Genomic DNA, 54,223 nt, shown 5'->3' on the forward strand with positions numbered 1-54,223 from the left:
CGGCCTTCAGCACAGCCATGCGCATGCGGTGGAAGTAGAGGGCGCGGTCGGCCGCCTGCCGGTCGATTTCGGCGTAGTTGGCGATCCAGGCGTCGATATCCACCGCCGCCGGCGTCAGGTGGCTGGCGCGCAGCTCGGACAGCTTCACGTATGCCTTGTCGCCGATGCCAAGGCTGCGGCAGACGACGGCGATGCCATAGCCGTTGTCGTGGTTGAGCACGTTGGCGATGTGCGATTCCTCAAGGCCGCTCACCTGGACGAGCAGTTCGGCCACCGCGTCCAGCCGGTCGTCCCTGGCGAAGACGTCGATGGCCTCGTCGAGCGTGCTGAGCCGCTGGCCGATCCGGCGCACGAGGGCGGTGATTTCCTGTTCGAGTTCCTGCTTCTGCCGGCGGGCGATGTCGGCCGCCTCGGTCACCAGCAGCGCCGCGAAGTCGGGCGACAGGGCCACGAGGTTCTCGAGCTTGCCGCGCGCCTCGGCGTCGAAGGCGGCGATGGCCCGGGCCAGCCGCTCGGCCGGCATGTCGGCCCGCTTGCACAGCGCCCGCAAGACCGTGGGGTGATCGAGGCCGCGCGTTGCCAGCCGCTTCAGGCCGAAGTCGGAAAAGCGGGCCGTCTCGTTCCGGGTGACGCCTTCGAGCACTTCGGCGTTGCCACGATCGGCCAGCACCTCGGTCACCGTTTCGCTGAGGTCCCTGCGGCGGGTGATCGCCAGAAGATGGCCCTGCGAGAGAGCGCCGGCGATCTCGCAGAGGTCGGAATCGGTGAGGACGTCCGACTGCTCCAGCATGACGCCGGACACGGAAAGCTCTTCATCCTGGGCAAGGCGCAGCGCCACCGCGTGCGGCGTGCAGGAAAGCGGCGCCATCCGCTCGGAAAACTGGGCGCGCACATCGACAGACACCTGATCGACAAGGCGGCAGAGAATGTCGCCGAACAGCCGGGTTTCGGCGTCGGTGTGGGTTTCCGCGCCGTCGGTGAACAACTCGGAGATCAGGACAAGGAGATCGCGGCGCTTCTCGCGCGACTTCCCCTGGCTGAGAGCAATCAATCTGTCGAACATCATGTCCTGTCGCCCTTTCGGGGAGCACTCGCCGGCCATGCGACCCGATATGGTCGGCGGGCGACTGCTCCGGCATCCGAACGGCGCCGCTGCCTCGGGAGGGCGAGGTTTCAGCTTCGACGAATGCCAACTACGCAAATACCAATAGGGTAAACCTGGGCGTCTGGGATTAACGTGTGGTTGAACACCACCGATCCTGCAAATCAGCGTTACGAAAGTCTTTCGGGGAAAATTCAAAACTTACGCATTTGCCTGACACGCGTCTGGCTTGAGCTGAACGAGGCCGTCGGGGAGTCTGATAGCCGGATCTGCGCCTCTTTCTGCCTGAGATCCTCTGCCTGCGCAGAGGAGGACAGAATGATTGGCCGGATGGGGCGGGCGGTGTCTATGGGGCGCCCTACATCCGCGACCACTTGCCGATCACCAGCCCGATGACGCGCACCAGTTCGGCCGGGCGGCGTTTGGGCGGCACGGCGGCGTTTTCGGAGATGATGTCGACGGTGCGCGGGTTGTCGTCGTGGTTGAGGCGCAGGCGCTTCACCGAGGGGCCGTCGCCCTCGTCGATGACGTAGATCTCGGCGTCCTTGATGTCGCTTACCGTGGTGTCGACGGCGACGACGTCGGACGGGTTGAGGATGGGCTGCATCGACGTGCCGATGACGGGAATGAAGATGACGCGGGCCGGGTTGGTGCCGAGATGGGCGCGCGGCACCACCCATTCGCCGGTGACGAGGTGACCGGACTGGATGCCGCCCGAGCGCAGCGTCAGCACCTGGCCGGAGGAGCCGTCGCCGGCGCCGGCCCGCGCGTCGACCTCGGCCGAGCCGCCGGGCAGGCGGGCCTGCCAGCCCTCGGTCCAGCCGTTGCCGCTGTCCTCGTCGAAGGGAACGTGCTCGGGCGCGTCGGCCTCGCGGAAGCCCCGGTCCTCGCCGCCTTCGGGGGTGACGGTGTAGGGCTCGCTCATGATCTCGTTGAGGCGGACGCCAAGCACCTCGGCCAGCGCGCGCATCTTCTCGACGCCGGGCTCGCGCCCGCGCTTCAGGATATCGCGCACGTAGGTTTCGCCCAGCTCGGCCCTGAGCGACAGCGACTTCATGTTGAAGCCCTTCTGGCGCATCAGAAGATCGAGGCGTGATTTCCATGTCTGTTCCATAGTGGGATTATGCCCATTGTTTACCGTCCCGTCAACGGGTTTATGCCCATTGACACGATGGGATTTTGACCATTACAATTTACGCATGAACCCGATAACCGATCTTCTCCTCCGCATTGAGCGCCATTGCGCGGCGCACGGCATCGCGGAGAGCACCTTTGGCCGTTACGTCGTCAACGACGGCAAGTTCGTGGCGCGCCTCAGGGCCGGCCGGTCGATGACGCTCAAGACCATGGAGCGCGTCGAGGCGGCTCTCGCGCGGGACGCCGACCGGCCCGGCTGAACGGGCCGCATCACATCAGAATTCGACGGCCGACAGGCTCGTCGTGGGGCGGGGGAGGCTGACCTTTCCGGCGATGCCTCCCCCATATTCCGCGCGCCGATCGGCAAGGACAGGACAATGACACCGCGCACACGCCAACCGCCCGCCGACGCCGCGCCGGGCCTCCTCCCCAAGGGGGACTATCAGGCCAAGGTGGTGGAGAGCGCCGTGGTGCCCACCGCGTCGGGCAGCGGCGAGATGCTGAAGCTGGTGTTCGAGGTGATGGCCGGCGACGTCCGAGGTCGCCGGATCGTCGAGCGGCTCAACATCGTCAACGCCCACGCCACCGCGCAGCGCATCGCCCAGGAGATGCTGGCGCGCCTCTGCGCCGCCGCCGGCCTTTCCGGCATCGCCGACAGCGACGAGCTGCACGGCATCCCCGTCGTCATCCGCGTGGACATCCGGCCGGGCAGCGACGGCTATGGCGATCGCAACGTCATCAAGGACTATCGCCCCCTGGTGGTGACAAAGCCGCCGCCGAGGCCCACGGCCACCGGCCGGCGCCCCTGGGATTCCTGACCTTCCCCGGGACTTCCCGACATCCCCATTCCCCCCAACATCGCACGGAGGCGTGACGATGACCGATACCCCGATGCCCGATGACAGGAAGGCCCTTCTGGTTGCCGCCAGGGTGCTGGAAGCTATCCGGCCCTATTGCCTTCTGGAACTCACCACCCGTTTCACCGTGTCGCACGACGGCCATCGCCTCGGCGCCTTCACCATCGACGAGGCGCTGGATCTGGCCGATGCGGCCCTGGCCGAGAGGAAGCAGCCATGACCCATCCGCTGCGCGGCACCTTCGTGGGCAACTCCATCGTCCGCCTCGCCGACGAGGGCGTGCCGATCGGCGCGCTGAGCCGCACCTTCAAGATCCCCTACGACAGCGCCCACGGCATCGTGCGGCAGGCGCTGGAGGATGGGGTGATCGTGGACATGCCGCAGGCCGACTGGCCGGCCGGCTCTCGCTCACGCAAGCCGACGACGAAACCGATCCGCCTCGACGAGCGGCCGGATTTCCTCGCCAGTTGCAAGGCGACCTTCGGCCTCACCCCGGCCGAGAGCCGACTGCTTCAATGCCTGATGCGGGCGCGCGCCTGCACCCGGCCGCACCTCCACGCCGTGGTGGCGCCGGAGGCGGAGCCGAAGATCGTCGACGTGTTCGTCTGCAAGATCCGGGGCAAGCTTCGGAAATACCAGGTGCGGATCGACACCATCTGGGGCCAGGGCTACGCCATGGGCGAGGACAGCAAGCGCCTGGTGCTGGCGCTGATCGGCGAGCGGACGTGATCGGTCTCGCCTCAGGGCCAGCGGATCACCGGGTAGGCGGCGCGCACCTCATCGATGGCGCGCTGGATGGCGAGCCGGCGCGGATAGCTCAGAAGCTCCGGATCGGCCGGCGCGGAGCGGAAGGTCAGGTCCCAGTTGGCCGCGTCGCGGGCGCTGTCGGGCAGCGGGATGAATTCGAAGTTCACGACGCCGATCGGTCCGAAACTGGCCTCCGCCAGGTTCCGGACGAGCTCGATCGCTTGCCGCGGCGTGACGGCCTGAACGTCGTCGGAGACCAGCCGGGTTTGAAAGCTGTCCATCACAAGATTTCCCTTGGTTGGACGAGGAAGCGAACGATGCCGTGGTCGGGGTCTGTTGCCGCGATTCTCACGCCGAGCCTGACGCCCTCGTGGTTGATGTCAATGCGCCCGCGGGCGCCGATCATCAGCGTCAAATCCTCTTCGACGCTGGTCTTGCCTTCGACGATCAGGCTGCCGTCACTGCGGAGCCAGGCGTCGGTCCGGAAAGCGAGTGGTATGGGACAACGCCCGTCGAGTTCGAGGCGGACCCTTCGTTTTGCGGTCGGTCGTACAATCAGAGGTCGTCCTCCTTTCGGCTATGCGTTGGGCGCGATGGTGGGGACAACCATCGAAAAGCCGGCAAAACGCCGGGTTCTCGCTGACCAGTTAATATTGTCTTATTTGTTCCAGAAATGGAAGCACAATTTTTGGTCGAGAATGTGGCGCGACCTCCGGGACGTGCCGACATGAGAGGGCCTGCCTTGCACCACTACGCCACCTGCGGCATCTGCGGCCGGCGGGCCGACGGCGTCGGCTACGCGATCGACGGTCGGATGCCGGCCGTCTGGGTCTGCAACGATTGCGGACCGGAGCGAGCCCGACGGGCGGCGCGCATGCGCGATTTCGACGTCGTCGAACGAAAGGCCTTCGCGCTGGCGGCGCAGCGGGCCGGACAGTTTCTCGACACCATTGGCAAGACCGACTTCGCCTGCCTGACGTGTGAAGAGTACGAGGCTTTTCTCAAAACGTTTCAGACGCATTTCGTCGAGGAGATCCGGCGGCTGGTGGAGCCTGCCTGACCATGGCCCCGCTGACCGCGCCCTTCGCCATTTCCGCCCTGCCGCCGGCCCCGAACCGGGCGCTGGCGCTCGAGCTGGCGCGGGCGGGTTTTTTCGTTTTCCCGGTGCGTGGGGCGGGTCCGGACGCCAAGAAACCCTGCCCGAACGTGCGCTGGGGTGACGACGCCACCACCGACGCCGCGTCGATCGAGGCGTGGTGGCGGCGCTGGCCCGACGCCATGCCGGCCATCCACCTGGGGCGCTCGCATCTCCTGGTGGTCGATCTCGACCGCCACGAGGGCGGCGCCGATGGCCTTGCCGCCTGGGGCGAGGTGAACCGGGGCGTAGCCGCGCCGGCCGTCGACACGCCGAGCGGCGGTCGGCACATCTATTTCCGCCAGCCCGAGGGGCGCGCCCACGGCAACCGCGAGGGGGCGCTCAAGGGGCGCGGCATCAACATTCGCGGTGACGGCGGCTATGTGGTGGCGCCCGGCGCGCTCCGGGCCGACGGGGAGGGCGCCTACCAGCCGGTGGCGGCCGAGGCGATCGTCGCCGCGCCCTTGGCGCCCGATTGGCTCTACGCGCTGATCGATCCCCCCGCCGCCAGGCCGGAGGTCGCCGAGAGGTCGGAGGCCCGCCCGCTCGCCGACGCCCGGCTGGGCCGCTATGCCGAGGCGGCCATCGCGGCGGAGATCGCCGCCCTCAAGGGCGCCGGCAAGGGCGGCCGCAACAACCAGCTCAACCGCAGCGCCTTCGCGCTGGGGCAGATGGTGGGCGCCGGCTGGCTGACCGAAGCGACGGCGACGTCATTGCTCGCAGCGGCGGCGGCCGATTGCGGCCTTGCCGCCGATGATGGCCTGCCGGCCTGCCTTGCCACCATCCGCAGCGGCCTGAAGGATGGTCGCGCCTTGCCGCGCGAAGCGCCGAGGGATACTCGCCCGGAGCCGTCGCGTGCCGGAAAGGGCCCCCGCCGCCTCGTCAAGGAGCGCTCCGGCGCGGTGGTCGACGAGGCGACCGGCGAGGTGGTGCACGAGGCCAAGCGCGCCCGCGCCGCCGTGGAGTTTCCCGACGCACTGACCCACGTGCCCGGCCTCGTCGGCGACATCGTCGACTGGATCTGCGCCACGGCCCGCCGGCCCAACCGGGTGCTGGCGCTGGGGGCGGCGCTGACGCTGGTGGGCACCGCCATGGGCCGCTTCTGGTCCGGGCCGACGCTCAGCTCCACCGTGCTCTACATGCTGGCGCTGGCGCCGTCCGGCGTCGGCAAGGACCACGCGCTGCAGCAGATCAAGCGGCTCTTGTCCGCCGCCAGGATGGCGCGCACCATCGGGCCGGACGAGTTCATCTCCATGCCGGCCGTCATCCATTTCATCGAGCGCGAGCCGCTGTCGCTCTGCCCGATGGACGAGTTCGGCGCCTTCTTGAAGCGCATCAACGCCAAGCGCGCCTCCGGTTTCGAGCGCGGCATCTCCAAGATCATGCGCTCGGTGTGGGGCACCAACTTCGGCCTGATGACCACGCCGGAATGGGCGGCGACGCCGGCTCGGACCATCCGCGCGCCGTCGCTCTCCATCTACGGCGCCTCGACGCCGGAGGATTTCTTCGAGGCGCTGGATGGCGGCGACGTCAGCAACGGCTTCCTCAACCGCTTCACCCTGCTCACCGTGGCAAGCCGCACCGAGGACCGCGAGCCGAAGGAGCCGCCGCTCGTCGTGCCCGAGAAGCTGTCGGAAAGCCTGCGCCGGCTGTTCGGCGGCGGCAATCCGCTGGTGGTCGCCTCGAAGCTGCACGAGACGGACGTGGAGATCGAGCCCTTTGTCATCCCCTGGGGGCCGGGCGCCGAGGCGGTTTACACCGCCTTCCAGCGCGAGATCCTCGCCTGGCAGGACCGCGACGGAGACGCCGAGAACTTCATCGGCCGCGCCGCCGAAATGGCCGTCCGCATGGCCACCATCCGCGCCGGTGGCCGCGACCCGGTGATGCCCCGCATCTCCGAAGACGACATGCAATGGGGCCGCGCCGTCGCCCTCTGGTCCGCCCGCACCCTCTACCGCATGGGCCGCCTCTACATCTCCGAAACGGAGTTCCAGGCGGAGGCGAACAGGGTGCTGCGCATCATCGACAAGGAAGGCGGCGAGATCTCCCAGGAGACCCTGAGGGCGCGCATGAAGAACAGGTTGAAGGCAAGGGACCTGAGGGAAGTGATCGAGACGCTGGAGGATACGGGCGCGATCACAAGGGAGAGCGTGGCGACGGAGGGCGGAGGGCCGAGGAAGACGCTGTATTTCTTGAGGGGGTAGGGAGAGGGGGCTGGTGTTCCGATGTTCGCCATGCTTGACCGAAAATTACAGCCGTCACCAAGCAGGCTGGCCTGAGACCCGCAAGAGCAGTAAATCTAGTATTGCTTTTCTATTAGTGCACGCACCGTTGCGGTTTCGAACCTGTGTGTTGTTGCCGTTTCTCGTTTGATAGACACCAGTCAGCACCAACCGCGCTTCTATAAAAGCGACTTTAGCGTTCTCGCTTAATAGCGACAATGACATGCGGGCCATTAGTGATAGTATCACAGCTTTCTTTGACCGCGTGACTTAAGAAGAGGGGGACACGAATGTCCAACAAGATGCGGGGCACAATCGAGAGCGACAATGCCGAGCTCAAAGCCCTCGCTTCTCGCGTCGGCCTTGCGAGCCTCTTTCCTGTTGAGTCTGAACCGCATCAATTGGCAACGGCCATTCGTGACCTGCCGAGCCTGCCGGACCGGTTTAATGCCGTGCTCTGTGAGCATGGCTGGGTTTACGTCATGTTTGCTTGTGGCCATGAAGCTGCGGAACATGCGCTTACTATGCATCGTGGCGGTGCAGATCAGTCCGATGTTGATGCGTACCTCGCCGAGTCGCTGCTTCGGATAGAGGCAATCAAGTGGCAGGCTCTCAAAGTATTGGGCGGCGGTATGGTGGAACCGGAATTTCCGGTACGTGCTAAAATCGTTGAACGAGTATTCGAAGCATATGAATCGGGTGATTATATAGTATTCGTTCCTCTTGTTCTTATGCTTGTCGATGGGTTCGGTGTGTCGGCTACCGGCACGAAAAGTATGTTCTCGGAGCAGGGCGAGCTTGATGAGCTTTTTCAGTCGTCGGAAAGCGTAGCTGGACATCCGTCGGCGCTGAAAAAACTCTTGGGTTATCTGCGAAGCAGCCAACGGGGCTATTCTGAACAACCACTCACGACGCCGTTTCGAAATGGCATTCTTCACGGCACTCGACTGAACTATGCAAACCGAGTGACTGCCGCAAAAGCTATGAATCTTTTGGCAGCAGTAGTGGAATGGGCGCGCGACATAGCTCCTGAGCCTAAGAATGAAGCCTCTAAAAAGGAATGGAACGCCCGGTTCTTGACCGCCAACCTGTCCAGGCTGAACCCGGAATCGCCCCAGGCGGCGCTCGAACTATTCCAGTCGGCCCTCACCAAACGAAGGGCCTCCGACTTGGTCGCCCTGACGAGCTATCACCCCGTGATTACTTTGCTTTCGGAAAAGATCAAAGAGTGGTGGGAACTGGCTAGCGTCACGATTGTGATCGAACCTCTCAGCCCATGGGAGCTGATTGGAAATAGCTGGGATACTGAGCAGTACGCGCGATGCATGACCCGTCTCTTCGTCACCTCGTTGGACGGCGGGACCAAAGAAAGCGAGCATATGTTGCTGGCTGTGCGTTCGTCAGAACTCGCACATGCTAAACTGCCATCCGTTTGGCGGATTGATCTTGGGCTACTTGGCGCCATCCGTTGCCTTCTTGCCGACAGTTCGTAACGGCGCTGCTCATGAGTGCGAATAGATCCAAAGAAGCCGCGGTTCCACCTAGATACCAATAAAGACGTTATAGGTCGCGATGCCTCGAGCAAGGGTGGGGCTATGTTCTGAGCTTGGGTCAGTTGCTGATCTTGATCTGGCTTGATATCCAATCTGAACTAACCGTTGTTCACCGCTGTGTCCAAACTTCCCTCTTGAGCTGCCTTACGGATAGCGATTAGGCAGCGCGCACCTTTCACGCTAAGGTCGTGCGCAAGCTTTTGGAGGCTTTATGCCCCACGCCAAGCAGACAAAAGACGGGCTGACCAAGTTTCAGCGCTACCGGCAGCAAAAGCAGCGCCGGGGCATGAAGCAGTTGCGGATTTGGGTGCCCGATCCTAACCGGCCGGAGTTCGCTGTCGAGGCTAGGCGGCAGGGACTCATCCTAAGCGGGCGGGCCGAGGAGGCCGAGGCGCTGGGCTTTATCGGCGCTGCGTTTGAGTGGGGGGACGATCAGGCCCAACGCTCTACAGGCCAAGCTCACAGATCCCGATAGGCAATTCGGTCTGCGTCGCTATCCCATTCGTTGAATGTCTCGAATGGAGCTTTGGCACCCGTGTCCGGACCTTTGCGCAGCGTCACCCCGTCGCCCTCGATGCTGTAGGAAATCTCGTCGCCTGCGCGAAGACGCAGGGCTTGTCGGACTGGCAGCGGTATCGTCGTCTGGCCCTTGGCCGTCAGCTTGCTTGTGATCATCGAAACCTCCGACACGGTTTCCACGATTACGCCTGACGGCCCGCCTTTGCGAGCCGTTTGGGTGTTCGGCCTTGCCGACTGACGCCCATTGCGCCGCCTTGCCGGTTTCCCGATCGCCCACAAATGGTCCATAAAGGGGCCTCGCGATCCGTTTGTGGATCATGGCGCAACGCGAGGTCCCCATGCCCTTACCCTTGCAGGCCATCCTCATTTCCGGCACCTCGCATGTCGGCAAGTCGACGCTGGCGGAAAGGCTGGCCGAGCGGCTCGGGTGGGCGGGGTTGTCGACGGATGGGCTGGGGCGGCATCCGGGGCGGCCGTGGCTCAGTGTGCCGGCACCGGTCCTGGAGTTCTACGAGCGGCTGACGCCCGAGACGATCCACTGGTTCCTTGGGGTGCACCACGAGAACATGTGGCGGCAGGTGCGGCCGATGATCGAGGCGGAGCGGGCGGCCGGGCGGCCGTTCGTGCTGGAGGGCGCGGCGCTGAGGCCGGCGTTCATCGCCCCGCTCCTCTCGGACGAGGTGTTCGGCGTGCTGCTGCACGCGCCCGACGCCTTCCTTGTCGAGCGCATGCGGATGGCCGCCGCCTATGACACGCGCGGGCCGGCCGAGCGCGTGCCCATCGATGCCTTCATCGACCGCTCGCTGAGGGAGAACGCCGCCCTTCTCGCCGAGGCGCGGGAGGTGGGGCTGCGGGTGGTCGATGCGTCGGACGAACGGGCGGTGGCGGATCTCTTCGACGAGATCGTGAACCGGGCGACGGTTCTTCCCATCCCCGGCCCGCTGACCCCGCCTCGGTGACGTGGCGGTTTTGACTCAGCATAGGCGCGGTTGGACTCCCATGGACTCCCAAGGGGCTTCTCGTGGGGCTCCCTTGCCGGCCCATCCGTCTCGTCACCTCGGGATGACGGCGGAGCCGAAGGGGATGAGGATTTCCGCCTCCAGGCCGTCGGGCGCGTAGGTCTGCTTCACCTCGCCGTGGTAGATGGCGGTGCGGATCAGCTTGGTGCCGAAGCCGGTGGCGGACGGCGCGACCACCGGCGGCCCGCCGTTTTCCACCCAGGTGATCTGGAGGTAGCCGCTTGCCGTGTCGGCCTGCCAGCCGATCGACACCTTCCCGCCGGGCACCGACAGCGCGCCATACTTGGCGGCGTTGGTCGCCAGCTCGTGCAGCACCAGGCCGAGCGAGGTCAGCGCGCTCGACCCCAGGATGACCGGCCCGTCGGGCGTGACGGTCACCGCCTCGGGGTGCTTGGCGTAGGGCGCCAGCACGCGCTCGATCAGCGCCGCGAGGTCCGTGGCTTCGTCGCCGATGAAGCCCAGCTCCTGCGCCTCCACCAGCGCTTCGAAGCGGCCGAGGAATTCGTCGCGATACTCGGCCGCCGTGCGGCCCTCGGTGGTGGCCTGGCGGGCGATGGACCGCGCCACGCTGAGCAAGTTCTTCATGCGGTGCTTGAGCTCGCCGAACAGCATGTCCTTTTCGGCGTCGTGTTCGGCGCGCTCGGTGATGTCGACGATGGACAGCAGCATGAGGTGGCTGTTGTTGTCGGGGTGGTGCAGCGTTCGCGCCGTCAGCAGCATGGTGCGGGGGCCGAGCTTGGGAAAGTCGTGCTCGACGCGGTAGTCGATCACCGCCGTGCTCCGGGGGATCACCTGCTTGAGCAGATGGCGGAGGTCGGCGATGTCCCACTGGCCGTTGCCGAGCTCGTAGATCGGCTGGCCGATCGTCTCGTAGCGATCGACCTGGAAGACTTCGAAGAAGGCGCGGCTGGCGCTTTGCACGCAAAGTCTTTCGTCCAGAAGCAACATCGGGTCGGCCACGGTGTCGACGATGCCCTGCGCCTGAACATGGCCGGTGCGCAGCAGGCGGTAGAGGTCCTCCATGTTCATGCCGAGCACCTCCTTTGGTGGCCAGGTTGCTGGAGGGATCTCCGAAAAACAGGAAACTGTACTGTTGGTTTTCCCGATATTGGCAAAACGACTGGTGCGAGCGCGACATAATCCCTCGCCATAAAGACGCCTGACCTTGCCGGAGGTTCCATGCGGGTGTCGCATTCTTGCCTCATTTGGCACTTGCGAGAGGCGCGGGCGGGGAGATCAACATCAATCCTGGGTTGCGTCTTGTCGCCGATGGCGGTTCGCCATCTGTGACCGGGCAGGCAACCCTCAAGCGAAGCGCAGCGCAGCGGGCTTTGATTTTCGGCGCTTGGTGCCGCTTCCGGTCTGGATGGCCTGACTGCTTTCCCTGCGGCGACTACACGTGTAGCGTGCTGACGGACGCGATTCGACCTTCCCTCCGACCCGGAGCCGCCCATCATGCAGCTTGGCCGCCACCGCCTTTTCGCCGTCGCCATGATCCTCGCCGCCGTGGGCGTTCCGCTGCCGGCCAGCGCCGGCGATGCCGCCAGTCCCGACGCCACCGGCTGGACCGTCTACGGCGGGGTCGGCGCCAGCAATGCCGGGCTGTTCACGGCGGGCGATGTCGATGGCGCGCTCGCCAATGTCGAGCTGCGGGCGCCGGCGCTTGACGTGCCGTCCTGGCTGGGCTCGCCCCGGCCGACGCTGGGCGTCGACGTCGCCACCGAGCGCGAGGGGATCAGCGACGTCTATGCCGGCCTCACCTTCACCTTCCTCAGGTATGGCGACCTCAGCCTGGAAGGGCAGCTCGGCGGCGCCCTGCACGACGCCAAGCTGAGCGGCGATCCCTCCGGCCGCGAGCTGGGCTGCCGGGCGCTGTTCCACCTCGGCCTCGACGTCGACTGGCGCGTGACGGAAAACTGGTCGGCGCAGCTCTACGCCAGCCACATGTCCAACGCCGACCTTTGCGACGAGAACAACGGCTACGAAAGCGCCGGCTTCCGCCTCGGCTATCATTTCTGATCATCACACCCCGCAGGCACGCGCCGGCAGGCAGCGGGGCGCGGCGGAACAAACGGCCGATTTCCGGGTTGGACCAATTTCATCGGAGGTCCGCCCATGACGCACCGCTTCGCTCGCCTTCTGGCTCTTGTTCCCCTGCTTCTGGCTGCGCCGGCCGGCGCGGGAGGCTTGCCGACGGTGCTGCCGGACAGCGGCGCGATCGCCGACGTCCTCGATGGGCGCGGCGAGGCGAAGGCGCGTCCCCCGGCATCGGCCACCGCCTATCGCACCGCGCCGGAGGCCGGCGCCGAGGCCCGGCGCGCCTATGCCGAGTGGATGTCGCTCATGAGGAGCGCTCCGAACGGCCGTCGCGTCGCCGCCGCCCTCGGCGACCGCGACCCGGTGCGTGGCTGGGCGAAGATCGTTGGCGACGATGGCCTCCACCCCGGAGACATGGCCGACGCGGTGGCCGGCTACTGGCTGCTCAACTGGACCATCGCCAACGGCGCCGACAGCGACCGCGAAGAGGCCGAGGCGGTGCGCCGGCAGGTGCGGCGGATGATCGTCGCCAGCCCCGGCTTCCAGCGGCTCGACGACGCCGCGCGGCAGCGGCTGTCCGAGGCGCTGATGCTGGACTTCCTGGTGCTGCATGCCGCCCACGCCGATGCCCTGGCGCGCGGCGACCGCGCCGCCGCCGATCGGCTCGCCAAGGCGGCGGTGGCCCGCTTCCGCGAGCAACTGGGCGTCGACCTCCGGGCGCTGCGCCTCACCGACGAGGGCTTTGTCCGCAGCTGAAGCCGCGCTCCGGAGCAAGGGAAAACGGCCATGTTCGACGGCTTCACGCTGGAGACGATCAAGCTGCCCGAGGTGAGCCTCAGGGTGCGCCACGGCGGCTCCGGCCCGCCGCTGCTGCTCCTGCACGGCCACCCGAGGACGCACACCACCTGGCACCGGGTGGCGCCGCTGCTCGCCCGCCGCTTCACGGTGGTCTGCCCCGATCTTCGCGGCTTCGGTCAGTCGTCGAAACCGCCCGCCCCGGACGATCACGAGTGGTCGTCGAAACGGGCCAAGGCGCGCGACTGCGTCGACCTGATGCGCCACCTCGGCTATTCCGCCTTCCACCTCGCCGGCCACGATCGCGGCTCATACACCGCCTTTCGCACCGCCATGGACCATCCGGCCCGGGTGATGAAGCTTGCCGCGCTCGATGGCGTGCCGATCCTCAATGCGCTGGAGCGTTGCGACGCGCGCTTCGCCGCCCGCTGGTGGCACTGGTTCTTCTACGCCCAGCACGACAAGCCCGAGCAGGCCATTCTCGCCGACCCCGACGCCTGGTATGGCGGCTCGCCCGAGGCGATGGGCGCCGACAACTACGCCGACTATCGCGCCGCCATCCACGATCCCGCCACCGTCAGGGGCATGCTGGGCGACTATCGCGCCGGCCTCTACGTCGATCCGCTGCACGACCTCGACGACCAGGAGGCCGGCCGCAGGCTGCGCTGTCCGGTTCACGTCGTCTGGTCCAGGAAGGACGACCTCGAAGAGCTCTACGGCGACCTCCTCGCCCTCTGGCAGCCCTGGGTGAAGCTGCCGGTCACAGGCGCCGGCATCGACTGCGGCCACCACATGGCCGAGGAGGCGCCGGAGGCGCTGGCGGTCGAACTGGAGGCCTTCTTCATGCGGGCGCCGGAGTAGGCGGCGGAGCGATCTGGCGCGCGATACAGGCCGATCGCCTTACTCGTCCTGAGGTCCCCGCCTGCGCGGGGATGACAGAATTATATAAACAAATCATATAGATAACCTGTCATCCCCGCGCAGGCGGGGACCTCGGGCAGAACAGAGCTCAAGGGACTTATAAGGCTCCCTATCTCCCATCCTCCCAATCCCTCGTCGCCGCCGCCGCCTCCGGCCTGTCGCAGATCAGGATCAGGCGGTTGTGGTGATCCGAATACTGGGTGAGGATGTTGACGCCCGCCTCCGCCAGCGCCCTCGCGATGACGCCGAGTTGGCCGGGCGTGCCCTGTTTCAGGCGACGGATCAGCGGGCGGTGTATGGCGATCACGGGAATGCCCGCCGCCTCCGCTGCCGCGCGCGCCGCCTCGCCGTCCCGAAACAGGAAATGCGCCACGGCGCGGCCACCTTTGGCGAACACGCCGCCGCCCTCGAAGGACACGCCGGCGCGGCCCATGGCCTCGCCGAGATCGGCCAGGGCGCCGGGGCGGTTGGCGAGATCGAACTCCACGTCAAACATTCTGTTCCCCGCCGATATGAAACACGCGGCTGTCGGCAGGCGCTTCGGCCCGCTCGGTCATGCCGTAGTCGCGCAGCACTTCGGCGACGCGCAGGCGATAGCCCGCGAACACGTGGTCGCGGCCGGCGGCTTGCGCCCGGCGGTGCTCGGGGAGGGCGCGCCATTTGGCGACGGCCGCCTCGTCGCGCCAGAAGGACAGCGACAGCAGCCGGCCCGGCGTCGTCAGGCTCTGGAACCGCTCGATGGAGAGAAAGCCGTCGATCTCCGCGAGTAGCGGTCGCAGCTCGGCCGCCCAATCGAGATATTCGCCCTTGGCGTCCGCCGGCACGTCCACTTCAAAAATCACCGCGATCATCGGCATCTCCTTTCCGCCGTCATAGGTGACTGGCGCTCGACGATGGTTCGGCTATCATCGAACCATGAGAGAAGGTCCCGACATCGCCCGCATCGCCGCCCTGGTGGCCGACCCGGTTCGCAGCTCCATGCTGCTGGCACTGATGGACGGCCGGGCGCTGACCGCCACCGAGCTCGCAAGCCTGTCCGGCGTCACCAAGCAGACGGCGAGCGGCCATCTCGCCAAGCTGGTCGACGGCGAGGTGCTGGCCGTGGAGGCGCAGGGGCGGCACCGCTATTTCCGCCTGGCAGGCGCGCATGTGGCGGCGCTGATCGAGGCGCTGATGGTGTTCTCGTCCGACGCGGCGTCGCCGGTGCGTACCGGGCCGAAGGAGCCGGCGCTCAGGAAGGCGCGCGTCTGCTACGATCATCTGGCCGGCGAAATGGGCGTGGCGCTCTACGACCGGGCGCGCGAGGCCGGCTGGCTGACGGACGATCTCGGCGTGACGGAGGTGGGCTGGTCGCGCTTCTCCGCCATCGGCGTGACGCCGGACAGCCTGCCGCGCAGCAACCGCCCGCCGTGCCGCGCCTGCCTCGACTGGAGCCAGCGGAGGCACCACCTTGCCGGGCTGATCGGCAAGGCGACGCTGGATCGGCTGTTCGCGCTGAGCTGGGCAAGGCGGCTGCCGGCGTCCCGCGTGGTGGCCTTCACGCCGGAGGGCGAGCGGCGGTTCAGGGAGTGGATCGGGTAGGGGAGCCCTATATCGGCGTTGCGCTCCATTCTGCCTGAGGTCCTCCTTGAATTCGCGCGCGAATTCAAGCGGCCTTCGCGCAGGATGACAGAATTATATAAACAAAACATATAGATAACCTGTCATCCCCGCGAAGGCGGGGACCTCAGTCCGGAAAGGGCAATGAGGGCAATATCGCGCTCCGTCCCCCTTACAGCCCGCTCCGCCCGAACCCAACTCGGCGGAATGGTCGCTCACCTCTCCGCCACCATGGCCGGCCGTACCACGCTGTCGGCGAGGAACTTCCGGAAGTCCTCTTCCGAACCGTAGAAGACGTTGCGGTCGGCGTCGCCCTTGACGCCGGCGACACGGCCGGTGGAGGTGTATTGCCAGAAGTGCCAGTGGCGGTCGCCATAAGCCTCCTTCGGCTTGACGGCGGTGGAGCGCACCCACAGCGGATAGCGCTCGAAGGCGCCGACCAGCCGGTCCTGGTAGAAATCGACCGAGGTGTAGATCATCGGCCGCTTGCCGTAGTGGGCCTCCAGCGCGTCGAGGAAGGCCTGCATGTCGGCGTAGATCTCGGTGGCGGGCGGGCGCTTGCGACAAGTGGGCGAGGTGGGCGTCCACTCGATGTCGAGCACGGGCGGCAGGGCATTGGCGTCGCGCGGCACGTTCCGGATGAACCAGGCCGCCTGCTCGATGCCGGGGCGGCAATGGTACCAGAAATGGTAGGCGCCGCGCAGCACGCCGGCCCGCGCCGCGCCGGCAAAGTTCTCGTTGAAGCGCTCGTCCAGCCGGTTGCCGCCCTCGGTGGCCTTGATGTAGGCGAAGCGGATGTCGTCGCGGGCGACGGCGTGCCAGTCCACCGTCTCCTGGAAATAGGAGACGTCGATGCCTTCGATGGTGCTCTTCGAGGGATGGCGGATCTCGAAGGTGTCGCCCCGGAAATGCGGGGTGGCGCGCACCGGGCCATCGTCGAAGTTCAGCGCCGAACAGCCGGCGATCAGCGCCGACAGCGCCAGCACGGCCGAGCGGGGGAAAAACGAGCGGGAGAAGGCCATCGACAAACCCTTGAAAGACGAAACGCGACGGTGGAACCGTCGCGACGCCCAAGCATCCCAGCAGATGGATAAGGATTTGCTAACCACGACGAGGGGGAGGAGCGGGGAAGCCGGAATGGGGCGGCAGACCCTTGTTCGACGCCTTTCCAAGCTCGAACTAAGAGCAACTCCAGCAAAGGTGGGAACCGGTTTTGCGTCCGGAGTTGCGACAAAACAAAGAGATGGAGCACGTTGTCGAACCAAGGTTCGCCAGACGCGCTCTAGTGCCCGAAGAAATGAATATAGCGATCGAAAGCCATGGCTATAATTATCTCAGCTAGAAAGCACTTATAGACAATTCCCATCTGTTTTTCGTATTTTTCTCGATATTTTTGGTTTCTTTCAATCAGCTTGGTCGGCAGGTAGACACCTAGTCCACCCAACACAAATATCTTGGCCTGCTTGTCGTATTGCTCAACGATCGAACTTGCCTTGATGAGAGCGATGATCCCCCAGATCAATGGGCCCACCAAAACGAGCACGAGGAAATATTTGCCCAAGGTTGCCTCCGCCAGCTTTTCGCAGTTTAGGCGAGTTGTGCCGGCTTCGGTAGGAGGTAGTTGGCATCCGAGACAAGTGAACTCCGCGAGGTGCCTCCAGGCGAGATCGTCTACGGCTGAAGCCGGTCACCGCCCATACCTGCGGATTGCCGCGCGGAACAGCGCCCTGTCGGCGCGGGAGTAGTAGAGCCAGGTGTCGTCGCCGCTGACCACCACCGAGGCGGCGAAGGCGATGTCGGTGGCCATGCGGTTCGGCGAGGGCGGCGGGGCGATCAGCGGTTCGATGCAGCGGTCGATCACCTTGCGGTACTCGGCGTCGAAGGCGATCCAGCCGATGCGCCAGCGGGCGTCCTCGGTGGCGCCGTTGTAGAACATCACCGGCTGGTTCTTGTCGGTGGTGAGCAGCGGGCCGGTGGAGAGGTGGAAGTTGTCCCACATGCCGTCGCGCGGCGCGAACGGCTGGCGTTCGTGCTGCCAGGGACCGTCGACGTCGGGGCCCGTCGCCAGACCGATCAGCGAGGCGCCGTTGGCGGCATACTCGTAGAACATCCGCCAGCGGCCGGCCTTGGTGCGGTCGACGGTGGCTTCCTTGACGTTGCCCTCGGACGGGGTCGAGGCCATCGCCACGCCCTTCTTCTTGAGGTGCTCGATGCCGGGACCGGCGGCATAGAGCATCTCGCCATGGCGGCGGTCGGCGGTGACGCCGGTGTAGTAGACGACGTAGCCGCCGTCTGGCAGCTGGACGACCGTCGGGTCCTCGCAGCCGCCGGCATCGTCCGGTCCCGGCCCGGGCGCGATCACCGGCTTGCCGGTGGCGGTGAAGGTCAGACCGTCGTCGCTTTTGGCGTACCAGATGGTGCCGGTGTCGCCCGTCTCGCCCATGCGCGGCACCGCGCGCACCATCATGCGGAAGTCGCGGCCATGCGGCCCTTTCCAGACATAAGGGCTCATCAGGTCGCGCTGGGTGATGGCGTCGGGGCCGTGCACCACGACGGGCTCTATGGTCTCGACGTTGAAATCGACCTCTACCATGTCAGGCTCCCAGCGCCTGTTCGAGCGTCAGTCCGCCGTCGATCGTCAGGATGGCGCCGGTGATGTACTCGGCCTTGTCCGAGCAGAGATAGACGGCCAGCGTCGCCACCTCCTCGGCCTCGCCGGCGCGGCCCCAGGGAATGTGTTCGCGCGCCTCGGCCAGGATCTGCGGATGGACCTCGGCCTCCCGGTTCATCGGCGTCAGGATCATGCCGGGCGCGATGGCGTTGACGCCGATCCGCATCGGGCCGCATTCCACCGCCATGGTGCGGGTGAGGCTGTCGAGCCCGGCCTTGGCCGCGCAATAGTCGGCGCCGCCATAGCGGACCGCGACCGAGTGGATCGAGCTGATGTTGACGATCCGCCCCGGACGTCTCGTCTCGCGCAGGCCGCGCACGAAGGCGCGCGAGGTGAGGAAGGCGCCGGTAAGGTCGGTGCGGATCAGCCTTTCCCACTGGGCGAGGTCCATGTCGGCGACGGTCACGCCGCTCATGTTGAGCCCGGCGCTGTTGATCAGGATGTCGGGCAGGCCCAGCTCGGCGGTCACCGCCGCGAAGGCCTGCTCCACCAGCGCCTCGTCGCCGACGTCGGCGTGGACGGTCATCGCCTTGCCGCTCTTGTCGACGATGCCGTCGCGAACGATGCCCGCAGCGGCGGCATCGGCGTAGAATGTGATCGCGACCGCGGCGCCTTCGGCCGCCAATGCCTTTGCCGTGGCCGCACCGATGCCGGATTCGCCTCCGGTGACGAGCGCGACGCGGCCATCAAGCAATCCCATCGGAACCTCCGGCTTCAAGATAGAAGCGCAGATGACCGGTGTTTGGTTCCGGCCACCGAGGGATTGGATCGAGAATGGCTCCGTCCGGCCCGGAAACCCGGGCTCGGCGGACGCGCGCTAGAGTTTTTCCGGCGAACTCGGGTTCGTCGGGAAAAACTCCAACTCTTTGTCAAGACGCAGTTCCGGGCGCAAGACCGGTTTCCACTCTTGCTGGACCTAAACCGAGTAGCGGCTCGGCAAGACGCCCTTCGCCTCCCGGAAGACCTTGCTGAAATGGCTGAGATTGTCGAAGCCGACGGCGTAGGCGGCTTCGGTCACGCTCGATCCGGCGGCGAGCATCGCCGCCGCCGCGTCCAGCCGGGTTGCGCGCAGATAGGCGTGAACCGAGGTTCCGATGGCCAGGCGGAAGCCCTCCTTGAGGCGGCGTTCGTTGAGGCCGACTTCCCTTGACAGCCTGGCGATCGTCCAGTCGGCGCTGTAGTGGCGCTCGATCAGGTCGATGGCGGCATTGAGCCGCTTCATTTCCTCGCCGGTCAGCGGCTTGAGCGGCGCTCCCCCGGTCTGGCGCGTCACGGCGTCGAGGCCGATGCTGACCGCCTCGATGGCCTTGCTGTAGAGGTAGGCGCGGCGCGCCGGGTCGTCGCCGCGGCGGCAGTGCAGGATGCCGGTCACGATGGCGAGCAGCTCGGGCGGCGCCGTGAAGCCGATCATGAACACGTCCTGTTCGGGCACGCTGTGCTCGGTGATGACCGCGCCCCCGAGGCGGGCGAGGGAAATGCCGCCGAGCTTTTCGAGCAGCGGCTTCTCCAGGCGGATGTCCAGAAAGCTGAGCCGCCGCCCGGCGTCGATCCGGTTGACGCCGCGGGTGACCCTGTCGCAGGCGAAGAAGATCGCCATGCCCGGCTGGATGCGCAAGGGCTTGGCGCCGTCGATGGCCATCGTGCCGGCGCCGTCGAGGAAGATCGACAGCGAGAAGGTGGCCGGCCCCTCCATCTCCGACACAAGATCCTCCGCCGGCAGCGCGTCGATCGCATAGATCGTCACGTCGTCGCCGGGCTGTTCCACCCGCGTCGCCTGTCGCCAGCCGAGCTGGTCGATCTCGGTATCGACCGACGCTTTCCAACTCGTCCGGCCCTCCGCCTCCCGGTGAATGGCCGTGCCGTTTGTCGAGGTCAGCATGGAGTTCATCGGTCCCACCGCTCCGAGGTCTTTAGTCCGGTTTCCGTCAATTCCCGTCCGGAAACCGTTAGCCCCGCCGTTCTTAAACTGGAATATAGAGACCAAGTTTAATCGGCTGGTTCTGGGGGTTCAATATGGTGCGCGGCAGAAAAATGGCTTTGCTGGCCTCGGCTTGTCTTGTGGTGATCGCAGGCTCGCCGTCCCGCGCCGAGCCCGTCGTCGACGAAACGGCCCTGGAGCCGATCACCGTCACGGCCTCCAAGCGCGAACAGGACGTCGCCAAGCTCGACGCCGCCGTGACCGTGGTGAGCGGCGAGGATCTGGCCAGGCGGGGCGTGCGCACGGTCGAGGATCTTCAGAAGGTGTTTCCCGGCGTCAGCATCGGCAACCGGGGCAACCGCGTCTATTCCAACGTGACGGTGCGCGGCATTTCCTCGCCGGACTATTTCAACCCGACCGTCCAGGTCTATGTCGACGGTGTTCCGCAGGTGCCGTCCACCTTCTCGCAAATGCTGGCGGACGTGGAGCGCGTCGAGCTGTTGCGCGGCCCGCAGGGCACGCTCTACGGCGCCAACGCCTATGGCGGCGTGATCAACATCGTCACCAAGAAGAAAACGGCCAACCGCTTCTACGTGGAGACCAACCTGTCGCTCGATGAGCCGTCGGTCGAGATCGGGGGAACGGCGGTTCTCGCGCCGGACGCGCTCTTTCTCGACTATGCCGGCCGCTTCCAGCACTTCTCCGGCGACATCGACGATGCGTCGACCGGAAAGGACGATATCAACACGTCCAACGACGGCTATGGCAGGGCCACACTTCGTTACGCGCCGGTGGGCGGCCCCTTCGACGCAGCGATCAGCTATTCGAAGGAAAAGCTGCTGTCGCACGAAGAGCTTTACTCCTATCAGGCCGATGTCGACGATCGCATCTATCGTAGCGGCGTCTATGGCGAGATCCCCGATCTCAGGCGCGACGTCACGACCCTTTCCGGCCAGATGAACTATCGCTTCGGCGATTTCACGCTGTCCAGCATCACCGGCTACCAGAAGAGCGAGGTGGAGCGCGACTTCTCCGCCGGGGCCGGCAGCCGGTACCACTGGCCGCACGATGACGAGATGATCTCGCAGGAGTTGCGCCTGAGCTATGAAGGCGACCAGTTCAGCGGCGTGACGGGGCTGTGGCTCAGCCATGACGACTTCATGGGCTGGAAGAGCGCGATCGCGCCCTATTACGGAGCGGCGACCAACAACGTCGTGTCCGACAGCGTGGCGGCGTTCGGCGAACTGACCTGGCATGCAACCGAGGCGCTCGACCTGACGGGCGGCCTGCGCGCCACTTACGACCGCTCGACCATCGACGCCTTCCGCGCCGACGCCTACAGCACGGGCATGGGCTTCGACTTCGACCGCAAGGCCGACTTCAACAGCCTGCAGCCGAAGTTCGCCGTCGGATATCAGCTCCTGCCGGAGATGCGCCTGTTCGGCATCGTCTCGCGCGGCTACAAGCCGGGCGGCTTCAATCGCAGCATCTCGTCGTCGATCGACGCCGCCTCTTACGATCCGGAATCGAACTGGAACTTCGAGGCGGGCGTCAAGTCGACGCTGCTCGACGGCACTGTCGATCTCTCGGCCAGCCTTTATCACATCCGCTCGACCGACAAGCAGATCTACGTCGGCGCGATCGGCCAGCAGTTCATCCGAAACGCCGGTGAGGCGACCAGTACCGGCATCGAGCTGGAGGCCAGCTGGCACGCCACCGATCGACTGACGCTGACCGGCAACGCAGCCTTCGGCCGCTCCGAGTTCACCGACTTCACCGACCCCTATACCGGTGTCAGCTACGACGGGAACCGGATTCCCTATGCGCCGGACGCGACCGCCCATCTGAATGTCGCCTATGTGCTGACCGACGATCTGCTTGGCGGCAGCCTGACGGCCAATGGCGCCGCCAACATAGCCTCGAAGACCTGGTTCGACGAGGCGAACACCACGGGACAGTCGGCTTATGCGACATTTGATGCCAGCCTCGACTTCGTGCGCGACGATGGCTTCTCGGCCCGGCTCTACGTCAACAACATAGCCGACAAGTCCTACAAGACCTCGGGTTACGTGAGCGGCGCCTCCGAACTGGGCACGCTGGGCCAGGGGCGCACCATCGGTCTCACGCTGCGCAAGGAATTCTGATCCGTGAGGCGGCAGAAATCCTCGTGGTCGCTGCCGGGGCTGTTCGTGGCGGCGGGTGGCATCTACACGGCACAGAGCCTTGTCGGAGGACTGACCTTTCTCGGCCTTCCCGCCGTGCTGCGCGCCGAGAACGTGGCTCTCGACCGGATCGGCCTCGTCTCCCTGGCCATGCTGGTGTGGGCGTTGAAGTTTCTGTGGGCGGCGCCGGTGGAAGCGTTTCGGGTCGCGGCCGACGGCAGGCGCCGCTCCCGCATGGTCATCCTGGCGGGGGAAACCGTCGTCGTGCTGGCGCTGGCGGCTTTCGGCATGGTGGGCAGCGGCGGCTTTTCGCTGCTTCTCGCCCTGCTGGTCCTCATGGCGGTCGCTTCGGCCACGGCCGACATCGCCTGCGATGCCTTCCTGATCGAGCAGTTCTCCCAAGAAAAGCGGGGACTTGCCAATGTCGCCCAGGTGGGAGGCGGCTATCTTGGTCTGATCTTCGGCGGCGGGCTGTTCGTTGCGGCGAGCGCTGCCATCGGCTGGATGGCAGCGTCCTTGCTGTTGGCAGGGCTTGTCGTCGTCCTCAGCATTCCGATGGCCCTGGTCCGGGAGGGTGGGACGACGCGGCGCGCACCCTCGCAGGCCCCGGCCTTGCTGACGGCGCTGCTGCGGCGCGAGGTCAGGATCGGTATCGTCATGACCATCCTGTTCGAAGCGGGAGGGCGTCTGGCGCAGGCGCTTGCCGGTCCGTTCCTGATCGACGCCGGTCTGTCGCTGACCAGCCTGGGGCTCATCAATGGCGTGGGCGGCGTCGGGGCGGGCCTGCTGGGCACGGCCTTCGGCGGCCTGCTGGCGCATCGGTTCGGGGCGAGGACGGCCATGTTCCGCGTCGCCTGCCTGCACGCCGTTTCGCTTGGCGCGCTGACCGTCGTCCTGTTCGCCTCCGACAGGCTGTGGCTGCTGGCCGGGCTGTTCGTGCTCGAAAGCGGCATGATGGCCGCCGGCTTCGTCGTCAGCTATGCCCGCCTGATGGCCTTTGCCTCTTCGTCGCAGCCCGGTGTCGACTTCACGCTGTTTCAGTGCGCCAGCGCCGTTGCCGCCGCGCTGTGCGGCCTGGGCGGGGCCATGCTCGCGTCGCGCTTCGGCTACGGCCCGGTGTTCGGCATCGCCTTGGCTGGCGCTGCCTGCGTTCCCTTGCTGCTCCTCCGCCTGGAGGCTCGTCTCGATAAAGGAGTTCCCGCATGACCAGGCCGCTTGCCGTCATCGTTGGCGCCGGTGTCGCCGGCCTCGCCGCGGCCTGGTGGCTCGACAGGGCGGGGTGGCGCTCGCTGGTCGTCGAGCGCGCGCCGGAGCTGCGGGAGAACGGCTACATGCTGGGCCTGTCCGGTCTCGGTTTCGAGACGGCCCGACGGATGGGGCTCGTCGAGCGGCTCGAGGCCGCCTCCTTCCGGATCGACGAGAACGTCTACCGCGACAGCAGCGGTCGCGAGTTGCTGCGGCTGCGCTACCGCGATTTCATTCGCGACCTTCCCTACGTCGCCATCCGCAGGACCGACCTGGTTCGCACGCTGGCCGAAAACCTGCCGGACAGCGCCGAGATCCGTTTCGGCGAGACGGTTGCGGGCTTCGAGGACAAGGGCGACCGGGTCGAGGTGGCGCTGGCCGGCGGCGAGCGGGTGGAGGCCGCATTACTGATTGGCGCCGACGGCTTTCGCTCCGCCACCCGGCAGGTGCTGTTCGGCCCCGATCGCGACTGCCTTCAGCCGCTCGGCTACTACTTCTCGGTCTACGACGTCGATGCGCCCAAGGCGTTCACGACCGATTTCGTCTCCTATGCCGAGCCGGGGCACCTTGCCGAGTATTACGCGCTCCACGACGGGCGCCTCGCCGCCATGCATGTCTGGCGCGACCGGCGACCGGGGCTCGAACGCGCGCCGGACAAGCTCGCCCTGCTGAGAGAGGTCAGCGCCCGCAGCCATCGACAGGTGCGCGACCTGCTCGATCACGCAGAGCGGGCCGGCGAAACCCCGGTCGTCGACAGCCTGACCATGATCGACCTGCCGAACTGGTCGAAGGGCAGGGTGCTGCTTCTGGGCGATGCCGCCCACTGTCTGACGCTGGTTTCGGGGCAGGGCGCCGGCATGGCCCTCGCCTCCGCCGAAATGCTGGAGCGGGCCTTGACCGAGACCGGCGATCTTCTTCCGGCCCTTGCCCGCCATGAGGCACGCTTGCGGCCCATCATCGGACGGCTTCAGACGCGGAGCCGCAAGATGGCGCGCGTCTTCATTCCCCAGACGGCTTTCGCTTTCCGCATGCGCAACTTCATCATGCGGCACATGCCAAGATCCTTGCTATCCCGCTACTTCAGCGGTGCCATTCGGTCGGAGATAGAGTTGGCCAAGCAGTGATGCGTCGGGACTGTCCGCATGGGCGGCGCTTGTCGGCTCGATCCGGAGCCTGTTTTCGCGCAACTCCGGACACAAGACCGATGCCCGCTTTTGCCGGATCTGTTCTGGTTCCGCCATTTGCGCCGGAGTTCCCCTCGACAGGCCGATCGAGAGGCTTGAGCTCAAGGCCGTCGCGCGGGCATGGTCTGTCGCAAATTTTCGGGCAAGGCGGGACATCATGCGCACCGATCTTCATCAGGCGAACCGCCTGTCCTGGAACGCGGCGACGGTGGCGCACAACAGCCACAAGGGCGATCAGGCGGCGTTCTTCCGGAACGGCGGCTCGACGCTGTTTTCCGAGGAGCTCGATCTGCTCGGCGATCTCGATGGGCTGAGCCTCGTCCACCTGCAATGCAATTCGGGACAGGACAGCCTCAGCCTTGCCCGGCTGGGCGCCGAGGTGACCGGCGTCGACATTTCCGACGAGGCGATCGATTTTGCTGGCCGACTGTCGAGGGAGAGCGGCGTTGCCGCCACCTTCGAGCGCGCCGACGTGTTCGACTGGCTGGAGGCGGCGGGCCGCGCCGGCCGGTCGTTCGACCGGGCGTTCAGCTCCTATGGCGCCATTCTCTGGCTGTCGGATCTCATGGCCTGGGCGCGCGGCATCGCCGGCGTGCTCAAGCCGGGCGGCCGCTTCGCGCTGGTGGAGTTCCACCCGCTGGTGATGGTGTTCAACGAGCGCTGGCAGCCGCATTACGACTATTTCGGCGGCGCGGTGATCGAGGAGGCGGGTGTCGGCGATTATGTGGCCCAGTCGGGTGGCGGCCTGACGCCGGACGGCACGCTGGTCGGCGTCGCCGACTTCCAGAACCCGCATCGTTCCTACGAGTTCGCCTGGGGGCTGGCGGACGTGGTGTCGGCGCTGCTCGCCGCCGGACTCAGGCTCGATCGGCTGACCGAGTATCCTTACGCCAACGGCTGGCGCGGCTTCGAGCGGATGCGCGACCTCGGCGGCCGGCGTCTGGCGCCGCCGGAGGATATGCCGCTGATACCGCTGATGTATGGGCTGGTCGCAAGCAAACCGGCCTGATCCGGTACGACAAAACGCCCGAACCGGTCAGGTATCGAGCGCTCGACGTCGTATCGAAGTGTCGGCGTGATGCCGTGCTGTCCTCAGAGGCCGTAGCCACGGCGGGCGCGGCTGTGGAGGGGCCGCTCGCGGGCCTGGTTGAGGTAGGCCATGTCGCGCTCGATCTGGGCGGGAAGGGGGAGGGCCTTGGCGGCGCGCTTGAGGGTGGCGAACATCTTGATTTTTCCTTTCCTAGACCGGAGGTTTCCGGCCTCTTTTCTCTTCATCTCTTTGACGCCCTCAATATAGGCCCTCTCGGCCTTGCGGCCTAATCGCAAGTTCTGAAGGTGGCCTTCAGTTTTCCTGTAGGTAAAAACCCCATTGATACGCGTTCCGCTTGATCCGGACTCATCCGGCTCAAGCGGGTTTCGGCCTGACCGGCCGGCGCCCGGTCGGGCGCTTCCGCTTCCGTCAGGTTCCGCCCGAAAGGTCGAAACCCGACGGAAACGGTATGACGCCGTCGCCGCCGGTGTCGGCGCAGCGGCCGAATATGCTTTCGCGTCCTCGACGCTCGCTTTCAGTTTCGCACCATCCTCATGCAATAAATCGCGAGGAAGGAAGCGGCTTGTCGATGGCTATACTTTCGTCTGCCAGGTGGATTAACCGATATTTATCGCCGTGGCGGATAGTCTTTCCTTGGAGTGACCCAGGTCAGACGCAACCAAAATTTGCAAAGGGTGCTGATGCGCATTCGGCTTGTTGTGGTGTTCGTCATTTTTGTCTGCCTTGCGCCATTCCTGGTGAAGCAGATCCTCGTGGCGAACCGGGAGAGGGCGGAGTCTCTGATGGAGATGGAGCGCAGCATGCGCACATCTCTCGAACGCGTTCAGGACATGCTGCTCGAAACCCAGGCCGATGTTGAGAACATCGCGTCCAGCATCTCCATCAGCAACTCGTTTCAGAACACCTCGCCGGAGCAATGCTCAAGGCGGCTTTCCAAGCTGGGGAACCTCTATACCAGCATCGAGCATCTCTCCATCCTGACGCCGAAGGCGATCGTCTACTGTTCGTCCATTGCCGAGGCGCACGGGCTGCAGGTGAAAACCACGGACAAATTCTTCAAGAGCGTGCACAACAACGATACCTATTGGGGTGATCCGCAGGTCAGCCACATATCCCGGACGCTGGTCGTTCCATCCGTGACGGCCATCCGCAACGACCTCGACGTCGACTACCTCGTCGTCGCCTCGCTGAAGGCGGAGACCGTTCTCAACAAGGCGTTGACCTTGTTCGACATTGCCCTGGCGGAAGCGGCGATCATCGGCACCGAGGGCGGCATCCTCATCTCCAAGCTCTTTTCGGCCGGACAGCCGGTCATCGGCGGCGACCTCGTCGAGAGAAACCTGGGCAGCTTTCTCGATGTCCGGCAGGAAAACCTGAACGGCGGCGCGCCCTACTACGTCGGCACGCTGAAGCTGCCGATGAACAATTCCCGGCTGCTTGTCCTCTCCTCGCTGGACGTCGTCAACGATCACGCCTGGAGCAGGTTGAAGTCGGCGGTCCTGACCTCGGTCGGCGAAACGGTGGTGCTCGCCGCCATCATGATGTTCCTGGCCGAGTTCTTCTTCATCCGGAACCTGCGCCGCATCGGCGCTCTCGCCGGCGAGATCAGCGCCGGCAAGCCGGGGCAGCGGATCTCCGTCCGCTCGCCCATCGCCGACTTCAACCGGCTGACGTCGGCGCTCAACCTGATGGTCGACACGCTGGAGGATACCAGTCTGCATGACGCACTGACCGGCATCGCCAACCGCCGGGCGCTCGACGGCCATCTCGGCGTATGCGACCGCCTGCTCGCCGAGGGCAAGGGGGCGATCGCCGTCGCCATGATCGACATCGACAATTTCAAGCTGTTCAACGACCGCTACGGCCACGCGGCGGGCGACCGGACGCTGCGCAGCGTCGGGCAGACCCTCAGGCGGTTCGGCAAGCGCCAGGGCGAGATGGCCGCCCGCTATGGCGGCGAGGAGTTCACGCTGGTGGTCGGCGATGGCGATACGGATCAGCTTCGGGCGCATCTCGAAGCCTTCCGGCGGGCGGTCGAGGACCTGAACATCCCGCATCCGGACTCGCCGCATGGCCGCGTCACGGTGAGCATCGGCTATGCCGTGGCCTTGCCGGGAACCACCACGCAGCAGGCCATAGAGCGCGCCGACGAGGCGCTCTACCGCTCCAAGGACGGCGGGCGAAATCGCGTCAGCGGCGAGCTGCACCTGTGCCCGGCCTGACGGACCGCATACGACAAAGCGCCCGAACCGGTCAGGTATCGAGCGCTCGACGTCGTGTGGTCTGTCAGGTTTGCCTCAGAGGCCGATGGTCCGCTGGAAGGCGCGGCTGTCGAGGTAGCGTTCGCGGGCCTCGAGGTCGTAGCGGTCGGTGGCCTGGTTGAGGTAGTCCATGTCGCGCTCGGCCTGGGTCGGGGCGCGGAGGAGCTGGGCGGTACGCTTGAGAGCGTTGAACATTCTGTCTTCCTTTCCTGACCGGCATATTCCAGTCTCTTTCTCTTTTCTCTCTGACGTCCTCAATATAGGCGCGGAAAGGCTTGCGACCTAATCGCAAGTTCTGAAGGTCGCTTTCAGTTTTTCTATAGGTGAAGGTACGGAGCTGAGCCTCACGTCGCCATCTGCATGGCGAGCCAGCGGCCGGGCGGCATGCCGAAGGCGTTGCGAAAATGGCGGGTGAAGTGGGCCTGATCGGCGAAGCCGGCGTCGAGAGCCGCGTCGGCGAGGCGGGTTCCCTGGGCGATCAGCCGCTTGGCGCGGTCGAGCCGGCGCATGACCAGGAAGCGGTGCGGACTGGTGCCGGTGAGGCGGCGAAACTGGCGCGCCAGCTCGTAGCGGTCGAGGCCGGTGACCGCCTCCAGCGTCTCCGAGCGGACGGTCTCCAGGGCATGGGCTTCGAGATAGTCGCGGGCGCGCCGCACGGCCGCCTCGGCGGTGGCCGATGATCGCTGCCGCATCGTCCCCGCCTGCCGGGCGAGGCCCGTAGCGACGCGCATCAACACGTCGTCCATCTGAAGGTCGCCCGGCTCGCCATCCAGATCGGCGAGGATGTCGGCCAGCGCCCGCCAGAGGCCGGCGTCGCGCACCACGGGATCGGCGACGAAGGGCAGGGCGCCGGGCGAGGCTTGGGTGGCGGCGATCATCTCCGGCGGCAGATAGATCATGCGGTAGATGAGGCCGGCCTCGTCGCCGGCCGCGCCGTCGTGCAGCTCGTCGGGGTGCAGCACGATGACGTTGCCGGGGCGGCTGAACCGCTCGGCGCCGCGATAGCGGAAGGTCTGCACGCCGTGGAGCGTCAGTCCCAAGGCGTAGGTGTCGTGGCGGTGCGGCGAGAAGCCGTTGCCGTGAAAGCGCGCCTCCAGCCGCTCGACGCCGCCATCGTCGATGGAAACCCGCAGCCGATCGCTGAAGCGGCCGCACGAACGTTCAAGACCGGCGGCGGTGCCGGGCATTATCTCGTCGGCTCTTTCGACCCCTCGCACGGAGTTTGCCGGCATGTTCGACACCAAGATCGTCCTCGTCGTCCGCGATGACCTTGCCACCTGGCAGAAGCTCAACGTCACCGCCTTCCTGACGAGCGGCATCGTCGCGCAAACGCCAACGATCATCGGCGAAGCCTACCGGGACGCGGCGGGGAATGTCTACAACCCGATGTCCATCCAGCCGATGGTGGTGCTGGTGGCCGACCAGGAAACGCTGCGCACCATCCACAGGCGGTCGCTTGAGCGCGGGGTGACGACGTCGGCCTATGTCGAGGAAATGTTCGCCACCGGCCACGACGCCGCCAACCGCGAGGTGTTCGCCAAGTTCTCGCCGGAGGATGCCAAGCTGGTGGGGCTGGCGCTGCGGGCGGAGAAGAAGGTGGCCGACAAGATTACCAAGGGGGCGAAGATGCACCCGTGAGGGGAGCGCTTCGTCAATAAGTTGTAGCCGCTACTGGCGCATGTTTCGAGCCGCACCATATGGTGAGCGGTAACAATCAGGCATGCGCCAGAGGCATAGATGTACGAGAAGGACCCGTCCGGCTTCCATGACGCCTTGGGTTTAGCGCGGTCCGCCGCGCTGGAACACATCCGGGCTCCTCATCGCAACTCCGACTGTGCGCCCGAGAGCGACGAGTCCGAGCAAGGTTCTGTCGGCCAACCTTCCAACGCCCCGAATTTTTCCGAGGGGCAGGAAGCTGGCTCCAACCGATCCCTTGGCGAGAAAGTCATTGATGACATGGCGGTCTCGCTGCTTGACGGAGTAATGGACGCCCTGTTTTCCAACTAGTGACTCAGCAGTAGGCCATGGTGGCGCGCTGCCGCGCCGCGTCCATTACAAGGCTGCTACAATCTGTTGGACGACTCCGAGACCTTGATGGACCACAGCAACCCCCGCCCTGAGGGACGCTAGGCCGGACGCGGCGGTGGGGGCTACTCCTCGGCGACTCGCCGCGATGCTGAAAGCTGAACCTGCATTTCGTGTACAAGTTCAGCTTTCCCGAGATCGTCTCCGGCGTTGACTAGAGAGTCTTTAGAAGATCGGCGACTTTTTCTGTGCTCACGTTGGGGATCAACGCAAAGCCATAGTTCTTGTCTTTGTTGATGTAGGCGCGATAGGCTTGGAAGTTGATGAAACACGGCGACTCTTTTCCTGTGCAGCTCGCCAGTTTCTCCCTCGAGAGGTCTATCGTTGCTTTGCCTCCCTTGTCGCCCGGAACCGTCAGCTCCAGTTTCCCCTCGGCGGTGTTTGTGGCAAGCAGTTCCGCCTTGTCGCTGACGATTACGCCGCGAACGATAAGGTAGGCGAGGCCGGAGTTCGGCTTTGCGGCCTGTTCCAGAAGCCAGCCTCCGTCAACATCCTCTCCTTCGTTTCTCTTTCTGACGATTTCTTTCGATATCGCCGTGATAACCGAGCTGTAGGTTCTGTTGACGGCATTGGACGCCTTGATCGAGACGTTGTTTCGGATAGCGGCCGATGCGTTGGCCTTGACGGTCGCCGTGACGCCGGCATCGAAGGAAATGGAAGATATTTTCGAGGCGACCATGGTTGTGGGGCCCGAAGTGGACGGCGTGGCAGGGAAGGGTATCGGGTCAAGCTGTGTCAGCGTGTTCGCTTTCATGTCCCAGAGGAAAAGCTGACCGACCTCAATAAGCCCACTATTGTAAACCCCGAGCGATGTGGCGGGGTAATCGAAATGTGGGACAACGGTGCTGCACCCCGTAACCAGCGTAAGGGCGCAGATAGTCGATAGAATAGTCTTCATTGAGGACCCCCTGCCATTCCTGTTTTGGCTGAACGTTAGTTTTTCTGCTTTTTTGTGTCGTGAAAATTCAGGCGGAAAAGCCGTCTTGGACGTATATTTGTCTTATAGATACTATATATTGTTTATGGGTATGCTCTATCGGCCGGTTACATTCCAGCCATTCTCATGCGAGGCTATGGACTGCTTTTGATCTCAATTCTAGATTTATGGCTGTCCCGGTACACACTCTAGTGCATTATTTTCTGAAAGCAATTCGAAAATTTATATTTGGAGTCGGGATGGGTCTCTGCTGTATTCTTCTTTTGTTTTAATTGTATTATCTCTGTATATTCCTGTTGCTTTCTGTTTAAGTGATTCATTTTCTAGGTGAAATTACGTAAACGTGCCGCCGGTCGGGGGCGATTGCGTGCGTTTTTGGCGTTATCCGGCTATTTCCTGGTACTTTGAATCTTGACGGGGCATGGCAGTCGGGGCTGTACCGAAAGTATAGTCTGGGTATCTTGTGTTTCATATGTCGGTGGTATCGCGTCGCGGTCGTGTTCGCCAAGTTTTGGCCGGAGGAGGCGAGGCAGTTGGGGCATCGCGGTGCGGGCCGAGACGAAGGTGGTCGACAAGATCGTGAAGGGGGCGGAGATGCACCCGTGAGGGGAACGATTACGTCAATAAGTTGTGCTCACGACTGGCGCATGTTTCGAGTCTCACCATATGGTGAGCGGTGACAATCAGGCGGCAGAGGCATCGATGTATGAGAAGGACCCGTCCGGCTTCCATGACGCCTTGGGTTTAGCGCGGTCCGCCGCACTGGAACACATCCGGGCTCCTCATCGCAGCCCTGAGCATACGCCCGCGAGCGATGATTCCGAGCAAGGCTCTGCCGGCCAACTTACCAACAACCCGGAGTTTTCCGATGGGCAGGAAACTGGCTCCGAGCGATCTCTTGGCGAGAAAATCAGCGATGGCATTGAGTTCGGGCTGATTGATGGAATACTGGACGCCTTGTTTTCCAACTAGTGACTCCGCAATAGGCCGTGATGGCGCGCTGTTCGCACAGCGTGCATAACAAGGTTGCTACAATCTGCTGGGCGTTTCCGAGGCGTAGATGGACCATAGCGACCCTTTCGGACTTTACCGCGCCCTCGATTTGACGCCGGCAGCCACGACCGAAGAGCTCAAGCGGGCTGTCAGATATCCCTTTTTCTTGCGTTCGGGGGGCGAGTCCGACAAGCCGTTCGAGGAAGCTCTTCGCCTGGCTCCCCAAGCGTACGACATCCTGAACGACCCGGCTCGCAAGGCCAATTACGACTGGTTCGCCCGCAACCTGCCCGAGGTGGACGGGGAAACCGACTGGGCTGACAAGTTCGATCTCAGGTCCATCGTCGACGGTCCGACCCATTGTTCCAGTTGCGGACGAGTGACGCCTCTGCCGCGCTATGTTCAGATCTCCGAGGTCACGAGATCGTTCAACGCTTACGCCCGCACGACACAGGAAGAAGGCCTGCTTTGCGCCGACTGCGCCAAGACCTTTACGCGGAAAAGCGCGCTCACGACGCTGTTTTCCGGCTTCCTGTCGAAGGGGGGACCTTACAAGGCCACCTGGAGCTGGTTGAAAAACGGCCAGCGCGGGCATCATCTCAAGGCGACTGACGAGCGATTGGCCTTGCACAACGCCCGTGCCTATCTGGAGCGGCGCGACGTCAAGCTGGCCTACGCCCTGGCCAGGATTGCCGCGAAGTCCAGGGATGAGGATACCGCCGGTCAGTCGGCGGCGATCATGCGGGAAATCGAGGCGGCAGGGGGCGATTACTGGAACTACAAGTTGCCGGACCCCTGGGTCGTGCCGGCAGGCGAAAGGGCCGTCTATGCCATCCTGCCGTTCGCCATTGTGACGGCCTTTATCGCTTTCATCTACGGCTACGCTGCGCGGCAGAATGAGCGTGCTTTTCGTCCGGTCGCGGTAAACGGCGTCTCCATCCCGGTGTGCAGGGAACTGCCGCGAAATGGCGACATCCTGACGCGCCAGACGCCCGGCGGCGGGGAGATCACCCTCAGGATCTGGAACAAGACCAACCAGAACGCCATACTGAAGATCAGGGACGGTCAGTCAGGGACAGTGTTGGCCTCCGTTTTTGTTGCGTACCAGAACAGCTATGATTTCGAGGCTTTCACGGGCCGAGGCTATAGACTGCAATATGCCCTTGGCAACAGATTGGACGCTTCTTGCAAGGAGATCATTGATCCGGATTGGGAAGCGGAGTTTCGAAAGGTGGACGCGGAGTCATTTTATATTGAATATGGAAACAGGAATATTGACGCTTATCAGATGGAATATGGCAGCCACCGTGCTGGCCGTAGAATAACAAGCAGGGAGTTCGACAAGCCCTAAGGCGGCTGGGACGGATGCCGGTGGGCAGTCCGCCATCGTCTCGGTCGGTATGGGGTTCTCTTTCCGAAATCACAGCCAACACTTCGGCGCAGTAACGAAATCGCAGCCCAACGGGGCCGTAGATCCTTCCCCAAGGGCGATCCACCTGCAGGCGAGTTTCCGAGACCTGGATGAACACGCACGACCCCTTTGGATACTATCGCCTGTTGGGCCTGCCTCCGTGGGCTCCGATGAAGAGGATCAGGGAGGCCAGTCATAGCCCCCACTACATTCCCTCGGGCGATGAATCCGACAAGGTTTTCGCCGAGGCGTTTCGCCGGACGCCCGAGGCTCACGCGGTTCTCAGCGACCCGGCGCGCCGGGCCAACTACGACTGGTTTGCCCGCAACCTGCCGCCGGAAGCCATCGAGCCCGATGGTTCCGTCCGGTATGACCTCAAGCTCATTCCCGATGGGCCGCTCCACTGTTCACGGTGCGGCAGGGTCGCGCTGCAGCCTCGCTACGTCACGCTCTGGTATGTCGAGGAGGTGGACGGCTATTCGCAGGCGGTCGGCCGAGAGGATTTTCTGTGCGTCGATTGTGCCAGGGACGGCCGGCGTTTCAACTCGTTCGGCGAGTTCGTCAGCGGTGTGCTTGATTTGTTTATCCATCCGAACTCCGTTGATCGCAACCGTTTTCGCCATTCCGTCGTGGGGCTCTTCAAGGTCGGGATGGGTGAGAAGCACGATAGGATCACCGACGCGAAGCTGATCCTGCATAACGTACGCGCCTTCCTGGAGCAGGGCGACATCAGGACGGCCTATGGCCTGGCGAGGCTGATCCGGACATCCGGGGACGAGGGGATCGCCAGCGAGGCAGCCCAGATCGTCCGCATCATCGATGCGTCCGGCGCCGATACCTCCGGCTGAACCATCAAGGACGACTGGGCCCTGTCGGAAGAGGGCAAGCGGCTCTACCGGATGATGGGGTTCATCGTGCCGGCGGTGATCATCGTCGCCCTGTATTTCTACAACGGGCAAGGGAACGCGGTGCCGGCGAGGCCCGCCATGGTGGATGGCATAGCCGACGTGTTTTGTGCTCACCCGCCTGAGGAGGGCTTGCTGGCGCCTCAGATCAAGACAGGCGGTGACCTGACCTTGCGTATTCGGAATACCTCCCTTCAGGACGCCGTCGTCAAGATCCGGGATGGAACGTCGGCGGTTGTCGCGAGCGCCTTTCTCAAGCGAGATGGCAACATCGACATTACGGGCCTGCCGAGTGATGACTACAAAATCCAGTTTCAGCTCGGATATCGTCTCGACCCGACTTGCAAGGGCTTTTCAACAGCGGATGTTTTTGAAAAGAGCGACCCCGGCAAGCCCTTGGTGTTCGATGGAAGGAAGATCATCGAATACAAGCTGGTCGCATTTGGTTCGGCAAATCGGCGATTGTTCAGATCGGAATTTCTCGCGCCTTAGAACTGATTCAACGTCGTCTTGCTGGTATCTTTCACCCCGCCACGCGTCCCAACAACGGCAGCGTGAATCCCAACTTGGCATATGTTCTTGCCATTTGGCGGATTGAGCCTATATTCACGTCAAATGACAGGACGAGCCATGATGCTGCAACCCATCGAAGCCTATCCGATCGAGCGCACTGACAACGCCAGCATCACCGAAGAGGAAGCGGCGGCGCTGGCGCGGGCGACGGTCAATCTGTTCAAGGCGTGGAAGCTTACGGATGCCGAGGCGACGACGCTGCTCGGCGGGTTGTCGACGCGCACCTGGGCGCGCTGGAAGGAAGGCAATATCGGGCGGATCGACCGCGACCTCCGCATGCGGATGGCGCACCTGATGGGCATCCACAAGGGGCTGCGCTACCTCTTCAAGGAGCCGGCGCGCGGCTATGAATGGGTGAAGAAGCCCAACGACACCTTCGACGGCCGGTCGGCGCTGGACCTGATGCTGCGCGGCGAGCTGTCGGACCTCCAGGATATGCGCGCCTATCTCGACGCCGAACGGGGCGCGTGGTGACGGAGGCGGCCAGGATGATTGCTGGTGTGGTTCGGCGGCGGGTGACGTGGCCGAGGACCTACCGCATCATCCGCTCCATCCATCCGCCGATCGACCTGTTCGAGGATATCGCCGACCCGCGCGACTGGGAGGCGCTCGCCGCCGTCGAGGAGAAGACCAATCCGCGTGTGCGCGGTGTGATCGGCGACCTTGCCAAGGTGCCGAAGCATCGGCGCGTCGGCGGCGCCGGCGCCAGCTATCTGATGGCGCCCTTCGTCCACTCATCGCCGCTCCGCCCCGGCCGCTTCACCGACGGCAGCTATGGCCTCTACTACGCCGGCGACAGCGAGGACGTGGCGATCGCCGAGACCATCCACCACCACCAGCGCTTCATGGCGGCGACGCGCGAAGCGCCGGGCTGGACGGCGGATTTCCGCGTGCTGGTGGGGGCGGTGGATGCCGATCTCGACGACGTCGGCACTGTCCCCGGCGCGCTCGACCCCGACGACTACAGCGCTTCGCAAGCCCTGGGGCGGCAGTTGCGCGCCGCCGGCAGCGACGGCGTGGTCTACCCGAGCGTGCGGCGGGCCGGCGGCTGGTGCATCGGCATCTTCTGGCCGAACGTGATCCCCATCCCCGTTCAGGGCGCGCACTACTGCTACCACTGGAACGGCGCGCGGGTGGATTTCGTCAAGCGCTACGAGGCGGACGGGGCGAACGCGGTGTTCGAGGTTGTTTGAAGGCGCCAGCGCTCGAACCATGGATTGCAAGCTGTGGACGGGTTGGCCGTTTAATCTGTCTTTTGCAACTCTCACGATATGATCAGGGGACTGGTTTGTCGCAGCCGAGGGGCGGATTGCGGGACTTCCGGTCAGGCGCGGCTGGCGCTCACATCCAGCTCTCTCGGCGGGTGCGGTATGGCTGTGTCCTTGATGTCTATCTTGAGCCGCAGTGCATGGCTCGCCCTGTTCCTGGCCTTGTTGTCCGGCTCCGCCTCGGCTTCCGAGGAAGAATATTACCGCCACGACATGCCATATGCCTCTGAGGGCAACTGGAGGATTTCGGTCAATTTGGCCCGAAAATCCTGCTTCATGGCTAGCGGCTCCAAGAGCGAAGCCGGCTTCCAGGTTGGCGGCGACCAACGTAGCGGCACGATGAGTTACTTCTTCCTGTTCGATACGCCGCCCGGGACATACAGGAACTACGAAAAAGTCGTCGTCACCATCAAGTACGATCAGCGCAGCCGATGGGTCGGCAATGGCTTTAGTTTGACGTTCGGTGATCACAGTGGCGTCGGCATTCAAGGCGTCGACGTAAAAGTCATCAATGAAATCGCCGATGCGAAATACCTCAACCTGACAGTCAACGATCGCGACCTCGGCAATTTTTCTCTGGCTGGCAGTCGAAAGGCTCTTGCCAAGATGCGTCAATGCATCGCGGCGATGAACATCATCGACATCTCGCTGGCAGCAATTGCCGGGGGGAATGGAGAAAACGTCGCCTGGCCGACCCCGACACCGAAAGAGGGAGACGTCCAACACGGCGATGCATTGCCCGGCGGCGCCGAGGATGGCTCGTCCTTTGGAAACGGCAAGGAATCCATCCCGGAATCCACCGCGCTCGGCGAAGACTATTACGCCAGTGACAGGATATACGCCAAGGAAGGCAACTGGTGGATTTGGGTCACGCGAGCCCGAAAATCCTGTTCCATGGCTGCCACCTTTGCGGGCGATGCCGAAATCACGGTCGGCGGCGACCGTCGTAATGACAAGCTGGCCTACTTCTTCTTGTTCTCCAAGGCGTCATGGGAGTACGAGCAGGGGAAAGACTATGAGGTGACCGTCGACTACGATGGACACAGCACGTGGGCTGGCGATGGGGTTGGCGTGGTGCTCACCGGGCAGAATGGTGTTGCTCTCGAGGGCGTCCATGCGGAGGCCGTCGATGAGTTTGCTGCTGCGAAGACCCTCGGCCTGAAGATCGGCAGTCGCGAACACGGCGTGTTCGACCTCAGCGGCAGCCGGGCGGGCATTGCCAAGTTGCGCGAGTGCATCGCGGCGGTGGATGACGGACGCATTTCGCTGGCGGAGATCAGCGGGGGAGAGAGGGCGGACATTCCGTCTCCTTCGGTGCCGGCTCCCACACCGAAAGAGGACGAAACCCGGCCCGATGATGCGCCGCACGGCAGGGACGACGGCGGGCCGCTACCCGGTAAGGGCAAGGAGCCCGTCGTGGTGAGCGGTTCCGGCTTCTTCGTCGACGAGGCCGGCTACCTGCTGACCAACGCCCATGTGGTCGAGGGCTGCGGCAACGCCAGGCTGCGGTTCGAAGGGCGAACCGAGCCAGCCCTCATCGTCGCGCGGGAGAGAGACCATGACCTCGCCCTTCTGAAAATGCGCGGGCGAAGCCCCGCCGTCGCCACCTTCCGTGGCGGGCCGCCGATCCGCCTGGGTGAATCCGTGGTGGTGTTCGGCTATCCCCTGTCGGGCTATCTGTCGAGGAGCGGAAACCTCTCGACCGGGCTCGTGGCCTCGCTGGCCGGTGTCGAGGACAACGAGGCGGAGATGCAGATCTCGGCCCCCGTTCAGAGCGGCAACAGCGGTGGCCCGGTGGTCGATCAGTCCGGCCATGTCGTCGGCGTCGTCGTCGCCAAGTCGAACACGACGACCATCGACGACGACTATGTCGAGGTGATCCAGAACGCCAACTTCGCCATCAAGGCCGACGTGGCCAAGACCTTCCTCGACCACATGGGCGTCGCTTACGAGACGGAGCCGCCGGGCGAGGAGCTGAAGACGCCCGACGTGGCGGATATCGCGCGCGCCTTCACCGCCCAGGTGATCTGCGAGGCGCAGGAGTAGGAGGGCCGCCACTGGTAATTCTGGTGACCGGGCGGGCCTCCCCTTGTGCCTTCGGGGCAGTTCCTGTTGAACTTGCGAAGGTCCAAATTTCCGGGTGCGCCATGGCCGTGTGTTCGCCGTCCGTCCTCTGCCGTTCCGCCTGTCTTCTCGTTCTGCTCGCCGGGCCGGCCGCGGCCTTCGGCGAGGACCACTACACCAGCGACAAGGTCTACGACGACGACGGCAAGTGGACGGTGTCGGTCAACACGACCCGCAAGTCCTGCGTGATGCACATGATCTACGAGGACGACACCGTCATCGAGGTCGGCGGCGACAACAGCGACGGCGAGCTCACGCATTTCTTCATGTTCGGCAACACGTCCTGGTCCTACAGGAAAGGCCGGGACTACGAGGTCGTCACCGAATACGACCGCAGCATCTGGACGGGCGAAGGCGTCGGCGTCAGGGTCAACGACTACAAGGGCGTCGCCGTCGAGGGGGTGACGGAGGAGGCCGTCGAGGATTTCGCCGGCTCCGGCACGCTTCACCTCAAGATCGGCAAGAAGGATTACGGCAAGTACAATCTCGCCGGCACCCGGCGCGGGCTCGCCAGGATGCGCGAATGCATCGAGGCCGTCGAAGACGGTTCCATCTCGCTCGAGGAGATCGAGCGGGATGACCAGGCCGACGCCAAGCCGGAGCGCAAAGACGACGACAGGTCGGCCACCCGTCCCGACGACGGCGGCAAGAACGAGGAGACGAGCTATTCCTCCGGCACCGCCTTCTTCGTCAATGGCGACGGCTATCTCATCACCAACGCCCATGTGGTGGAAGGCTGCGGCGATGCCGAGGTGCGGCGCGACGGCGGCGTGCTGGAGCCGGCCACCATCGTGGCGCGCGACGAGACGGGCGATCTCGCCCTCCTGAAGACCGCCAAGGGCAACCCGGCCTTCGGCACCTTCCGTGGCGCGCCGCCGATCCGCCTCGGCGACACCGTCGTGGTGTTCGGCTACCCCCTCACCGACTTCCTGTCTAAGACCGGCAACCTCGCCACCGGTCTCGTGGCGTCGCTGGCCGGGGCCGGCGACGACGAAACGCAGATGCAGATCTCGGCGCCGGTGCAGAGCGGCAACAGCGGTGGCGCCGTGGTCGACCAGTCGGGCCGCGTCGTCGGCGTCGTCGTCGCCAAGGCCAACATCCAGAGCTACGATTCCGGCGACGAGGACGACATCGAGGTGATCCAGAACGTCAACTTCGCCATCAAGGCCAGCGAGGCGCGCGACTTCCTCGACGAACACGGGGTCCGCTATTCCGTGGAGCCGCCGGGCGAGGAGATGAAGACCCCCGACGTGGCCGAGATCGCCCGCAAGTTTAGCGCTCAGGTGATCTGCGAGGTGACGGAGTAGCGGCGGCGAGTTCTTGGCAAACCGGCCGAATGTGGTAAGGTTACATGTAACCTCTAGAGGGACGACGGCATGTCCTCCACATCCAACCCCAAGCCATCGCGCGTGAAGGTCGGCGAGCATCGCGCCCGTCTGCGGGCCCAAGGGTTGCGCCCGATCCAAATCTGGGTGCCGGACGTTCGGTCGCCGTCCTTCAAGGCAGAGGCACATCGCCAGTCGCAAGCGGTCGCGGACAGCACCCAGGCGGCGGCGGATCAGGCCTTTATCGACGCCGTGAGCGATTGGGGCGAGGAATGAGGCGCGGCGACATCTGGACCGCTTCCGGCGGGCAGGACTATGCGGGCAAGCCCTGGCCGGTGGTGATCGTTCAGGACGACAGCTTCGATGGAACGGCCTCGGTCACCATCTGCGCCTTTACATCCGATACGACCGAAGCGCCGCTGTTTCGGCTGCTCGTCGAGGCCGATGAGGGCAACGGCTTGCGCCTTGCGTCGCGCCTGATGGTCGACAAGATCACCACTGTTCCGAAATCCAAACTCGGCGAGCGGATCGGCCGGCTCGCCGACGAGGACATCCTGCGCCTCAACCGGGCCATGCTGGTGTTCTTGGGATTGGCGGGGCCCCGAGGTAAGACCGGCGGCTGACCTCGTTCCCTTACGCCGCCACCGATCGCTCGCGCGAGGCCTTGATGTCGCGGCCGGGCGGCAGGCCGAACAGGCGGCCATACTCGCGGGTGAACTGCTGTACGCTTTCGTAGCCCACCTCGTAGGCGGCGAGGCTGGCGCTTCGGCCTTCGGAGAGCATCAGTCGCCGGGCCTCGATGAGGCGCAGCTGCTTCTGGAACTGCAAGGGCGACAGCGAAGTGATCGCCTTGAAATGCTGGTGGAAGGCCGAGGGGCTGAGGCCGGCGACGTCGGCGAGCCGCTCCACCCGGATGGGCGCGGCGAAGTCGGTGCGCAGCACAGCGATGGCGCGGGAGATGCGCTCTGCGTGGCTGCCCTTGACGCCGAGGCCGCGCATGGCGCCGCCGTGCCGGCCGGCCAGCAGCCAGTAGTGCATCTCGCGCAGGAGCTGGGGGCCGAGCACGGGCAGGGCGGCGGGCCGGTCGAGAAGGTGCATCAGGCGGAGCGCGGCGTCGGCCACCTCGGCGTCGGTCGGCTCCACCCGGACGGCCGGGCCGGGCGGCGACGGCACGGCCGCCATCTCCACCGCGAGCGCCTCGACGAGGCCGAGGTCGAGCTCCAGCACCAGCGAGAAATAGGGCGCGGCGGGGCTGGCCTCGGTGATCTGGCTGACGGTGGGCACGTCGGCCGAGATCAGCAGCGAGGCGCCGGCGCCGAAATCGAGCGTTTCCGGGCCGGTGGTCACCCGCTTGCCGCCCTGCAGCACCAGCGCCACCAGCGGGCGGTTGATGGCGAACTGCAGCGCGCTGGGCATGGTGGCGCGGACGACCGAAAGGCCGGGGATCGGCGTCGGCGCGATGCCCGAGGCGTCGGCATGGACGGCGGCGTGGCGGCGGACGGCGGAGAGCAGCGTTTCGGTCATGGCGGAAAGGTAGGTGCGACAGGCCGTCGCGCGCAAGAGGGTGCGGAGAAACAGGCAAGGAGATGCAAGGTTTAGGCAAAGGCGGCGGGCGCGTTGTCGAACGGGGCGCCGATATTCTCGTTGCGCCCATTTCTGCCTGAGGTCCTGCGCCTTCGCGCAGGATGATAGATTATGTATATGTTTTTATTATATAGTTCCGTCATCCTGCGCGAAGGCGCAGGACATTGGGCAGGATCTAGCGAGGCGTTCATATAGGGCGCCCCGGCGTGTTCCCCGCCTTCGTTCTCCGCCATGACGCCATCTATGGAGGATCGGGCAAAAAGCGGCCAGCATCGGGCAACCGCGCGTGAGCGGATCGGGCAATGATCGCGTCGTCAACCAACCAAGGAGACGACCCATGACCATCGCTCTCATCACCGGCGCCAACCGCGGCCTCGGCCGCAACGTCGCCACCAGCATCGCTCGCCGCGGCGGCGACGTGATCGTCACCTATCGCGGCAACAAGGCGCAGGCGGACGAACTGGTGTTTCAGATCACCGCCCTCGGCCGCAAGGCGGTGGCGCTGCAGCTCGACGTCAGCGATATCGGCAGTTTCGCCGCCTTCGCCGAGACGCTTGGCGCCACGCTCAAGGATGTCTGGGCGCGCGATCATCTAGACCACCTCGTTCACAACGCCGGCCATGGCGAGATGGCGGCCTTCGCGGAGACCACCGAGGCGCAGTTCGACGGCCTGTTCACCGTGCATGTGAAGGGCGTGTTCTTCCTGACGCAGGCGCTGTTGCCGCTCATTGCCGACGGCGGCCGCATCGTCACCTATTCCTCGGGGCTGACGCGCGTCTCCTACCCCGGCTTCTCGGCCTATTCGGCCGCCAAGGGGGCGATCGAGGTGCTGACGGTCTATCTCGCCAGGGAACTCGGGGCGCGCGGCATCACCGCCAACTGCGTGGCGCCCGGGGCGATTGCCACCGATTTCCTGGGCGGCGCGGTGCGCGACACGCCGGAATACAACGAGGCCTTCGCCAACATGATCGCGCTGGGACGCGTCGGCCTACCCGACGACGTTGGCCCGATGATCGCCAGCCTCTTGGGCGAGGACAACCGCTGGGTCACCGCGCAGAGGATCGAGGTGTCGGGCGGACAGGTGATCTGAGGCCGGCTTCGGCCGACGCCCGGATCGGAGAGGGCGGGGCGCCAAGGCGCCTTGCCTCTTCCGTCGCGCGAGGATTAACTCGCCGACGGAGGAGACCATGCCCAACATCGAGAAGAGTTTCGGCCGGCAGGCCTTCGGGCTGAACCCGGCCGCCAGGGTGTTCGGGAGGAGAAATTCAGCTTTGCCGGCTCGCGCCAAGGCCGGTGAGGGATGCTGATTTCACCCATCGCCGCCGCTCTCGCCCATGTCCGCGACAGGTCGCAGGGCGGGCCGCTGCCCCAGCCCGCCGCCGTCACCATCAACTTCCACCCCGATGCGCTGCATCAGGGGCGGTGGGTGATCGAGACGCTGGCGCAGGAGTGCGTCTATCGGTCGCAGTTCGAGACCGGCATCAGCAACGGCGGGCTGACGGCCCATCCCGGTGGCGAGCGCTGGCAGTGGGAGCAGGACATTTTCGGTGGCGCCTATGACGGGGCCGATCCGGCGTTGCGGCCGAAATACGGGGCGCTCAACCTTTGGGGCCGGATGACCGGCGGATCGCCGCGCTTCGGCTCGGCCCACCTCCGCCTGCGGCCGCATGTGCTGGAGCGGACGACCTTCTGCTATCCCGACAGCTGCTACAGCCCCGCTCATTTCGGCGTCGCCGACCGCATGGGGCTCGTCGCGCTGGCCGAGCGGCAGCGGGCGTCGACCGACGTGCTGGACGACTATGTCGAGGCGCACGTCCACGGGCCGCTCACCCTCGGCGAGGACGTCGAGGCGTTGGTGCTCGACGCCTGCTATCGGGGCACGGAGATCGAGGCCGCCGCCGCAACGCTCGCCTGCCCGGTGGAGTGGCACGCCGGCTTCCGCATGCCGGCGGCGCGCGTGGCCGACTGCGTCGCCTATCGCGGCCAGGAATTTGCCGACCTCGCGGCGGCGCTGATGAACGACGGCATCCTGACCCCGCGCGACATCGCCCTCGCCCGCCGCGACGGCCGCGCCGACTGGCAGTCGCTGAAGCGCGTCTGGCACTGCGTGGCACGGTTCGGCAGCCCGGCGGAGTAGGGGATCTCCGCCGAGCGGTCCGTCAGCCATCCAGCAGCGTGGTGCCATAGGAGTTGTCGACGGCGCAGAGCCAGCGGCCGGCGTCCGACTTGCGGAAGACGTAGGTGGCGCGGCGGACGATGGGGTCGGGCTGGCCGTCGATGTCGAGCAGCGTTTCCATCAGCACCAGGGCGGTGTCGGCGCCCTCGATCACTTCCATGCGGCCCTGGCGGACCTTCATGGTGTTCTTGAAATGGGCGGCGATCGCCACGAAGGCCTTGCGGATGGCGGTCTTGCCGGTGGCCACCATGCCGGGCTTGACCACCAGCGCGGCGTCCTCGGCGTAGAAGTCCATCAGCGCGTCGAAGTCCTCGGCGGTGATCGCCTGGTCGGCCGCTTCGATCAGCTGTTTCAGGTCGTGGTCGGACATGGTCGTCTTCCAGTTCTGGCCCGGAGACGGCATGAAAAACCCGCCTCGCGGGCGGGTTGCTTGCAAAAGGACAAGTCGCAGCGCCCACCGTCACTCGATGGCGCGAATAATCGACAGGGCGGGGGCGCGGCGGTTGTCCATGGGAGGGAGATAGCACGGACAGGCGCCGTACGCCAGCCGGCAGGCGTGGTGCGTGGAGGTCGTCAGCGTGATATTGGCGGCTCGCCCTTTTCGGCCTGAGGTCCTGCGCCTTCGCGCAGGATGACAAAATTATATGAATGAAAACAAATACATAATCCCGTCATCCTGCGCGAAGGCGCAGGACCTCGGGCCGAAAGGGGCGCGAGGCTCTTATAGGGCTGTCGCCAGAGTTGCCTTCCCTCACGCCCCGTCGATGCGGATGTAGTCCGCCACGAACCTGAACGGCCTTTCCTCGCTCGCCTTGGTCAGGCGGATATGGACGCCGGATTGCCGGAGGGCGTTCGAGAGGTCGACGGTCTGGTCGACTTCGAAGAGGTTGTCCTTGTGCGGGCGCGCCCAGGTCTTCACCTCTGCCAGCGCGCGGGCCTTGGCGGCGTTGGCGTCTTCGGCGACGATCAGCACGTTCTTGTGCAGCTCGGTGAACTCGGCCGGGTCGTAGCCGCCGAGGTTGACGAAGAACAGGCGGTTGGGCGTGGGCTCGGGCGCGTCGGTCACGAGCGTGACGTCATGGCCGTCGGCCTGTTCGACGGCGCCCCAGCAGTCGACATGCAGCTTGGCCTGATCGCCCCACCACTGCGCCCTGAGGTCGGCATGGCAATCCTCGGGCTTTTCGCCGACCGAGAAGCGGATGTCGTGCAACTCGACGTTCGAGTTGCGGAAGTTTCCGCCCAGCTGGAACATGAAGAGTTTCAAGGCAATCTCCCTGGGATGATGACGGTTTCGGTATCATCCCAGGGCTTGCCAGGGGGTGTCAGCAGAGGCGGCCGCTCCGCCCCTCAATCGCAGGCGAAGGCCGACTGACCCAGATCGCCGAGGCGCTTGAACACCTCGTCGCCGGCGGCGTTGAGCGTGACGAGGTGGGCGAGGGCGTCCTTGGTGCGGCCGGCCTCGAACAGCTTCAGCGTTTCCACCGCCTCCTGGTGGACGCGGGCGTGCGGGGCCTCGATGGCGCGGAACTCGGCGGTGGCCTTGATCCTGGGGTCGGTCACCTTGTCGTACCAGAGGCCGAAACGGCAGCAGTGGTGGTCGGGCAGCTTGGCGCTTTGCAGGCTGTCGTAGCCCAAGAGCGTGTCGATGACCTTCTTCTTGAACAGAACGTGGTCGATCTTGGCGATTTCGAGCAGCAGCGCCGGGTTGGTGGCGTCGGTGAACAGGCGCGTCGATTCCTCGGTGTTGCGCTTGTTGCTGGCCTCGATCTTGTCGGCCATCTGCTTGAGGAGGTCCTGGTTGTGCCTGGCGAGGAAGGCGGCGGCATCGACGGCGGTGGCGATCTCGGCGCTGGCGGCCTGCTGCTCTTCCAGCACGGCGGCGATGGAGTCGATGCGCGTCAGCACGGCGCCGACGCGGTCGCCGATGATGCCCATGGTGGTCGTCACCTCGTCGATCACCGTCTCGCCGGTGCCGACGGCGGTGTCGGTGTGGCCCATGGCCGCCGTCATGCCCTCGATGACGTGGCGCATGCTCTCGATGCGGGCGTTGATGTTCTCGGTGGCGCTGGCGGTCTGGTTGGCCAGCACCTTCACCTCGGAGGCGACGACGGCGAAGCCCTTGCCGGCCTCGCCGGCGCGGGCGGCCTCGATGGTGGCGTTGAGCGCCAAGAGGTTGGTCTGGCTGGCGATGGTGTCGATGACGCTCAGCGTCTCGGCGATCTGGTCGAAGGCCGCTTCCAGCTCGGTGACCTTGGTCTTGGTGTCCAGCGTGGTGGCGCTGATGTTGCCCATGGCGCCGCGCAGCTTCTCCACCGCATGGGCGGACTGGGCGGCGGCGTCGGAGGCGTTGCGGGACTCGCCCAGCGCCTCGTGGCTGGCGCGGGAGATCTCGCCGATGGAGGCGACCATCTCGGCAGTGGAGCTGGCCATGGCCTGCGACGACTTGGTCAGGTCGTCCATGTTGTAGGACAGGCCCGACAGCTCCACGCCGATGGCGTTGACGTCGGAAATGGTGGTGGCGAGGCGGCCGATGGTGTTGCGCGTGTAGCAGCCTTCCAGGGCCTCGGTCTCGACGCGGCGGGCGCGCTCGGCCTCGGCGCGCTCCAGCGCCTTGGTCACGCGGGCATAGGCGAGGCAGAGTTCGGAGACGGCGCTCGACCGGCCGAAGGACAGCGCCGAGCGGCGCATCAGGGCGGGCAGGGCGGTGGCCATGTGCGCTTCGATGGCGGCGGCGAGGGTGACGGTGTCGGCGCCCCCGGCGATGAGGTCGGCGATCCGGCCGTCGGGCTCCTTCGTCTCGAACAGGCCGGCCATGGCGGCGGCGAGATCGGTTGACGTGGACGGGGCCGGTCGCCCGGCGGGGGAGGAAAGCGCGGTGGAAGGGGCCATGGTAGCCGAAGCGAAGGTGGTCGCCATGCAGAGTCTCCAGAAAGGAACGGCGATTCTGCTGGCGGAGGCGTTAACGGAGGGTGGAGAACAACGTAGGCGCATAAACAAATTTCATAGACAAAACATTTTGTTGTCTTCAGAAGTATAGTTTTTTCTTTGATTGTTCTGTGGCGCAAACACTCGCAAAGCCTGTTAAGCCGGATGATGGACCGCGATTACATTGGTTGCTCCTTCCTGCGCATTGCAATCCGAGATTGATTTTACCCCCTGTAGTAAACTGCCGTTTCTACTTGTTTTCTAAAGCTTTAGGGTGGCGCGGCCTTGTTGTCGAAAGAGATAGGTCATTGGATTGACTTGGTTTATGTCAGTTGTGTGGAACTCGTGTTCATAGAGAATTAGGGGATTGGGCTTGATGATGCGTCATTCGAAGAATTTCGGGGGCATCCATGAGCCGACTGTCGGTCAATCTCATTCTGAAGGCAGTTGTCGGGCTTCTGCTCGGGGTCATTCTGGTTCAGTTCTCCTTGGGGGCGTGGAAGTCCTGGAAGCATGTGACCGATAGCGAACGGATCGAGTCGGTGGCGCGGGCTACCGCCGCCATGTTCGATGCCTTGCCGAACCTTCGGGTCGATCGCAGCAATACCATGCGCGCCCTGTCGGCGGCCGACGGCGAGGCGGCGGCCTATATCGAGCGTACGGAGAACGCGCGCAAGCTGGAGATGGCGGCCATCGAAGAGGCCATCGGGCTCCTGAGGGCTTCCAACATCACCAATGCCGACACGCTGGCCGGCAAGCTGGAGGCCGAGACCGCCGCGCTCAAGGCGGCGCAGGCCAAGACGTCCGAAGCCTTCCGTCTGCCGAAGGACAACCGTCCGGCCGATGCCGGCGCCGCCTATTCCGACCTCGCCTCGGCGATGATCGACAGGCTGAGCGAAGTGTCGGCGGACATCTCCCGCGACGTGCGCTTCCTCAACGGCTGGACCGATCGGCTGCTCGACGTCAAGACCCAGGCCTGGGCGCTGCGCGACGCGGCGGGCGACGCGTCCGTCATTACCGGCGGCGCGCTGGGCCCGAAGGGGGCGTCCGCGGATGCGTTCGAGACCTATCTCTCCAACATGGCCACCGCCAGGGCGGCCTGGGCCACCATCCAGGACCAGGTGGGCGGGCTGGACCTGCCGCGTGGCCTCGCCGATGCGCTGGCCAAGGCCGACAGCGAATACTTCAAGTCCGGCGTCATCGAACAGCAGGCCGACATTCTGGCCAAGGTGATGGCCGGCACCAAGGTTGACATGCAGCCGATCGACTGGAGCAAGGGCAACCAGCCGCGCCTCGAGGCGCTGCTCGGCATCGCCACGGCGGCCATCGAAGCGGCGAAAGCCAACGCCGCCGAAGAGCGCGTCCAGGCCTTCGCCACCTTCTGGATGCAGGTCGCCTTCCTCATCGGCGCGTTGCTGTTCGCCGCCGCCGTCGTCGCTCTCGTGCAGGGTCGCGTGGTGCGTCCGCTCGGCGTGATCCGCGACCGGATGATGGCGCTCGCCAACGGCCGTTTCGAGACCGAAGCGCCCTATACCGATCGTCACGACGAAATCGGCGCTCTCGGCCAGACCATGGCCGTGTTCCGCGACAACATGCTGGAGACCGAGCGGCTGCGGGCCGAGCGGGCCGACCAGGACCGCCTCGCGGCCGAGCAGCGGCGGGCCGACATGCATGCGCTCGCCGACCGGTTCGACCACGCGGTGGGCGGCATCGTCGAGATGGTCGCCTCGGCGGCCACCGAGCTTCAGGCGTCGGCCAGGTCGCTGACCGCATCGGCCGAGGCCACGCAGGGCCAGTCGGCCACCGTGGCGGCGGCCTCGGAACAGGCGTCGGCCAATGTGGCGTCGGTCGCCTCGGCGACCGAGGAGCTGTCGTCGTCGGTGGTGGAGATTTCCCGTCAGGTCGGCAAGTCGGCCGAGATCGCCACACGCGCCGTTTCGGAAGCCGAGCACACCAATCAGCAGGTGCAAGGGCTGGCGGCGGCGGCCGAGAAGATCGGCAATGTCGTCGACCTCATCAACACCATCGCCGGCCAGACCAATCTTCTGGCGCTGAACGCCACCATCGAGGCGGCGCGGGCGGGCGAAGCCGGCAAGGGCTTTGCCGTCGTCGCCGCCGAGGTGAAGCAGCTCGCCGACCAGACCGCCAAGGCGACGGCCGAGATCGGCGCCCAGGTCGCCGCCATCCAGGCCGCCACCACGGAAGCGGCCACCGCCATCCAGGGCATCGGCGGCACCATCGAAACCATGAGCGACATCGCCGCCTCGATCGCCGAAGCCGTCGACGGGCAGGGCGCGGCGACGACGGAAATCGCCCGCAACGTGCAGCAGGCGTCGATCGGCACCACCTCCGTTTCCGAAAGCATCACCAGCGTCACGGTGGCGGCCGGCGAATCCAGCACCGCTTCGGTGCAGGTGCTGTCGGCGGCGTCCGAACTCAGCCGGCAGGCGGAAACGCTGCAGCTGGAGGTCGACAAGTTCCTCGGCACGGTGCGCGCCGCCTGATCGGCGGGTGCTCTGGACATCATGACCCTCGTGAGCGAGGATGTGATCGCGTTCCACCTGGGCGACATCGCGATCTATACCGGCGGCTCTCAACCGTAATGGTCGAGCCAAGGCCGGCCTGGTTCCGGTTGCAACGGCAGGCCCCAGATGACACCGATGCTTGTGGTCTGGTTCCAGTTTGGTGTTTGCGCCATCCTGATCGGCTTCGCCGGGCCGGCGCTGGCGCGCTATGGTGACATCATCTCCCAGCGGACCGGCGTGTCGCGTACGTGGATCGGTTTGGTCCTCCTTGCCACCGCCACGTCGCTGCCGGAGCTGTTCACCGGCGTCAGTGCCGTAACCGTGGTCGACGCCCCGAACATCGCGGTCGGCGACGCTTTGGGAAGCTGCATCTTCAACCTTGCGATGCTGGTCGTGCTGGACGCATTGAGCCGTGACGAACCGGTCTACCGGAGGATCGACCAAGGCCACATCCTGACGGCCGGCTTCGGCGTGATCCTGATCGGATCGGCTGGCGCGCTTGTCCTGGTCGGCGGCGACAACACCGGTTTTCAACTCCTGCATGTCGGTATCTACACGCCATTCTTCGTCGTCCTGTATCTCGTCGCGATGCGCGCCGCCTTCGTTTACGAGAGGCGCAGCAGGCGCGAGCCAACGATCGCCCAGGACATGCCGACGATCACCCTCAAGGCCGCCATCATTCGCTATGCCGTCGCTGCCGCCGTCGTCGGCGGCGCTGGTAGCTGGCTGCCGTTTATCGGTCAGGACATTGCCGACACGATGGGCTGGCGCACCACCTTCGTGGGTACGCTGCTGATCGCCGGCACCACCTCGCTGCCCGAACTGGTGGTGACGATCGGCGCGCTCCGTATTGGCGCGGTCGACATGGCGATCGGCAACTTGCTGGGAAGCAATCTCTTCGCGGTGCTGATCCTGGCGATCGACGATATGGCCTACACGAGCGGGCCCCTGCTCGCATCCGTTTCACCCGCCCACACGTTCACGGCCCTCGGCGCGGTGATCATGTCCGGCCTTTTCATCGTGGCTTTGCTCTACCGGCCGGAGACGCGCTTCCATGGCAGGATTGGCTGGGTCAGCCTGTCGCTTCTGGTTGTCTATCTGCTGAGTTCCTATGCCGTCTATCTGCATGGTCATTGAGGCCGGACGCTTGATACCGTTTCCGTCGGGTTTCGACCTTTCGGGCGGAACCTGACGGAAGCGGAAGCGCCCGACCGGGCGCCGGCCGGTCAGGCCGAAACCCGCTTGAGCCGCCCGCTTGAGCCGGATGAGTCCGGATCAAGCGGAACGCGTATGACGTCCGCGTCGTGACCGAACCCACCGGCGTTTTCGAACAGCCACCTGCGCTTTGATACGCGTTCCGCAGCTGAGGAGCCGCGCGCCCATAGCCCTGTAGTCGATTGACGGCGATCGCGTTGTCGGGTTGGCTGCGATGCACGGAAAAGCCCGTCATCCGGTCACGGAGAGCATCATGCTACGAAGCATCGTCGTTGCCCTCGACGGATCCGACTCCAGCGTCGAGGCAGGGCTGGTGGCGCTCGAACTCGGCAAACGCCACGGCGCGCGTGTCGAAGGGCTGGGCATCGTCAACTCCGCATGGATCCAGCGTCCCGAGCCGGTTCCGATCGGCGGCATGGCCTACAAGAGGGCGCTTGATCTGCAACTGCTCAAGACCGCGTCCGATCGCGTCAGCGCCGTTCTGACCGCCTTCGGTGAGCGCGCAAAGGAGGAGGGCTTCACTGCGTTCGACACCAAGAAGGTGGACGGCGACCCACGCATCCAGATCGAGTTTGAAGCGACCGTTCATGACTTGGTGGTGGTCGGTCGTGGCAGCCTGTTCGATGTGGGCGGGGAACTTTTTGATATGCCGCTCTGCATCGATCAGGTCATTCGAGGCGAGCCCCGGCCAGTGATTCTGGTGCCTCCAGCCAAGAGGGGGCAACCGGGTGAAGATCTGGCCGCGCCAGTGCTCATTGCCTTCGATGGAAGCCCGGCGGCTTCGCGGACCCTTCACATGTTCGCCTTGCTGGGGCTTGCCGTGGACCGGGAGATCCATGTCCTCACGGTGGACAACAGCTCCAAGGATGTCGCTGTCGCGACGGCTACGCGCGCCTGTGACCTGCTGCGGCGGCACGGCGCCACGCAGACGCACGGAGTTGGACTGGGAGACCGCCAAGCAGGAAGCCCGGCGGAGGCGATCCTCGGGACCGCGGAAGCCTTGGGCGCCGGAATGATCGCGATGGGCGCCTATGGGCACAGGGGTATTCGCGAGATCTTCGGCTCCTGTACGCGCACCGTGCTGGAGAACTCCTCCAGTCTCCTGTTTTTGTATCACTAGAGTATCCGCTGGAGCAGCCGCTGTTCCGTCTGACCGAGTCAGATCGGTGGCCCAAGCCGTTGTCTGCAACGCATCATCTTGTCGATCTTCGCTTCGATCGCGATGAAGCGCCCGGCCTTTGCGCCGATGGTCGGGTCCCGGCCATCAGCGCATTTCAAACAGTTCCTGGTGGAAGTTGGCGGGCGGCAGGCCGGCCGCCACCAGATCCTTGCGCAGGCTGTCGCCGAAATCGGCCGGGCCGCAGAACCAGACGCTGGCCGCCTTCCAGTCGGGCACGGCGTCCATGATCTGGCGGGCGTCGAGGCGGCCGTCGCGGGCGCTGATCCGGACGTGCAGGTGAACGCCGGCGTCCCTGGCGTCGGCGCGGAGTCGGGCGAGGGCGTCCTCGGACACGGCGCGCGTTGCGTGGAACAGGTCGACGGTCGGGCCCGAGGGATTGCCGGCGCGCTCGCGCAGCTTGGCGATAAAGGGCGTGATGCCGATGCCGGCGCCGATCCAGATCTGGCGCGGCTTGTCGTCGTCGAAGGTGAAGCGGCCGTAGGGGCCTTCGATACGGGCGCAGGCGCCGTCGCGGAAGGCGCGGCGGAGGCCGGCGGTGTAGTCGCCCAGCTCCTTGGCGATGAAGCCGACGCGGCGGGTGGCCGGGTTCCATGCGGTGGCCAGCGTGAAGGGGTGGGCGCCTTCCTTGGGGTCGGTGGTGACGAAGGCGAACTGGCCGGCGCGGTGGCCCTTCCAGTCGGCGCCGACCTCAAGCTCGATCTCCAGCGCCTTCAATTCCGGGAAGTAGCGCGAGCCGACGACGCGCGCCTCGCTGCCGGGGGCGCCGCGAAAACGGCGGACGATCAGATCGATGGCGGCGACCGTGCCGGCGACCGACAGCGCCAGGGTGGCCCAGCCGAAGGGCGTCGGCCAGAGGGCCGGCCGCATCAGCACCAGCGAGTGAAAGGCGAAGACAACGAACAGGCCCGCCATCGCCACGTGGCAGCGGCGGAAGAAGCAATAGGGCACGAGCCGGGCGAGCGCCACGGCGACCATCACGATCATCACCACCAGCAGCGGTTCGGCGAGGCCGCGCGCCGGGCCGGCCAGGGCGGGGAACAGCGTGTCGGCGCCGCCGGCCCAGCCGAGCGCGCCATGGCGATAGTGGCCGCCCCGGATCAGCCAGTGGACGAGGGCGGCGAAGAGCGCGCCGATGCCCAGCCACTTGTGCAGCCGGTACATCTTGTCGAGGCCGCCGATGCCCGGTTCCATCCAGCGGGGGCGGGTGGCGAGGATCAGCGCGAAAGCCATCATGCCGAGCGACAGCAGGCCGGTGAGCTGGGTGAAGCCGCCGCCGGAGCCGACCCCGTTGGCCAGACCGGCGACGCTGACGACGAAGAGGGCGAGCAGCACGAGGTTGAACAGCCCCAGGGTGGCGGAAATCCTGCTCATCGCTGCCTCCGAAGGGCAAAGTCCGCACCGGATCGGATGATCTATGTGCGGCACGTCCAGTGCGCACGACGAAGCAAGATGTAGTGTCGATTGTTCCGGCAGTCTGTATCGAAGTGTACAAAGGTGTAATGGGTCGTCGCGCGCCCACTTGTTGTGGGGCTGAAACTTGAATTCTATACGAAGATTGGCTTTTTGTCGTATCTATATTTATATTCTGCGTTCTGTGTCAGCTTAACCGTGCATCGCGTCAGTCGGTCATGCGTTCGATGGTGACGGGTACCGGGCCGGCGCGTCCGATGTGCCTCAGGCCGGAGGTGATCCGGCCGAGTTTCACGAGGCCCCGCGAATGGCCGAAATCCCGGATGAAGATCGCCAGGTTGCCCCAGGGCGCGTAGTAGGTGATGTCGCCGACCGTGGGCGCCATGCCGGGCGGGCTGCCTCCGGTGGTGAGCCTGACCGGCAGGTCGGCGACCTTTTCGGTCTCCGCGTAGTCGGTGAGCGTGAGTTTCAGCGGCAGCAGGGCGAGGAAGTCGCGGGCGGCGGCGCTGTCGTCGAGTTCGCCGAGGGCGACCTCGGTTCCGGTGACGATCCTGATCTTCATGGCGGGGGGCTGTTGCCGGGCATGGGCCGGGGCGAGGGCGATGATCGCCGCCAGCGCGGCGGTCGCCAGTTTCGGGAGGATGCGGGGCGTCATTTACTTCGGCGCGTATTGGGTGTCGCTGACGTGCTCCATCCAGGTCACGGCGGAGCCGTCGATCGCTTCCTGGATGGCGATATGGGTCATGGCGACCTCCGGGGCGGCGCCGTGCCAGTGCTTTTCGCCAGCCGGGAACCAGACGACGTCGCCGGGGCGGATTTCCTCGATGGGGCCCCCCTCGCGCTGGACGCGGCCGAGGCCGGAGGTGACGATCAGCGTCTGCCCGGCGGGGTGGGTGTGCCAGGCGGTGCGGGCGCCGGGCTCGAAGGTGACGGTGGCGCCGGTGACGCGGCCGGGCTCTTCGGCGGCGAACAGCGGGTCGATCCGGACGGTGCCGGTGAACCAGTCGGCCGGGCCCTTTCCGGACGGGGCAGTGCCGACGCGGGAGATTTTCATGATCGTTCCTTTCGTGGCGGTCGCCGGATGACGGCCGGATGGGTGGGGCGGGGCGGGGTCACGCCCGCCCATGCCTGTGTTCACCAGGGCTGGCTGGCCGGCCCGACGGTGAACTCGTTGACGGTGGTATCGGCCGGCAGGTCGAGCGCGAAGGCGACGACGCTGGCGATGCGGTCGGGCGAAATGCCGAACTGGGCGTAGAGGCCTTCCATGCCCTGAGCGGCGCCCTCGTCGGTGATCGTCGTCAGAAGCTCGGTGTTGATGGCGGCCGGATAGAGCGTCGCCGTGCGGATGCCGGTGCCTTCCGTGGCCGACTCCATGCGCAGCACTTCCATGAAGTCGCGCACGAACCACTTGGTGCCGCCGTAGACGGCGGTGCCCGGATAGGCCTTGAGACC

The 54,223-nt window shown here is 65.2% G+C and carries 59 protein-coding genes (2 of these 59 only partly in view); 35 read left to right on the forward strand and 24 right to left on the reverse strand.

Annotation, left to right across the window (positions count from 1 at the left end; translation table 11 throughout):
- Both M4J39_RS18690 and M4J39_RS18695 read right to left on the reverse strand, forming a co-directional pair.
- Nucleotides 1–1,066, reverse strand: the 5' portion of a protein-coding gene (locus M4J39_RS18690) for a DUF2336 domain-containing protein (RefSeq protein ID WP_251730001.1). It extends 11 nt beyond the left edge of the window; the window shows 1,066 of its 1,077 coding nt (coding positions 1–1,066); its start codon is at nt 1,064–1,066; its stop codon lies off the left edge, out of view.
- 394 nt (nt 1,067–1,460) lie between these two features.
- Nucleotides 1,461–2,216 carry a S24 family peptidase gene (locus M4J39_RS18695; protein WP_251730002.1) on the reverse strand — a complete coding sequence of 252 codons (756 nt, stop codon included), beginning with the start codon at nt 2,214–2,216 and terminating at the stop codon, nt 1,461–1,463.
- Between the two features lie 85 nt (nt 2,217–2,301).
- Here M4J39_RS18695 and M4J39_RS18700 point away from each other — a divergent pair, with 85 nt between their 5' ends.
- From M4J39_RS18700 to M4J39_RS18715, 4 genes are all read left to right on the forward strand, one after another.
- Nucleotides 2,302–2,499, forward strand: coding sequence for a hypothetical protein (locus tag M4J39_RS18700; protein ID WP_251730003.1), 198 nt, complete (start codon nt 2,302–2,304; stop codon nt 2,497–2,499).
- Nucleotides 2,500–2,616: 117 nt separating this feature from the next.
- Nucleotides 2,617–3,057 (forward strand): DUF669 domain-containing protein, encoded by a 441-nt coding sequence (locus tag M4J39_RS18705; protein WP_251730004.1) that lies wholly within the window; start codon nt 2,617–2,619, stop codon nt 3,055–3,057.
- Between the two features lie 58 nt (nt 3,058–3,115).
- Complete coding sequence (locus tag M4J39_RS18710; protein WP_251730005.1) at nt 3,116–3,316, forward strand: hypothetical protein; 201 nt, start codon at nt 3,116–3,118, stop codon at nt 3,314–3,316.
- Complete coding sequence (locus M4J39_RS18715) at nt 3,313–3,825, forward strand: helix-turn-helix domain-containing protein (RefSeq protein ID WP_251730006.1); 513 nt, start codon at nt 3,313–3,315, stop codon at nt 3,823–3,825. The genes M4J39_RS18710 and M4J39_RS18715 overlap by 4 nt, the downstream gene beginning before the upstream one ends.
- An 11-nt stretch (nt 3,826–3,836) precedes the next feature.
- Here M4J39_RS18715 and M4J39_RS18720 read toward each other — a convergent pair whose 3' ends face one another.
- Complete coding sequence (locus M4J39_RS18720) at nt 3,837–4,124, reverse strand: hypothetical protein (RefSeq protein WP_251730007.1); 288 nt, start codon at nt 4,122–4,124, stop codon at nt 3,837–3,839.
- Nucleotides 4,125–4,570: 446 nt separating this feature from the next.
- Here M4J39_RS18720 and M4J39_RS18725 point away from each other — a divergent pair, with 446 nt between their 5' ends.
- From M4J39_RS18725 to M4J39_RS18740, 4 genes are all read left to right on the forward strand, one after another.
- Nucleotides 4,571–4,903 (forward strand): DUF6511 domain-containing protein, encoded by a 333-nt coding sequence (locus tag M4J39_RS18725; protein ID WP_251730008.1) that lies wholly within the window; start codon nt 4,571–4,573, stop codon nt 4,901–4,903.
- A gap of 2 nt (nt 4,904–4,905) precedes the next feature.
- Entirely contained in the window at nt 4,906–7,182 is a 2,277-nt protein-coding gene (locus M4J39_RS18730; protein ID WP_251730009.1) for a bifunctional DNA primase/polymerase, read from the forward strand.
- Nucleotides 7,183–7,490: 308 nt separating this feature from the next.
- Nucleotides 7,491–8,693 carry a hypothetical protein gene (locus M4J39_RS18735; RefSeq protein WP_251730010.1) on the forward strand — a complete coding sequence of 401 codons (1,203 nt, stop codon included), beginning with the start codon at nt 7,491–7,493 and terminating at the stop codon, nt 8,691–8,693.
- Nucleotides 8,694–8,964: 271 nt separating this feature from the next.
- Nucleotides 8,965–9,228 carry an antitoxin MazE-like protein gene (locus M4J39_RS18740; protein WP_256469810.1) on the forward strand — a complete coding sequence of 88 codons (264 nt, stop codon included), beginning with the start codon at nt 8,965–8,967 and terminating at the stop codon, nt 9,226–9,228.
- On the opposite strand, the gene M4J39_RS22985 is transcribed toward M4J39_RS18740, so the two are convergent.
- Nucleotides 9,213–9,428, reverse strand: coding sequence for a type II toxin-antitoxin system PrlF family antitoxin (locus tag M4J39_RS22985; protein ID WP_305884130.1), 216 nt, complete (start codon nt 9,426–9,428; stop codon nt 9,213–9,215). The genes M4J39_RS18740 and M4J39_RS22985 overlap by 16 nt on opposite strands.
- A 182-nt stretch (nt 9,429–9,610) precedes the next feature.
- Here M4J39_RS22985 and M4J39_RS18750 point away from each other — a divergent pair, with 182 nt between their 5' ends.
- On the forward strand, nt 9,611–10,231 hold the full coding sequence (locus tag M4J39_RS18750) for an AAA family ATPase (RefSeq protein WP_251730011.1): 621 nt from the start codon (nt 9,611–9,613) through the stop codon (nt 10,229–10,231).
- A 93-nt stretch (nt 10,232–10,324) separates the two neighbouring features.
- Here the strand turns inward: M4J39_RS18750 and M4J39_RS18755 are convergent, their stop codons facing one another.
- Complete coding sequence (locus M4J39_RS18755) at nt 10,325–11,320, reverse strand: HWE histidine kinase domain-containing protein (protein ID WP_251730012.1); 996 nt, start codon at nt 11,318–11,320, stop codon at nt 10,325–10,327.
- Between the two features lie 426 nt (nt 11,321–11,746).
- On the opposite strand from M4J39_RS18755, the gene M4J39_RS18760 reads away from it, so the two are divergent.
- The 3 genes from M4J39_RS18760 (at nt 11,747) to M4J39_RS18770 (ending at nt 13,984) form a co-directional block, all read left to right on the forward strand.
- Nucleotides 11,747–12,310, forward strand: coding sequence for an acyloxyacyl hydrolase (locus M4J39_RS18760; RefSeq protein ID WP_251730013.1), 564 nt, complete (start codon nt 11,747–11,749; stop codon nt 12,308–12,310).
- 96 nt (nt 12,311–12,406) lie between these two features.
- A complete protein-coding gene (locus M4J39_RS18765; protein ID WP_251730014.1) occupies nt 12,407–13,084 on the forward strand; it encodes a DUF6683 family protein in 678 nt (225 codons plus the stop codon).
- A 30-nt stretch (nt 13,085–13,114) separates the two neighbouring features.
- On the forward strand, nt 13,115–13,984 hold the full coding sequence (locus M4J39_RS18770; RefSeq protein ID WP_251730015.1) for an alpha/beta fold hydrolase: 870 nt from the start codon (nt 13,115–13,117) through the stop codon (nt 13,982–13,984).
- A 169-nt stretch (nt 13,985–14,153) separates the two neighbouring features.
- Here the strand turns inward: M4J39_RS18770 and M4J39_RS18775 are convergent, their stop codons facing one another.
- Both M4J39_RS18775 and M4J39_RS18780 read right to left on the reverse strand, forming a co-directional pair.
- Entirely contained in the window at nt 14,154–14,540 is a 387-nt protein-coding gene (locus M4J39_RS18775) for an amino acid-binding ACT domain-containing protein (protein ID WP_251730016.1), read from the reverse strand.
- Complete coding sequence (locus M4J39_RS18780; RefSeq protein WP_251730017.1) at nt 14,533–14,895, reverse strand: antibiotic biosynthesis monooxygenase; 363 nt, start codon at nt 14,893–14,895, stop codon at nt 14,533–14,535. The genes M4J39_RS18775 and M4J39_RS18780 overlap by 8 nt, the downstream gene beginning before the upstream one ends.
- Nucleotides 14,896–14,959: 64 nt before the next feature.
- Between M4J39_RS18780 and M4J39_RS18785 the strand changes: the two genes are divergently transcribed.
- Entirely contained in the window at nt 14,960–15,625 is a 666-nt protein-coding gene (locus M4J39_RS18785) for a helix-turn-helix transcriptional regulator (RefSeq protein WP_251730018.1), read from the forward strand.
- A 233-nt stretch (nt 15,626–15,858) separates the two neighbouring features.
- Here M4J39_RS18785 and M4J39_RS18790 read toward each other — a convergent pair whose 3' ends face one another.
- The 5 genes from M4J39_RS18790 to M4J39_RS18810 form a co-directional block, all read right to left on the reverse strand.
- Nucleotides 15,859–16,665, reverse strand: coding sequence for a glycoside hydrolase family 25 protein (locus tag M4J39_RS18790; RefSeq protein WP_251730019.1), 807 nt, complete (start codon nt 16,663–16,665; stop codon nt 15,859–15,861).
- Between the two features lie 260 nt (nt 16,666–16,925).
- Nucleotides 16,926–17,204 carry a hypothetical protein gene (locus tag M4J39_RS18795; RefSeq protein WP_251730020.1) on the reverse strand — a complete coding sequence of 93 codons (279 nt, stop codon included), beginning with the start codon at nt 17,202–17,204 and terminating at the stop codon, nt 16,926–16,928.
- A 126-nt stretch (nt 17,205–17,330) separates the two neighbouring features.
- Nucleotides 17,331–18,236, reverse strand: a complete 906-nt coding sequence (locus M4J39_RS18800; protein ID WP_251730021.1) for a hypothetical protein — start codon at nt 18,234–18,236, stop codon at nt 17,331–17,333.
- A 1-nt stretch (nt 18,237) separates the two neighbouring features.
- Nucleotides 18,238–19,014 carry an SDR family NAD(P)-dependent oxidoreductase gene (locus M4J39_RS18805; protein ID WP_251730022.1) on the reverse strand — a complete coding sequence of 259 codons (777 nt, stop codon included), beginning with the start codon at nt 19,012–19,014 and terminating at the stop codon, nt 18,238–18,240.
- 216 nt (nt 19,015–19,230) lie between these two features.
- Nucleotides 19,231–20,193 carry an AraC family transcriptional regulator gene (locus M4J39_RS18810; protein WP_251730023.1) on the reverse strand — a complete coding sequence of 321 codons (963 nt, stop codon included), beginning with the start codon at nt 20,191–20,193 and terminating at the stop codon, nt 19,231–19,233.
- Between the two features lie 152 nt (nt 20,194–20,345).
- Here M4J39_RS18810 and M4J39_RS18815 point away from each other — a divergent pair, with 152 nt between their 5' ends.
- The 4 genes from M4J39_RS18815 to M4J39_RS18830 all read left to right on the forward strand — a co-directional run bounded on the left by M4J39_RS18815 (nt 20,346) and on the right by M4J39_RS18830 (nt 25,832).
- Nucleotides 20,346–22,376: a TonB-dependent receptor gene (locus M4J39_RS18815; RefSeq protein ID WP_251730024.1), complete on the forward strand. Its 2,031-nt coding sequence runs from the start codon at nt 20,346–20,348 to the stop codon at nt 22,374–22,376.
- 3 nt (nt 22,377–22,379) lie between these two features.
- On the forward strand, nt 22,380–23,600 hold the full coding sequence (locus M4J39_RS18820) for an MFS transporter (RefSeq protein WP_251730025.1): 1,221 nt from the start codon (nt 22,380–22,382) through the stop codon (nt 23,598–23,600).
- The gene (locus tag M4J39_RS18825; protein ID WP_251730026.1) at nt 23,597–24,763 is read left to right on the forward strand and encodes an FAD-dependent monooxygenase; all 1,167 of its coding nucleotides are present in this window, start codon (nt 23,597–23,599) and stop codon (nt 24,761–24,763) included. The genes M4J39_RS18820 and M4J39_RS18825 overlap by 4 nt, the downstream gene beginning before the upstream one ends.
- Nucleotides 24,764–24,980: 217 nt before the next feature.
- Nucleotides 24,981–25,832, forward strand: coding sequence for a class I SAM-dependent methyltransferase (locus tag M4J39_RS18830; RefSeq protein WP_251730027.1), 852 nt, complete (start codon nt 24,981–24,983; stop codon nt 25,830–25,832).
- 83 nt (nt 25,833–25,915) lie between these two features.
- Here M4J39_RS18830 and M4J39_RS22940 read toward each other — a convergent pair whose 3' ends face one another.
- Nucleotides 25,916–26,047, reverse strand: a complete 132-nt coding sequence (locus M4J39_RS22940) for a hypothetical protein (RefSeq protein WP_256469811.1) — start codon at nt 26,045–26,047, stop codon at nt 25,916–25,918.
- 507 nt (nt 26,048–26,554) lie between these two features.
- Here M4J39_RS22940 and M4J39_RS18835 point away from each other — a divergent pair.
- Entirely contained in the window at nt 26,555–28,096 is a 1,542-nt protein-coding gene (locus M4J39_RS18835; RefSeq protein ID WP_251730028.1) for a GGDEF domain-containing protein, read from the forward strand.
- A gap of 75 nt (nt 28,097–28,171) precedes the next feature.
- On the opposite strand, the gene M4J39_RS18840 is transcribed toward M4J39_RS18835, so the two are convergent.
- Together M4J39_RS18840 and M4J39_RS18845 are read right to left on the reverse strand one after the other, a co-directional pair.
- Nucleotides 28,172–28,330, reverse strand: coding sequence for a DUF3563 domain-containing protein (locus M4J39_RS18840; RefSeq protein WP_251730029.1), 159 nt, complete (start codon nt 28,328–28,330; stop codon nt 28,172–28,174).
- A gap of 149 nt (nt 28,331–28,479) precedes the next feature.
- A complete protein-coding gene (locus tag M4J39_RS18845; protein ID WP_251730030.1) occupies nt 28,480–29,367 on the reverse strand; it encodes an AraC family transcriptional regulator in 888 nt (295 codons plus the stop codon).
- Here M4J39_RS18845 and M4J39_RS18850 point away from each other — a divergent pair.
- Both M4J39_RS18850 and M4J39_RS18855 read left to right on the forward strand, forming a co-directional pair.
- Nucleotides 29,366–29,773 carry a DUF2000 family protein gene (locus tag M4J39_RS18850; protein WP_251730031.1) on the forward strand — a complete coding sequence of 136 codons (408 nt, stop codon included), beginning with the start codon at nt 29,366–29,368 and terminating at the stop codon, nt 29,771–29,773. The genes M4J39_RS18845 and M4J39_RS18850 overlap by 2 nt on opposite strands.
- 99 nt (nt 29,774–29,872) lie before the next feature.
- A complete protein-coding gene (locus M4J39_RS18855; RefSeq protein ID WP_251730032.1) occupies nt 29,873–30,142 on the forward strand; it encodes a hypothetical protein in 270 nt (89 codons plus the stop codon).
- Nucleotides 30,143–30,374: 232 nt separating this feature from the next.
- Here M4J39_RS18855 and M4J39_RS18860 read toward each other — a convergent pair whose 3' ends face one another.
- Nucleotides 30,375–31,118: a hypothetical protein gene (locus M4J39_RS18860; RefSeq protein WP_251730033.1), complete on the reverse strand. Its 744-nt coding sequence runs from the start codon at nt 31,116–31,118 to the stop codon at nt 30,375–30,377.
- Nucleotides 31,119–31,823: 705 nt separating this feature from the next.
- Here M4J39_RS18860 and M4J39_RS18865 point away from each other — a divergent pair.
- The 10 genes from M4J39_RS18865 to M4J39_RS18910 all read left to right on the forward strand — a co-directional run bounded on the left by M4J39_RS18865 (nt 31,824) and on the right by M4J39_RS18910 (nt 40,379).
- Nucleotides 31,824–32,129 (forward strand): hypothetical protein, encoded by a 306-nt coding sequence (locus M4J39_RS18865; RefSeq protein ID WP_251730034.1) that lies wholly within the window; start codon nt 31,824–31,826, stop codon nt 32,127–32,129.
- Nucleotides 32,130–32,217: 88 nt separating this feature from the next.
- Complete coding sequence (locus M4J39_RS18870; RefSeq protein WP_251730035.1) at nt 32,218–33,501, forward strand: hypothetical protein; 1,284 nt, start codon at nt 32,218–32,220, stop codon at nt 33,499–33,501.
- Between the two features lie 230 nt (nt 33,502–33,731).
- Nucleotides 33,732–34,409 carry a hypothetical protein gene (locus M4J39_RS18875; protein ID WP_251730036.1) on the forward strand — a complete coding sequence of 226 codons (678 nt, stop codon included), beginning with the start codon at nt 33,732–33,734 and terminating at the stop codon, nt 34,407–34,409.
- A 51-nt stretch (nt 34,410–34,460) separates the two neighbouring features.
- Entirely contained in the window at nt 34,461–34,958 is a 498-nt protein-coding gene (locus tag M4J39_RS18880) for a hypothetical protein (protein WP_251730037.1), read from the forward strand.
- Nucleotides 34,959–35,096: 138 nt separating this feature from the next.
- On the forward strand, nt 35,097–35,513 hold the full coding sequence (locus M4J39_RS18885; protein WP_251730038.1) for an MbcA/ParS/Xre antitoxin family protein: 417 nt from the start codon (nt 35,097–35,099) through the stop codon (nt 35,511–35,513).
- A gap of 14 nt (nt 35,514–35,527) precedes the next feature.
- Nucleotides 35,528–36,232, forward strand: a complete 705-nt coding sequence (locus M4J39_RS18890) for an RES family NAD+ phosphorylase (protein WP_251730039.1) — start codon at nt 35,528–35,530, stop codon at nt 36,230–36,232.
- A 78-nt stretch (nt 36,233–36,310) separates the two neighbouring features.
- The gene (locus tag M4J39_RS18895) at nt 36,311–38,353 is read left to right on the forward strand and encodes a serine protease (RefSeq protein WP_251730040.1); all 2,043 of its coding nucleotides are present in this window, start codon (nt 36,311–36,313) and stop codon (nt 38,351–38,353) included.
- Nucleotides 38,354–38,454: 101 nt separating this feature from the next.
- Nucleotides 38,455–39,738 (forward strand): S1C family serine protease, encoded by a 1,284-nt coding sequence (locus M4J39_RS18900; protein WP_251730041.1) that lies wholly within the window; start codon nt 38,455–38,457, stop codon nt 39,736–39,738.
- Nucleotides 39,739–39,807: 69 nt separating this feature from the next.
- Nucleotides 39,808–40,032 (forward strand): antitoxin MazE family protein, encoded by a 225-nt coding sequence (locus M4J39_RS18905; RefSeq protein WP_251730042.1) that lies wholly within the window; start codon nt 39,808–39,810, stop codon nt 40,030–40,032.
- Complete coding sequence (locus M4J39_RS18910) at nt 40,029–40,379, forward strand: type II toxin-antitoxin system PemK/MazF family toxin (RefSeq protein ID WP_251730043.1); 351 nt, start codon at nt 40,029–40,031, stop codon at nt 40,377–40,379. Before M4J39_RS18905 ends, M4J39_RS18910 begins: the two co-directional genes overlap by 4 nt.
- A gap of 10 nt (nt 40,380–40,389) precedes the next feature.
- Here M4J39_RS18910 and M4J39_RS18915 read toward each other — a convergent pair whose 3' ends face one another.
- Nucleotides 40,390–41,280, reverse strand: coding sequence for an AraC family transcriptional regulator (locus tag M4J39_RS18915; RefSeq protein WP_251730044.1), 891 nt, complete (start codon nt 41,278–41,280; stop codon nt 40,390–40,392).
- 397 nt (nt 41,281–41,677) lie between these two features.
- Between M4J39_RS18915 and M4J39_RS18920 the strand changes: the two genes are divergently transcribed.
- Together M4J39_RS18920 and M4J39_RS18925 are read left to right on the forward strand one after the other, a co-directional pair.
- Nucleotides 41,678–42,430 carry an SDR family oxidoreductase gene (locus M4J39_RS18920; protein WP_251730045.1) on the forward strand — a complete coding sequence of 251 codons (753 nt, stop codon included), beginning with the start codon at nt 41,678–41,680 and terminating at the stop codon, nt 42,428–42,430.
- Nucleotides 42,431–42,640: 210 nt separating this feature from the next.
- A complete protein-coding gene (locus M4J39_RS18925) occupies nt 42,641–43,477 on the forward strand; it encodes a DUF3626 domain-containing protein (RefSeq protein ID WP_251730046.1) in 837 nt (278 codons plus the stop codon).
- 22 nt (nt 43,478–43,499) lie between these two features.
- Here the strand turns inward: M4J39_RS18925 and M4J39_RS18930 are convergent, their stop codons facing one another.
- From M4J39_RS18930 to M4J39_RS18940, 3 genes are all read right to left on the reverse strand, one after another.
- Nucleotides 43,500–43,919 carry an SgcJ/EcaC family oxidoreductase gene (locus M4J39_RS18930; protein ID WP_251730047.1) on the reverse strand — a complete coding sequence of 140 codons (420 nt, stop codon included), beginning with the start codon at nt 43,917–43,919 and terminating at the stop codon, nt 43,500–43,502.
- A 348-nt stretch (nt 43,920–44,267) separates the two neighbouring features.
- A complete protein-coding gene (locus tag M4J39_RS18935; protein WP_251730048.1) occupies nt 44,268–44,780 on the reverse strand; it encodes a DUF1543 domain-containing protein in 513 nt (170 codons plus the stop codon).
- A gap of 83 nt (nt 44,781–44,863) precedes the next feature.
- Nucleotides 44,864–46,432 (reverse strand): methyl-accepting chemotaxis protein, encoded by a 1,569-nt coding sequence (locus tag M4J39_RS18940; protein ID WP_256469814.1) that lies wholly within the window; start codon nt 46,430–46,432, stop codon nt 44,864–44,866.
- Nucleotides 46,433–46,851: 419 nt separating this feature from the next.
- Here M4J39_RS18940 and M4J39_RS18950 point away from each other — a divergent pair, with 419 nt between their 5' ends.
- The 3 genes from M4J39_RS18950 (at nt 46,852) to M4J39_RS18960 (ending at nt 51,301) form a co-directional block, all read left to right on the forward strand.
- Entirely contained in the window at nt 46,852–48,945 is a 2,094-nt protein-coding gene (locus M4J39_RS18950) for a methyl-accepting chemotaxis protein (RefSeq protein ID WP_251730049.1), read from the forward strand.
- Between the two features lie 147 nt (nt 48,946–49,092).
- Nucleotides 49,093–50,103 (forward strand): sodium:calcium antiporter, encoded by a 1,011-nt coding sequence (locus M4J39_RS18955; protein WP_251730050.1) that lies wholly within the window; start codon nt 49,093–49,095, stop codon nt 50,101–50,103.
- A gap of 331 nt (nt 50,104–50,434) precedes the next feature.
- Nucleotides 50,435–51,301: a universal stress protein gene (locus M4J39_RS18960; protein ID WP_251730051.1), complete on the forward strand. Its 867-nt coding sequence runs from the start codon at nt 50,435–50,437 to the stop codon at nt 51,299–51,301.
- A 144-nt stretch (nt 51,302–51,445) separates the two neighbouring features.
- Here M4J39_RS18960 and M4J39_RS18965 read toward each other — a convergent pair whose 3' ends face one another.
- The 4 genes from M4J39_RS18965 to M4J39_RS18980 all read right to left on the reverse strand — a co-directional run.
- Nucleotides 51,446–52,732 carry a ferric reductase-like transmembrane domain-containing protein gene (locus M4J39_RS18965; protein ID WP_251730052.1) on the reverse strand — a complete coding sequence of 429 codons (1,287 nt, stop codon included), beginning with the start codon at nt 52,730–52,732 and terminating at the stop codon, nt 51,446–51,448.
- A 247-nt stretch (nt 52,733–52,979) separates the two neighbouring features.
- On the reverse strand, nt 52,980–53,426 hold the full coding sequence (locus M4J39_RS18970) for a cyclophilin-like fold protein (protein ID WP_251730053.1): 447 nt from the start codon (nt 53,424–53,426) through the stop codon (nt 52,980–52,982).
- Entirely contained in the window at nt 53,427–53,825 is a 399-nt protein-coding gene (locus tag M4J39_RS18975; protein ID WP_251730054.1) for a cupin domain-containing protein, read from the reverse strand. It abuts the gene before it with no gap.
- 80 nt (nt 53,826–53,905) lie between these two features.
- On the reverse strand, nt 53,906–54,223 hold the end of the coding sequence (locus M4J39_RS18980) for an SDR family oxidoreductase (RefSeq protein WP_251730055.1). It continues 435 nt past the right edge of the window; only the last 318 of its 753 coding nucleotides appear in the window; the start codon falls outside the window, past its right edge; the stop codon is at nt 53,906–53,908.

The sequence above is a fragment of the Pleomorphomonas sp. NRK KF1 genome (assembly GCF_023721755.1).
In the GTDB taxonomy this organism is placed as follows: domain Bacteria; phylum Pseudomonadota; class Alphaproteobacteria; order Rhizobiales; family Pleomorphomonadaceae; genus Pleomorphomonas.

Coding starts and splice junctions, on each gene's coding strand:
- M4J39_RS18695 (WP_251730002.1), bottom strand. CDS start 2,216: ATGGAACAGACATGGAAATCACGCCTCGATCTTCTGATGCGCCAGAAG.
- M4J39_RS18700 (WP_251730003.1), top strand. CDS start 2,302: ATGAACCCGATAACCGATCTTCTCCTCCGCATTGAGCGCCATTGCGCG.
- M4J39_RS18705 (WP_251730004.1), top strand. CDS start 2,617: ATGACACCGCGCACACGCCAACCGCCCGCCGACGCCGCGCCGGGCCTC.
- M4J39_RS18710 (WP_251730005.1), top strand. CDS start 3,116: ATGACCGATACCCCGATGCCCGATGACAGGAAGGCCCTTCTGGTTGCC.
- M4J39_RS18715 (WP_251730006.1), top strand. CDS start 3,313: ATGACCCATCCGCTGCGCGGCACCTTCGTGGGCAACTCCATCGTCCGC.
- M4J39_RS18720 (WP_251730007.1), bottom strand. CDS start 4,124: ATGGACAGCTTTCAAACCCGGCTGGTCTCCGACGACGTTCAGGCCGTC.
- M4J39_RS18725 (WP_251730008.1), top strand. CDS start 4,571: ATGAGAGGGCCTGCCTTGCACCACTACGCCACCTGCGGCATCTGCGGC.
- M4J39_RS18730 (WP_251730009.1), top strand. CDS start 4,906: ATGGCCCCGCTGACCGCGCCCTTCGCCATTTCCGCCCTGCCGCCGGCC.
- M4J39_RS18735 (WP_251730010.1), top strand. CDS start 7,491: ATGTCCAACAAGATGCGGGGCACAATCGAGAGCGACAATGCCGAGCTC.
- M4J39_RS18740 (WP_256469810.1), top strand. CDS start 8,965: ATGCCCCACGCCAAGCAGACAAAAGACGGGCTGACCAAGTTTCAGCGC.
- M4J39_RS22985 (WP_305884130.1), bottom strand. CDS start 9,428: ATGATCACAAGCAAGCTGACGGCCAAGGGCCAGACGACGATACCGCTG.
- M4J39_RS18750 (WP_251730011.1), top strand. CDS start 9,611: ATGCCCTTACCCTTGCAGGCCATCCTCATTTCCGGCACCTCGCATGTC.
- M4J39_RS18755 (WP_251730012.1), bottom strand. CDS start 11,320: ATGAACATGGAGGACCTCTACCGCCTGCTGCGCACCGGCCATGTTCAG.
- M4J39_RS18760 (WP_251730013.1), top strand. CDS start 11,747: ATGCAGCTTGGCCGCCACCGCCTTTTCGCCGTCGCCATGATCCTCGCC.
- M4J39_RS18765 (WP_251730014.1), top strand. CDS start 12,407: ATGACGCACCGCTTCGCTCGCCTTCTGGCTCTTGTTCCCCTGCTTCTG.
- M4J39_RS18770 (WP_251730015.1), top strand. CDS start 13,115: ATGTTCGACGGCTTCACGCTGGAGACGATCAAGCTGCCCGAGGTGAGC.
- M4J39_RS18775 (WP_251730016.1), bottom strand. CDS start 14,540: ATGTTTGACGTGGAGTTCGATCTCGCCAACCGCCCCGGCGCCCTGGCC.
- M4J39_RS18780 (WP_251730017.1), bottom strand. CDS start 14,895: ATGATCGCGGTGATTTTTGAAGTGGACGTGCCGGCGGACGCCAAGGGC.
- M4J39_RS18785 (WP_251730018.1), top strand. CDS start 14,960: ATGAGAGAAGGTCCCGACATCGCCCGCATCGCCGCCCTGGTGGCCGAC.
- M4J39_RS18790 (WP_251730019.1), bottom strand. CDS start 16,665: ATGGCCTTCTCCCGCTCGTTTTTCCCCCGCTCGGCCGTGCTGGCGCTG.
- M4J39_RS18800 (WP_251730021.1), bottom strand. CDS start 18,236: ATGGTAGAGGTCGATTTCAACGTCGAGACCATAGAGCCCGTCGTGGTG.
- M4J39_RS18805 (WP_251730022.1), bottom strand. CDS start 19,014: ATGGGATTGCTTGATGGCCGCGTCGCGCTCGTCACCGGAGGCGAATCC.
- M4J39_RS18810 (WP_251730023.1), bottom strand. CDS start 20,193: ATGCTGACCTCGACAAACGGCACGGCCATTCACCGGGAGGCGGAGGGC.
- M4J39_RS18815 (WP_251730024.1), top strand. CDS start 20,346: ATGGCTTTGCTGGCCTCGGCTTGTCTTGTGGTGATCGCAGGCTCGCCG.
- M4J39_RS18825 (WP_251730026.1), top strand. CDS start 23,597: ATGACCAGGCCGCTTGCCGTCATCGTTGGCGCCGGTGTCGCCGGCCTC.
- M4J39_RS18830 (WP_251730027.1), top strand. CDS start 24,981: ATGCGCACCGATCTTCATCAGGCGAACCGCCTGTCCTGGAACGCGGCG.
- M4J39_RS22940 (WP_256469811.1), bottom strand. CDS start 26,047: ATGTTCGCCACCCTCAAGCGCGCCGCCAAGGCCCTCCCCCTTCCCGCC.
- M4J39_RS18835 (WP_251730028.1), top strand. CDS start 26,555: ATGCGCATTCGGCTTGTTGTGGTGTTCGTCATTTTTGTCTGCCTTGCG.
- M4J39_RS18840 (WP_251730029.1), bottom strand. CDS start 28,330: ATGTTCAACGCTCTCAAGCGTACCGCCCAGCTCCTCCGCGCCCCGACC.
- M4J39_RS18850 (WP_251730031.1), top strand. CDS start 29,366: ATGTTCGACACCAAGATCGTCCTCGTCGTCCGCGATGACCTTGCCACC.
- M4J39_RS18845 (WP_251730030.1), bottom strand. CDS start 29,367: ATGCCGGCAAACTCCGTGCGAGGGGTCGAAAGAGCCGACGAGATAATG.
- M4J39_RS18855 (WP_251730032.1), top strand. CDS start 29,873: ATGTACGAGAAGGACCCGTCCGGCTTCCATGACGCCTTGGGTTTAGCG.
- M4J39_RS18860 (WP_251730033.1), bottom strand. CDS start 31,118: ATGAAGACTATTCTATCGACTATCTGCGCCCTTACGCTGGTTACGGGG.
- M4J39_RS18865 (WP_251730034.1), top strand. CDS start 31,824: ATGGTGAGCGGTGACAATCAGGCGGCAGAGGCATCGATGTATGAGAAG.
- M4J39_RS18870 (WP_251730035.1), top strand. CDS start 32,218: ATGGACCATAGCGACCCTTTCGGACTTTACCGCGCCCTCGATTTGACG.
- M4J39_RS18875 (WP_251730036.1), top strand. CDS start 33,732: ATGAAGAGGATCAGGGAGGCCAGTCATAGCCCCCACTACATTCCCTCG.
- M4J39_RS18880 (WP_251730037.1), top strand. CDS start 34,461: ATGATGGGGTTCATCGTGCCGGCGGTGATCATCGTCGCCCTGTATTTC.
- M4J39_RS18885 (WP_251730038.1), top strand. CDS start 35,097: ATGATGCTGCAACCCATCGAAGCCTATCCGATCGAGCGCACTGACAAC.
- M4J39_RS18890 (WP_251730039.1), top strand. CDS start 35,528: ATGATTGCTGGTGTGGTTCGGCGGCGGGTGACGTGGCCGAGGACCTAC.
- M4J39_RS18895 (WP_251730040.1), top strand. CDS start 36,311: ATGATCAGGGGACTGGTTTGTCGCAGCCGAGGGGCGGATTGCGGGACT.
- M4J39_RS18900 (WP_251730041.1), top strand. CDS start 38,455: ATGGCCGTGTGTTCGCCGTCCGTCCTCTGCCGTTCCGCCTGTCTTCTC.
- M4J39_RS18905 (WP_251730042.1), top strand. CDS start 39,808: ATGTCCTCCACATCCAACCCCAAGCCATCGCGCGTGAAGGTCGGCGAG.
- M4J39_RS18910 (WP_251730043.1), top strand. CDS start 40,029: ATGAGGCGCGGCGACATCTGGACCGCTTCCGGCGGGCAGGACTATGCG.
- M4J39_RS18915 (WP_251730044.1), bottom strand. CDS start 41,280: ATGACCGAAACGCTGCTCTCCGCCGTCCGCCGCCACGCCGCCGTCCAT.
- M4J39_RS18920 (WP_251730045.1), top strand. CDS start 41,678: ATGACCATCGCTCTCATCACCGGCGCCAACCGCGGCCTCGGCCGCAAC.
- M4J39_RS18925 (WP_251730046.1), top strand. CDS start 42,641: ATGCTGATTTCACCCATCGCCGCCGCTCTCGCCCATGTCCGCGACAGG.
- M4J39_RS18930 (WP_251730047.1), bottom strand. CDS start 43,919: ATGCCGTCTCCGGGCCAGAACTGGAAGACGACCATGTCCGACCACGAC.
- M4J39_RS18940 (WP_256469814.1), bottom strand. CDS start 46,432: ATGGCGACCACCTTCGCTTCGGCTACCATGGCCCCTTCCACCGCGCTT.
- M4J39_RS18950 (WP_251730049.1), top strand. CDS start 46,852: ATGAGCCGACTGTCGGTCAATCTCATTCTGAAGGCAGTTGTCGGGCTT.
- M4J39_RS18955 (WP_251730050.1), top strand. CDS start 49,093: ATGACACCGATGCTTGTGGTCTGGTTCCAGTTTGGTGTTTGCGCCATC.
- M4J39_RS18960 (WP_251730051.1), top strand. CDS start 50,435: ATGCTACGAAGCATCGTCGTTGCCCTCGACGGATCCGACTCCAGCGTC.
- M4J39_RS18965 (WP_251730052.1), bottom strand. CDS start 52,732: ATGAGCAGGATTTCCGCCACCCTGGGGCTGTTCAACCTCGTGCTGCTC.
- M4J39_RS18970 (WP_251730053.1), bottom strand. CDS start 53,426: ATGACGCCCCGCATCCTCCCGAAACTGGCGACCGCCGCGCTGGCGGCG.
- M4J39_RS18975 (WP_251730054.1), bottom strand. CDS start 53,825: ATGAAAATCTCCCGCGTCGGCACTGCCCCGTCCGGAAAGGGCCCGGCC.